This is a genomic window from Citrobacter sp. Cpo221 (genome assembly GCF_030332345.1).
Taxonomy (GTDB): Bacteria; Pseudomonadota; Gammaproteobacteria; order Enterobacterales; family Enterobacteriaceae; genus Citrobacter; species Citrobacter portucalensis.
Map to the genome: position 1 here is coordinate 1 of NZ_JAOWIA010000048.1, position 55,376 is coordinate 55,376.

Consider the following 55,376-nt stretch of genomic DNA (forward strand, 5'->3'; position numbering starts at 1 on the left):
GGAAGGTGCGAACAAGTTCCTGATATGAGATCATCATATTCATCCGGAGCGCATCCCAGAGGGACATCATGAGCCATCAACTCACCTTCGCCGATAGTGAATTCAGCACTAAGCGCCGTCAGACCCGAAAAGAGATTTTCCTCTCCCGCATGGAGCAGATTCTGCCATGGCAGAATATGACCGCTGTCATCGAGCCGTTTTATCCCAAGGCGGGCAATGGCCGACGGCCCTATCCGCTGGAGACCATGCTGCGTATTCACTGCATGCAGCATTGGTACAACCTGAGCGACGGTGCCATGGAAGATGCCCTGTACGAAATCGCCTCCATGCGCCTGTTTGCCCGATTATCCCTGGATAGCGCCCTGCCGGATCGCACCACCATCATGAATTTCCGCCACCTGCTCGAGCAGCATCAACTGGCCCGTCAATTGTTCAAGACCATCAATCGCTGGCTGGCCGAAGCAGGCGTCATGATGACCCAAGGCACTTTGGTGGATGCCACCATCATTGAGGCACCCAGCTCTACCAAGAACAAAGAGCAGCAACGCGATCCGGAGATGCATCAGACCAAGAAAGGCAATCAGTGGCACTTTGGCATGAAGGCCCACATTGGTGTCGATGCCAAGAGTGGCCTGACCCACAGCCTGGTCACCACCGCGGCCAACGAGCATGACCTCAATCAGCTGGGTAATCTGCTTCATGGAGAGGAGCAATTTGTCTCAGCCGATGCCGGCTACCAAGGAGCGCCACAGCGCGAGGAGCTGGCCGAGGTGGATGTGGACTGGCTGATCGCCGAGCGTCCCGGCAGGGTAAAAACCTTGAAGCAGCATCCGCGCAAGAACAAAACGGCCATCAACATCGAATACATGAAAGCCAGCATCCGTGCCAGGGTGGAGCACCCGTTTCGCATCATCAAGCGGCAGTTCGGCTTCGTGAAAGCCAGATACAAGGGGCTGCTGAAAAACGATAACCAACTGGCGATGTTATTCACCCTGGCCAACCTGTTTCGGGTGGACCAAATGATACGTCAGTGGGAGAGATCTCAGTAAAAACCGGAAATAACGCCAGAAATGGTGGAAAAAATAGCCTAAATAGGCTGATTCGATGTGTTTGCGGGAAAAAAATCGGCCCAGATCCGCGAAATTTTAATCAGCGAGTCAGCTTGGGAAGAAATGACCTGCTTATTCGCACCTTCCCTAACAATGCCACTCCCCTGAGGCGCTGACGAATGAGAAGAAATAGCGAACCGAGAAAGAAAATCTATCTCGATGGCATATACTGAAGATATTCACAAAACGGGAAATGATCTGATGCGATCGCTTAATCGGCTTAAATGGTTACACGCTTTTGAGGCCACAGCCCGCCACGGCAGTTTTACTGGTGCGGCGCAAGAACTGGGGGTCACTCCGGCGGCCGTTGGACAATTGGTTCGTGCGCTGGAAGACTGGGTTGGCCACCCGCTGCTGCATCGTACTCGTTCAGGCAAAGAGCGTCTCACGCTGGTCAGCGAAGCACAGGACGCGTTGCGCGAGATAACCCAGGGACTGGATAGTCTGGAATCTGGGCTGAACAAGTTACGCGGTCGGCGAGCACGCTCGGTGGTGATTATCACGGCCTCTCAGGTACTGGTGATGAACTGGCTGATGAGCCGCCTCAATCGTTTCTCACAAGCGCATGAAAACATAGAATTACGCCTGAACGTGACGGAAAAGCTGATGGATGTTGCTCATGGCGAAGCGGATTTGGGCGTGCGTTGCGGCAAAGGCGACTGGCCTGGGGTAAATAAAACCTGGCTGATGGATGAAGAAGCGGTTCTGGTCTGTAGCCCACGTATTGTGCCAGTAGATAAAATATCCTGTAGAGAATGGTTGGCCGCACAGAAGCTTATACATGATGACACTCCCCACCCCGGCGCCAATTTCCCGGACTGGAATGATGTCCTGACCGCCACCCAGGCACCTGTCGTTCGCGACAGTGGATTGCACATCAACTCTACCTCTGCGGTGATTCTGGCGGCGCTCAGTGGTCAAGGTGTCGCCATTGTGCGCAGGGCATTGGTGCAGCAGCTACTGACAGACGGGCAACTGGTTCAGCTTCATCCCAACACCCGCTGGCCTCTGGCATGGTCTTACTACATTGTTACGCCGCAGCACGCGGTAATGCGCCCGGAGGTAAAAGTCTTTAATGACTGGCTGATTGCAGATGTGCTGGCAGAAATCACAACCATCTCTGCTATGATGCCTGCACACAAATAAAACAAAACAACATGCCGAGGGAAAGATGAGTTCCACCAGAAGAGGGATGATGAATGTCCTGATTGCCGCAGTATTGTGGGGAAGTTCAGGCGTTTGCGCGCAATACATCATGGAGCAAAGCCAGATGTCATCGCAGTTTCTGACCATGACGCGCCTGATTTTCGCCGGGCTCATTCTGCTGATGCTCTCTTTCGTTCACGGCGACAAAGTGTTCTCCATTATCAAAAATCGCAAAGACGCCATCAGCCTGCTGATTTTTTCCGTGGTTGGCGCACTCACCGTACAGCTAACCTTTCTGCTGACCATTGAAAAATCCAACGCCGCCACCGCGACGGTACTGCAATTTTTGTCACCGACCATTATCGTGGCGTGGTTCTCCGTGGTGCGCAAAGCGCGACCGGGGATTTTAGTGCTGACCGCGATCTTCACCTCGCTTATCGGCACCTTCTTGCTGGTCACCCACGGTAACCCGACGTCGCTGTCTATCTCACCTGCCGCGCTTTTCTGGGGAATTGCCTCGGCGTTTGCCGCTGCGTTCTACACCACCTATCCCTCAACGCTTATCGCGCGCTACGGCACGCTGCCGGTCGTCGGCTGGAGTATGTTAATCGGCGGCATGATCCTGCTGCCGTTTTATGCCGGGCAGGGCACTAATTTCGTAGTGAATGGCAGTTTGATTCTGGCGTTTTTCTATCTGGTGGTCATCGGCACATCGCTGACGTTTAGCCTGTACCTGAAAGGCGCGCAGATGATTGGCGGACCGAAAGCGAGCATTTTAAGCTGCGCGGAACCGTTGAGCAGCGCGTTGCTGTCCCTTCTGCTGTTAGGTATTACCTTTACCCTGCCAGACTGGCTGGGCACGCTTTTGATCCTCTCTTCGGTAATACTTATCTCAATGGACTCACGTCGCCGCGCCAGAGCGGTTTAACGCCAACCGGCGCGGCAAAGGGTCATGATTACCAGCCCGGAACCGCGCCACCGTTAAAGATAGTTTCTGCCGCCTTCGCCACTTCCGGTGACTGATAAGATTGCAGGAATTCTTTCACATTCTCGGCATCTTTGTTGTCTTCTCGCGCCACAAGAATGTTCACGTACGGTGAGTTTTTGTCTTCAATAAATACGCTGTCATGTACCGGGGAAAGCCCGGTTTGCTGGATGTAGGTGGTACTGATAATCGCCACATCCACTTTCTGATCGTCCAGCACACGCGGCAACTGCGCGCCTTCCAGTTCCATAATTTTCAGATGCCGCGGATTATCAGTGATATCCAACGCTGTTGGCAGCAGGCCGGTATCCGCTTTCAACGTAATTAACTTCTCTTTTTGCAGCAGCAACAGCGCCCGACCCAGGTTGGTCGGGTCGTTAGGTATCGCAATCGTTGCACCGTCTTTTAGTTCAGCGACGGTTTTGATTTTCTTCGAATACCCTGCCATCGGGAACACAAAGGTATTGCCCACCGCAACCAGCTTATAGCCGTGTGCTTTATTATCTTGTTCGAGGAACGGACGATGCTGGAAGACGTTGGCATCCAGCTCACCATGATTGGTGGCATCATTGGGCAGCAGAGAGCCACTAAACCCCACCAGCTCCACCTCAAGGCCATATTTTTCTTTAGCGACTTTCTTCGCGACCTCCGCTACATCCTGCTCAGCACCGTTAATCACACCCACTTTGATATGCTTTGCATCACTGCTCTGTTGATCGCATCCTGCCAGCAATAATCCCGCCAGTAATACCGCCGCCCCGGCCCCGAAATAAGGTATCTTCAGCTTCACGTTTTATCCTTTTGCAATAACCGCCTGATGAGTAATGAAATGACTATAGCGGGAAGGCCGCTGCGGTTTAAAAAACGAAAAAGCATCAGCAAGAAGAAAAAAGCATAATGGAGCTAAGATAAATTAGTCAGAAGATACCGTCAGTTCATCAATTGAAAGCCCGGTAATAATTAGCACCAGTTCACGATCGATCCCCTTCTCAAGCATGGCATGGGCTATCCGCAACGCTTCGTCCTTTTTTCCCTCGCGTTTGCCCTCTAGCAACCCAGTCCTTCGCCCCGACTCACGTAAGCATTCTGCAATCGTCATTAATCTCTCCTTATGCTGGGGAACGCGCAGGGCAACCTGTCGAATAAACGCCTCAAAACGCGGTGCGCTGCCAGACTGCACCAGGTAATTAAATAGCGTTTCTACCTGACTGTCATTAGCGTGTCCTTTATATACGTTAAAATGCCCGATAGCGCTTACGCTGACCGGGCTGGTGACATGAGGTTATCTGTAGGCCGGATAAGCGAAGTGCCATCCGGCGATAGCAACATCACACCAGGGCTTTGACTATCTCCATCAGCCTGATGACATCTGCAGGCCGGGTATTACCGGTCTGTGGGTCGATAATCGAGCTGTAAACATGCGGCATGACGCGCGGGACTCCCGCCTCCAGACAGGATTGCAGGATAACGCCGAAGTTATCGAGATCGATACCGCCGGTCGGCTCAATCAATGTCATGCCGTTTCGTGCCGCTGTCGTCGCCAGTGCGTACAGCTCAGGCAGCGACTGCTCACCACCCATTGGGAAGAACTTCGCCGCATGGGCTCCTGAATCCAACATCATACGGACCGCTGCATCGCAGGAAACGCGGGCTGGCGTGCCCTGGCTGCTGCTGACGCCGGTCGAGATCAACACGTCCCCCGGCGTGCCAGTGGGACTGACTAACGCGTTGATATGGGTCTGTTCACCGCCCGTTGCCGCCAAGGCGCCTGCCGCAAACCCGCAACCGGTAAAGGTCTGGTTGACGTGTGCCGGATGGACCTGTGAGGCAATCATCGCCGCTTTGTAATACTGCGCCGGGTCACCGGCCCCCAACCCCACGGAAATTGATGGCACATCGGTCATCCAACGTTTTACTTCCAGAACCCCTTCCTCAACCGAGGAAAACTGCGCCGAAAGAATGCCGATCACCGCGTGGCCTTCGGCAGCATCATAGATTTCCCGCGCATTGGCGATATCCTTCGCCAGCACGTTAATGGCCACTTTATTACGATAAAAATTAATGTGCTGCATGTTCTGCAATCTCCTTTAATCGGGCCACGATCAGCGCCATTTCCCCTTCTGCTACCGTACGCGGGTCAAGGCTAAAGACGCCCTGATGAAGGTTGTAACGGCGAGCGTAGATCGCTATATCACCCTCTCGCAGTTGCGCTTCTACGGCGTAAGCATCCATTCCCAGCACCTGCGCATTCACCCGAATTCGAATCCGCCAGATGGCGCGTCCGGCCTCATCCTGCTCGATATCCGCATCCAGTCCGCGAATCTCTGAAATCGCCTGCGCCACGGGGCGGAGCGCTTCGGCAGTGACTACGGTTTGTCCCTGATGGTAGTTTTCCAGGGCATAAACCAACCCAACCATATTCTCTTTGCCGATTTTCATCGCCCGGGCAATGCCGTGGTGCTGCGCTTTACACGCGGCAATCCACTGTTTCTTCCCGGTGATAAATCCGGAGGTCGGCGCGTTAAAAGCTTTTGCCCCGCTGTAGACCACCATATCCGCTCCGCTTGCTACCCAAGCGTGCAAATCTTCCTCGGCGGCGGCATCGACAATCAGCGGCAGGTTGTGAACCTGCGCGACCAGCACAAAATCCGCGATGCTCAACATGCCTTTCTGCACGCAGTGGTGCGATTTCACGTACAGCAGCGCGGCGGTGCTATCGGTAATCGCGCTCTCCAGCTGCCAGCGGGCCGCCAGATTACTTGAGCCAACCTCCACCACCCGCCCGCCGCCCAAACGGATGGCGCTGGTGATGGGCGCACCGTAGTCAACGTTATGCCCGCGCAGCATGACCACTTCATTGGCCATTCCTGCGCTGTCCGGCATCAGCGTGACTCGCGCCTGGTCACCACGGGTAATGGCGGCGGCAACAGCGATAGCAATACCCGCCGATGCACAGGAGGTGACATAGCTGTCTTCAGCCCCGGTGTAGCGGGAAACCAGTTCTCCAGTTCTGTCCACCAGCCGATCAATTTCAACAAAGGCTGAAGCAGCCCGTGCGGTGGCCTGCATTACTTCCGGCGCTACGCTGGAAACACCCAGAATCGTCATCTTGCCGCAGGCGTTAATGACCTGTTTTAGCCCCAATTGTTGGTAGATATTCTGTGTCATGGCTTACAGCACTCCCAGCAGCGAACAGACCACGCTGAGCGCGACAATCGACAGTAAAATCGTTGTGTAACGCGGCCCTTTCTTCACCAGATAGAAATAGATGGCGAACACCGCCGCCAGCGGCAACAGACCGGGGGCAATAGAGTCGAGAATTTGCTGAACCACCACTTCAGAACCTTTCAGGGCACTGAGTTTTAATGGCGTGGTGATCTTGACGTAGCTTGCAGAAAGCGCGCCCATCATGATCAGGCCCAGCACGTTCGCGCCGTAGATAAGTTCCTTTATTCGCCCTCCCTGCAGCAGGCCAATTATCGAGTCACGCCCCAGCGTATAGCCTTTGTGAACCATACCGTAGCTGATTGCCAGCGTAATGGCTGGATAAAGAATTAACGGTACAATTCCGCCCATTGCGCTGCCATTGGCCGCGAAAGGGATGAAAATCGCAATTAACAGCGGCATCACGGCGGCCCAGATGATGGAGTCCCCCATCCCGGCCAGTGGTCCCATCAACCCGGTTTTAATCCCGGTAATTGAGGCGTCGCTGATCGGCTCGCCGCGGGTTTTCTGTTCCTCCATCGCAATGGAGATCCCCTGAATCACCGCCCCGAACGTCTGCTCCGAGTTGAAGAAGTTCAAATGGCGTTTCAGCGCTTCCACCTGCTCTTCTTTTTGCGGGTAGAGTTTTTTGATGATCGGCGTCATCGAGGCGCAGAAAATCAGGCTTTGCAAACGCTCATAGGAGCTGGAAACTTCCGCGCCCAGCCAGTAGATAAACCAGGCTTTGGTGATGTCTGCTTTGGTCAGCGTGCCGCTTTCGCGCGCGCGCTCCACCAGTTCATGCTGCATTACGTCGCTGCTCATCATGCTGCTCCTTCATTTTTCGCCAGACCTTTAATCAGGAACGCCACGCAGGTACCAAAGATTGCCATCGCCATGATGTCTACCTTCAGGTACAGCACCGCAAAGAAACCGCCGATAAACCATGGCAACAGGCTCTTTTTACCGATCACCATAATGGTGATGGCGAAGCCCAGCGCCGGCAGAATGCCGCCCATAATTTCAAAGGAGTGCGTCAGCCAGTGCGGCATCAGCTTAAGGAAGCTTTCCACAACGTCCTGACCAAAATAGTTGGCGGCGAAGACCACCGGGAAACGCAGTACCAGTCCGAGCAACGCCGGGTAGAGGAACGCACAGCGCATAATGCCCGCCATGTTTGCCGTTTCCGCATGCTTGTCGGCCATATGTACCCACGCTGCGTTTAGCGTGCGGCGCAACTGGTCGAGGAACACGCCGATAACGCCAAAAGGGATCGCCAGTGCGATAGCCAGGTTCGGGTCCATTCCGGCCTTCACGGCGATCGGAATTGAAATGCAGGCAGCCAGCGCCGGATCCGACGGGACGTTGCCGCCTGGCGTGGAGGTCACGCCGAGATAAACCAGCTGCATACCTGCACCGATGATCATCGCCGTTTCCATGTTGCCTAACAGCAGACCAACGAATACGGCAATCACCACTGGCTGTAGCAGCATGGCGGAGAAAGTGTAGCCAAGGCGTAATCGGGCAAACCAGTAATACAACCCCATCAGGCTTGCGAAGACTAAAGTATCCATAATTAAGTACCCTGTTATCAAAGAATTAGAATTTTTTCAGGATATCGTCCAGCGACTGCGGCTTATCTTCCGGGATAGTCTGGAAGAACACCTGAATCCCACGATTTTTCAGGTCGCTCAGAATGCCGACGTCTTTTTCATCCAGCGTAATGTTCTGGAATACTGCTTTGCGGTTTGGCCCACCGCCCAGCCCACCGACCTGAATGGTGGTGACATCAAATCCCAACTGAACCGCTTCCTGAACCGCAGCCAGAGAGGGGAAAAGCACCAGCACTTTGCCGTCACCAAGCTGGTTTTCTTTCCAGGCAGCCGCAAAACTTTGGTTACCGAAACAATCCACTTTGATGTTCGGCGGCGCGGCCATCAGGTAGATGTTTTTCATAAACGGATCGGCATCCAGTTCATCGCTGACCACCGCAATCCGGTTTGCCTGAGATTGCCCAACCCATTTGGTCACCACTTGTCCATGAATCAGACGGCTATCAATACGACATAAGACGATGTTTGCCATGATGTTTATTCCTTATTGTGATTGTTGTAATTGACGTACGTGGGCAACAACGTCCATGCAGCTGCTACGCCCGGCCTCGACCAGATCGGCCACGCAGGTGGTCAATTGGCCATGCTCGCGTTTGTCGAGCGCCTCCAGTAACAAAGAGGCGTTGAGCCCGGAAATCACTGCCACCGGGTAATCGGCACTCAGCCGTGCCGCCACGTTAGACGTGGTGCCGCCAATAAAATCGGTCAGGATCAGTGAGCCTTCCGGCATAGCTTTCACTACGGCTTCGACGCGCTGATAAAATTCGCCGAGCGTATCAACGGGCATCAGCGCAATTTCCGTCACGCCTTTGATTTCACCCATCACCATGCGCAGGCTGTTGCAAAGCTGTTGCCCCCAGCCGCCATGGGTCAGCAGCAGGATCTGGGGCAAGGATTCAGTGGTAGTCAAAATGGCCTCCTGGCTCGATTACATAGACATAGGTAAACAGAGCAAAGGCTGTGCCAGAATTTGTGTCACGCGGGGGAGTTGTGGGTGCTGGCGGGGCGCAAAGCCCCGCAAGTCTTGGGATTAGCTATACAGCAATTCGTAGATATAAAAATATTCCGCGTCCGATAAGCGAATGGCATAGGCCTCTTCAATCGGCAGGAAAGCAGATTTAATGACACTAAAGGCGCGAATATCCAGATCCGGCTTGTTCTCCAGCGCCATCTGTAACGGTTTGCGGTTAATCACGATACGCTCGACCATACAGCAGCAGTGGATCAGGAAGCGCAGTGTCACCTGACGGCTCGGTTTGAGCGAAAGCGCGGTGGTCAGATGATTCAACACGCCTTCCATCTCTTTCAAAATACGCTGCGGGTTGAGCACCGAAATATGGTTAATGATGCTCTCCATGGTCAACGCGCTGATAAAGCGCATCGCGCTGCGCTCCATTTCCAGTCGGCGCTCGCTGCTGGAGAGATCCGGCGTCAGCAGGCTGAGCACCAGCTCGGGGCCTTGCTCAGAGAACAACTCCTCGAGCGAGATAAACGGAATATCCGGCAGTCCCGGCTGGAAAGTACCCACTATGCCAGCCAGACGCTCAGTGGCGTTAATCGCTTGCTGAACACGATCCAGGCTGCGAACTTCGTTGTAATCGAGGATCACCATCCGTGTGTCCTGCGACATCAGTTCGCCGAAGCTCTCTTCCAGCACCTTTTTGATTTTTTCTGCCGTTCCCATCCCGGTGATGCAAGAGATAACCAGCACTTTACCGCTGTTTTCCTGCTGCGGCGTACAGAGCTGACAGGGTATATTTTTGCTCTGCATCAATGCCGCCAGCTGCGGCAAATCACTGGTTTCGTAGCTTAAATCCAGCCCAATCTCCAGCAGGCTGGTGAGCGTGATATTGGGCATCAGCAGAACGTCTATCTGAAATAATTTGCTGATCGTGCTGCCAAAATGGACCAGCGAGCCAATATCCACCATCAGGATCAATCGGCGATATTGCCGGGTCTGGATCATCTGCGTCAGGGCTTCCAGCGTGTCATGCACCGACTGCTCGAAAGGCATATCGATAGCGCTGAACACCTCGCGCTCCAGCACGCGATTCACGTACTGCGCCTGGCTTGTGGCGGTCGTCGCACCGTGGGCAATCAAAATCACCCCGCAGTCAGGACTGGCGTCAATCCGTTGGCGGTAATGACGGCACTCTTTGAGGAACAGGCACAGCCAGACCACCTCTGTCGCCGGACACTGAATATGCAGCAGTTCATTGATTTTTCGGCATAACAGCGTGGCGTTTTCGTATTCATCTTTGCAGCGATCAAGTATCAGGCTGGAAGAATAAAGTTGCGGAATAAGGCCGCGCTGCACGTAGCCAATCAGCGCCAGAAAGTGTTTGCGCAGCGGGTTAACCAGATTTTCCGGCAGCGTGAAGCCAAGCACCTGCTCAACGCAGCCGATCAGCAGCGTGACCCGCTCTTCAATCTGATCGCCATAGCGCGGGGGATGCGCCACACTGTCGCGGCTATAGAGACCATATTCAAAAATCGAGCTGAGTTTGTTTTTGAGGATTGCCAGCGTTTCGGCTGGCGGTACGTTGCTGTTACGCAGGTTGATGTATTCCCGGGTCAGGAAGCTGTAAAAGAGATCGCTCTCTTCAATTTCAGCTCCGGTGGCCAGCGAATTTTTCAGTGCGGGCAGCGTGCGGGCATCAATGCTCAGGTGCTCTTTGCCTTCGAACAGCGCTCCAACCAACAGACGTTGTTCCGGCGTGGCGTTAAAGGGGATCTCGGTCAGACGTTTATCCAGCTGTAGCGTATCGCTGTGCTCCGTCATCCCCGAGGCCCAGGCCTGGGCGCAGAGAAACTGAATGTCGCTCTTGAGCTGACCAATATTGCCTTCCAGCGGCTTGTTCAGCAGCCAGAGCAGCAGGGTACGGTCGATGCTTATCGTACGCTCGATTTTGCGGCTCTCACGCTGTAAGAAACCAACGATCAGCTCAACCTGCTCTTCCACCGAACGCTGGCGAATGCCGGGGAGATCGATACATACCTGAATACGTCGCTGGAAAGTGCGCAGCAACGCCGAACTTACCGGTTCGGTGGTCGCACATATCAGGCGAACCGAGATTGAACGCGCCACGGCGCTTGAACCCAGCGGCCGGTATTCACCTTTGTCGAGAATAGAGAACAGCTTTTCCTGACCTTCATACGGCAGACGATGCACTTCATCGAGCAGGAGATAGCCGCCATCAGCCTGTTCGACCAGACCGGGTTTATTCTCGTTTGCACCGGTAAACGCTCCCTGTCGATGACCAAACAGGTGCGATGAGAGCAGTTCCGGGTTATGCGCGTATTCCGCGCAGTTGAAATAGACCAGCGGTGGAGGCGTTCCCGCTGCACGTTCGCAGGCGAAACGGTGCATCAGTTCGGCAAAAAAGGTTTTACCCACGCCGGAGGGACCGGTCAGCAGAACATGTAGCCCGTGGGGATACAACACCGCCGCGCGGCCTTTTTCCACCGCATCGCGCAGGCTGCGATCGTAACCAATCAGGCTGGAAAAGGGATCGTCTGTCGCCTGGTTTTCCTGAACAGGCAACAGGTCGGCAACGGTTTGCACTTCACGCTCGGACTCATCCAGTTTGCGCCCCAGCAGCGTTTCAATCGCCTGACGATGCAGAAAGAATACCGGGCGCCCGCGGCTTTTAATCGCCAGGCCGTCGTTCCAGAGCTGATTGAGATCTTTACTGACTGAGTTGCGCGCCAGCCCGAGGTTAAAGCCGATGGCCTCCGCTGTGAACGCCGTTTCCTGCGCCAGATGGGCAAGATTCAGGCCTCGCGTCAGCCGTTCCAGCTCTCCCAGTATTATCTCAATCCGTCTCATCTCTTTACCGCTTAAGAAATAAATGATTGTTCAGAACATACACTATTCTGCTGCGCAAGAAAGTGAGGCGGCATCCAGACCTTCCGGTCATCAAAACGTTTTCGACAAATAATGGCGCGCGGAACCGGTTTCCGGGAAGTTATCGAGGGTCATTTGCAGCTGATAGCCGTTTTTCTGATAAAACGGCAGCGCCTGGAAACTCATGGTATCCACCAGCGCATGCAGGCATCCTCTCTCACGCGCCGTCTGTTCTGCGGCCTGCATCAATTTTGTGCCGTAACCGCCTTTGCGCAGCGAGTCATGCATCCACAGAAAATCAATGCACAGCCATTCGCCTTTGATTTTGCCGATCAGCCCACCCAGAATGTCATTGCGCTCATCGCGCCAGTACACCGCCAGGTCGCCAAAATTGGTGGTTCTAAGAAACTGCCGGTTGTAAGCGCGCAATCCGGCAAGTAGGGCATTTTGATCGTCTTCGGTAATCGTATCTGTAATCTGTATTTGCATCCTATCCTCCTGAAATAACTACAATTTCTGGCTGATTTATTTTTAGACATTAACACAGGGTGATGAGTGAGTCGTATGCCGTCTACACTTACTCTTGAGATGATGCGCATAGACAACAAGGATTATTATCATGAAACGAGTCATTTTTCCGATTATTGCCGTCCTTTTCACGCTACCCGGTCTGGCGCAAGCCGACTCGGCTTATGGCAGTCTGCAGGCTGTACACGAAAAGAATACCGTTATGAAGGATTTACGTAAGATTTGCACCCCGCAAGGGTCGCCATCTGATGAGGTGTGGGAAAAAACGATTATGGCTGATACGCGTAATCAGCAGCACATCCGCGAAGCCATTCTGGCAATTCAAAGAAACAATCAGAACAACTACTGGGAAGCGCTTGGCAAAGTTGAATGCCCGGATTTATAGGCATTTGGTTGAGAAATGAGTACTGTAACCGGTTTCTGTATCGCAAAAACACGTATTGTTTCCAGAACGTATAAATAGCAATGGAGCAACAACAATGCGATACCGTTTTCCAGAAAACTTCTGGTGGGGCAGTGCCTGCTCGGCCCTGCAAACCGAAGGGGATAGCCTGAACGGCGGCAAAAGCCAGACCACGTGGGACGTGTGGTTCGATCGTCAGCCAGGTCGTTTCCATCAGGGCGTTGGCCCGGCAAACACCTCAACCTTTTATCAGCACTGGAAACAGGACATTGCACTGCTCAAACAACTGAAGCACAACAGCTTCCGTACGTCTCTGAGCTGGTCGCGCCTGATCCCGGACGGTACCGGCGAGGTTAATCCTGAAGCCGTCGAGTTCTATAACAACGTCATCGACGAGCTGCTGGCACAAGGCATTACGCCATTTATCACCCTGTTCCACTTCGACATGCCGATGGTGATGCAGGAGAAAGGCGGCTGGGAAAACCGTGAAGTGGTCGAGGCGTTTGGCCGCTATGCACAAACGTGTTTTACATTGTTCGGCAACCGGGTTAAGCACTGGTTTACCTTTAACGAGCCAATTGTCCCGGTTGAAGGCGGCTATCTGTATGACTTCCATTACCCTAATGTGGTGGATTTCAAACGTGCAGCTACCGTGGCGTATCACACCATACTGGCGCATTCGACGGCGGTTCGGGCATATCGTGCCGCAAACCATGACGGTGAAATCGGCGTGGTACTGAATTTAACGCCTTCCTACCCGCGCTCACAAAATCCGGCGGATGTGAAAGCCGCACACTATGCGGATCTGCTGTTTAACCGCAGTTTCCTTGACCCGGTGCTGAAGGGTGAATATCCGGCGGATCTGGTTGAACTGCTGAAAGGGTACGATCAATTACCGGCATGCCAGCCAGGCGACAGCCAGTTAATCGCCGAGGGAAAAATCGACCTGCTCGGCATCAACTACTATCAGCCGCGTCGCGTGAAATGCCGCGATAGCGCCGTCAACCCGGATGCACCGTTTATGCCGGAGTGGCTGTTTGATTATTACGAAATGCCGGGGCGGAAAATGAACCCCTACCGTGGCTGGGAAATTTATGAGCCGGGTATTTACGATATTATTACCAATCTGCGTGATAATTATGGCAACCCGCGCTGTTTTATTTCTGAAAACGGTATGGGTGTCGAGAATGAGCAGCGTTTTATTCAGCAAGAGCAAATCAACGACAGCTACCGTATTGAATTTGTTTCTGAGCATCTTAAATGGCTACATAAAGGCATTAGCGAAGGCTGTAATTGTCTTGGCTACCATATGTGGACCTTTATTGATAACTGGTCATGGCTCAACGGATATAAAAACCGCTACGGTTTTGTTCAGTTAGATTTAGCAACGCAAAAACGCACGGTGAAAAAGAGCGGCGAATGGTTTGCCCAGACCACCGAAAATAATGGTTTTAATTAAAACCTACCAGGATGCCGGATAGCGATCCGGCATACCGTGTTTTAGTTTATTGCATATCTTTTATGCGAACTTTTGCTGCCACCAGAAGCGCCGTCAGCAGCATCAGGCTGCCGGAAATCATCAGAGGTGACAGCAGTCCGAGGGTATCGAGCGCATAGCCTCCCACCGCAGCCCCGCAGGTATTGGCAAGTTGGATCACGGCGACCTGGACGGATCCGGCTTTTTCTGCCTGATCAGCAAGCGAACGGGTGATCCACGTCGACCAGCCCACCGGTACCAGCGCAAACAACAGCCCCCAAATAATCGCAATACCCGCCGCGACCACTTTGTCGCTGCCCCACAGGATCAGGACCAGCGCACTGAGCGCCAGCACCAGTGGCGCACCGGCTAACGCCAGTTTGACCGAACGCTTCAAAATCATCGACGAGAACGACGTACCAACAAAACTGGCAATACCGAAGCTCAGCAGCACCAGCGTCAGGCCATCAACGTCAAAGCCCGCCAGATTCATATAGATCGGGCGAATATAGGTAAAGAAGGCGAACTGCCCGGCAAAGGACATGAAGATGGCAATCATCCCGGCCATCACCCCTGGACGCTGCAACAGGCTGAACATGTTTTGTTTCTGATGCGAAGGTTCACCAGGCAGCGAAGGCAACGCTCTCACCACCCAAATCGTGCACAGCACGCCCATTACCGCCGCCGCATTAAACACGTTACGCCAGCCGATAATACCGCCCAAAAAGCTCCCCAGCGGCGCGGCAATTACCAGCGCAATAGAGACCGCGCCAAAAATAACCGACAGCGCTTTCGGCACCGTACGTGCAGGAACCAGACGCATGGTCAGCGACGCCGACATCGCCCAGAAGCCGCCAAGCGCCAGACCGAGGCAAGCGCGGCCAACGAGCAGCAGCGAAAAAGAATTGGCAAAGGAAACCAGCAGACAGGAAAGCGTCAGTAGCACCGAAAACAGGATCACCACATAGCGACGATCGGTCGCCTGAATAATTTGCGTCACAAACAGGCTGGCGAACATGGCGACAAATGCCGTCACGGTCACCGATTGTCCGGCCACGCCTTCAGAAATCCCCAAATCCTGCGCCATCGGCGTTAACAGGCTAACGGGGAGAAATTCAACGGTTATCAGGCAGGCAACGCAGAACGCCACGGCAAATACCGCCGACCAGTTCGGGCGGGAATTTGCCTCAGCGCGGGATTTTTGTTCAACAGCTTCACTCATTTTGTTACCTGCGTGGGGTTATTGTAGAAAAGTTACGCAGTGTAACATTAAATTTGTGACGTATTTAACGTTTCAGCAACTGTTTATAGCCGGATGGCGACGTCGTCTTATCCGGCCTACGATGGGACACTGCGTTAGGCCTGATAAGCGTTGCGCCATCAAGAGGACTATCAGTGCAGCCAGTGCACACCATCTTCAGGCTGGAAAAAGGCGTTATAGCGCATCTGGAACGCATTAAGCTCCTGCATATCCGGCTCCATCTCGCGTAGAAAACCGAGCGCCAAACGCACCTTCGCGTCGGTAATCGGTGCAGCCAACCGGGCCTTTTGCAGCCAGCGGTGCCATTGCAACAGGTTCTGCTCACTGCCGTCGACAATAACGATTTGCCAGATCAACAGCACCTGGGCAGCATTTTGTAGATGCGATTCATCAGGACGGTGGAGGTACTGTAAAAAAGCCTCACCCTGTACTTTTCCCATCTGATCGATCATCGATTCTACCGGCACGACATCAATGTTCAGTCGCTCGCTCAGACGGCGAATTGCCCGCCGCGACCCGGACGTTAGCACCCGAAATCCCACCACAAAAACAACCACCAGCGTGGCCAGCATTATCCAAATCATGCGAACATCCATTACCAGACAGGACGCCCATCATAGCGGCAAATTCACCTCTGTCGACGACTGAACGTGTTAACGCTGTTCAGGACGGGTTACGAGGAATAAAAAAGCCCGCCATTAAGGCGGGCAAAAGTTACCAATGCACACTTAACTTAAGCTACTTTCAATTGTTGAATCTTTTTCTCGCGGCGAATTTTACGTTCTTCAAACACGGCCACGATGGCCATCAGACAGATACAACCGATGGCGGCAGCATCCAGCGCGGCGAAAGTGCCCGCCCAGCCGGTCAGCCCGAAAATCGGCGTGCCGTCGGCAATCATCCCCAGACCGAGCTTGGCGAAGCTGTCACCAATCAGATAAGCGAAAGTGCCTTTAATCCCATCGGCTGCGCCGATCGCTTTTTTCGGCACAAATCCGACTGCCGCAACGCCGATTAACAGCTGTGGACCAAACACCAGGAAGCCCAGCGCAAACAGCGAAGCCAGATAAACGTACTGGTTGCTGGCGTGCTGATAAACGCCCAGGGTGGCTATAATCAACGCCAGCGCTACACAGGCCACCAGCGCACGACGACCGTTTGCCAGGTCGGAGAGCCAACCCCACATCAACGTGCCAACCAGGGCGCCCACTTCAAACAGGGTAAAGCCCTGAATCGCCACTTCTTTGGAGAGCTTCAGCTCCTGGAAAGCGTAGACGGTGGACCACTGGTCGATACCGATACGCACTACGTATAGGAAGATGTTCGAGAAACATAACAGCCAGATCACTTTGTTTTTCAGCACGTACTCAACAAAGATCTGCCATTTGGTCATCTCGTTTTCTTCGGTTTCTTTGTCTTCTTCACTGATCTCCTCACCGAATAGCTCTTCGGCTTTACCGAGGCCATAAGATTCCGGGGAGTCGCTGCCGTAGCGCAGGCCGATAAAGCCAACAATCAGAGCAATAATCGACGGGAAGATAAACATACCGATGACGTGACCGTCGAACAGGTAGTTGGCACCAAACAGCGCCACGCCCGCCGCGCCCGCGCCGCCGAGGTTGTGGGAAATATTCCAAAAGCCGAGGAAGGTGCCGCGCTTACGCCGGGGCGTCCACTTGGTAATGGTCGAATAGCTGCACGAACCGCCGGTACTCTGGAAGAAGCCGCTCAGGGCGTAGAAAGCAATCATCAGGAACAGGCTGGTCGACCCCGCGCCCATGCTGGCGCTGAAGCCGAGCATACAGATGGCGGAGAGGATCAGCATAAACGGCAGGAACTGCTTGGTGTTCTTGCCGTCAGCATAGTAGGAGACCAGCGTTTTACCCACGCCGTAGGTGATGGAGAAGCCGAGGCCAATCATCCCCAACTGCGTCATGCTCAACCCGTAGGTGGAGATCATGTCGTTCTGCGCGATGTTAAAGTTCTTGCGGATCAGGTACATGGTCAGGTAGCCGATGAAAACCACCAGGTACGACTGCATGAACGGTTTGAACCACATTTTGCGCCGCGCTTCGAGCGGCAGATCCAGGGTCGGCTTGCGCACCTGGTTTAGAAAGGCCAGCATTTGACACTCCCGAGCTAATTTTTATACCTGCGAATGGCAGGCATTGTAAAAATCAGCCGGAAGACGCGCCTGAGACAGCGTCCAGGTGAAACCGGGAAAATTTCTTAGTTTTGCCCCACTCAGGGCAAAAAGGTGAGGTACATCACGCTTCGTTGAGATCGCGCGGGGCCTGGGCGTTTAAAAATGGCAGCAGCAACAACGCGGAAATCCCCGCCGCAATAGCGATCACCACAAAGAATCCGGTCCAGTGCCAGACCTCCATCACCTTCGCCAGCGGCCAGCCGGAGAGCGATGCACCCAGATAGGCAAACAGCCCAACAAAACCGGTTGCCGCGCCCGCCGCATCTTTATGCGAACATTCCGCCGCCGCCATGCCGATCAGCATCTGTGGGCCGAAGACGAAGAATCCAGTGGTGAAAAAGCACGCTGCCTGCATCACGTAGCTGGCGAACGGCATCAGCCACAGCGAGCCAACTGAGAGCAAAATTCCGGCGGCAAAAATCAGGTTCATTGGACCGCGGTTACCGTTAAACAGCTTGTCCGAACCCCAACCCGCCACCAGCGCACCGATAAATCCACCCAGTTCAAACATCGTCACGGCGGTATTGGCGGTCACCAGATCCACGCCGAGCGTCTCCGACATGTACAGATTGCCCCAGTCATTAATCGCGGCACGGACCACGTACACCAGCACATAACACAGTGACAGCAGCCAGATATAAGGATTCAGCAGCACATAGCGGGTGAGGATCTCTTTGCGGCTCAGCCCAGCACCTTCCTGCTGTTGGGCAATTTCCAGTTCGTCATGCCGCCAGTCGCCAATCGGCGGCAGACCAATCGCCTGCGGCCTGTCTCGCAGCCGCCAGCAGAGAAAAATCCCCACCACAATCGCCAGCAGCCCAGCGATCATCATCCCGGCGCGCCAGCCGTAGTGCAGCGCTGTTGCCGCCATCACGATAGGGATCAGCGCCCCGCCGACGTTGTGCGCGGTGTTCCATAGCGCCCACCAGCCGCCGCGCTCGGTACGCGAATACCACGCGGTCAATAAACGCGCGCAGACCGGCGATCCCCAGCCCTGGAAAAAGGCGTTCAGCGCCCACAGCACCGCAAAGGCCCATAGCGAGGTGGAAAATCCAAACAGAATGTTTACCACGCCGGTGGCAATCAACCCGATGCCCATAAAATAGCGAGCGTTGGATCTGTCGCTGACGATACCGGAAACAAACTTCGACAGGCCGTAGGTGATGTAAAACAGCGTCGCCAGCAGCCCAATATCGCTGCGAGTCAGCACGCCGCTGGTGAGGATATCCGGTACGGCGGCATTGAAGCTCTTGCGTGTGAAATAGAACAGCGCGTAGCCGAGCCAGATGGTGGTCAGGATATGCCGCCGCCAGTAGCGGTAACGGGCATCCACTTCACGCTTATCAGTAATGATCGGCGCACTGGCCGGGGCTTTTAAAAACGAAAACATGTCCGCGCCTTACACATATCGCTGGGGTAACGACACGCTGACCCGCGTGCCGTGCGTACAGGAAATCGAGAGCGATCCGCCGAGGGCAGTTATGCGTTCACGCATCCCCGTAAGGCCAAATCCCTGTTGATTCGACCCCGGCGGCAGGCCGCTGCCGTCGTCCTCAATCACCAGCATTAGCCGTTCATCATGTTGCCAGCCCTGAAGCGTCACCGCGCTGGCGTTGGCGTGCTTAACGATGTTGTTCAGCCCTTCCTGACAGACGCGAAACAGCGTCACCCGCTGGCTTTCGCTAAGTGCAGATTCATCAATTCGCCAGTCGAGATGGCTGACGATGCCACGGCTTTCCAGCTCCATTTCGCGCATCAGTGAGCGGATGGCCTGCTCCAGCGTGAGATCGTCCAGTTGACGTGGTCGCAGTCGGCCTAACAAGCGACGCACCGAATCGTACACGCCGAGAGAAAGTTGTTCGATGTGCGCCCCGCTGCGCTTCACCCCTGCGTTTTCCGGCGCCAGCCGCTGGACAATGCCCGCCTGAGTGCGAATGGCGGTGATGGTCTGGCCGATATCATCGTGCAGCTCGCGCGCCACATCACGGCGCACGCTCTCCTCGGTCTCCAGCAGGCGTTCCGCCAGACGATGGTTGCGTGCTAATTCATTTTGCAGCGACTGGTTAAGTTCGCGCAGACGCTGAATACCCGCGCCGAGCAGCAGCCCGGTCAGGCTTTGCACCAGCAGCGAGAGCAACAGATCGACGGGATGATCGTGCCAGGTCTGGCTGGCAATCAGCGCGATGGCGTTCATCAGCGTCGCAATCAGTGCCCCCTGCCAGCCGTAGTGCCAGGCCAGCGCAATGATCGGCAACGCGAGGCAAAACGGCGTGAAGCGCGAAAGCTCGGCGGGTAACCCGAGCTGTAGCCACAGGCTGACGCTAAACAGCAGCAGGTACCAGACCAGATGCCGCCCGCGCCAGTTCACCGGCTGCGACACCACCGCCGGGCCCAGCGGCAGCCAGGTCGTGCTGGTCAGATAGTGCCAGAACACCAGGCAGATCGGCGCCAGCGTTAATCCGCCGGTGAGCGTCAGCAGCAGCGCGTTCCACGCCTGTTCGCCTTGCCCAAGCCAGGGCAGCGATTGCAGCAATGCCGCCGCCGTAAGCGCCGCGCCCTGCAACAGCAGCGTGCGCCAGTCGCGCTGATGGCGGTATCGCGAAATCAACATCACCGGAAGTAACGTGAGGAAGCTGCCGATCATCAAAAGTGGTAAATGGGCCAGCGCCACTTCCTGCGCCAGCCAGAAAAGAAGCAGCCATTCCGCACCCAGCAGCACCGGCCAGTAGCCGCGCGGACATTGCAGCATCAACCCCAAACGCAGACCAAACGGAAACAGCAGTACCGCCAGCTCCGGACGCTCAACCAGATGCAGGCTGATGCTCCACAGGCAAAACCACGCGGCAGAGAAGATAAAGAAGCAGGCAACAACGGTGATTAACCGGGAACAGAGCGTGTTCATTGCCAGCCGTCAAACATCCGGCGGGCCAGTTCGACGTCGTTGCTGACCCCCAGCTTTTCCATCAGGTTGGCGCGATGCACGTGCACCGTTTTCGGCGACAGACCCAGTTCAGCGGCAATCTCTTTGACCGCCATACCTTGCGCCAGTTTTTCCGCCACCTGACGTTCGCGTTTGGTGAGCGGATCCTGACGACCGGCCGCCAGTTTGACGGCGATGTCCGGCGTCAGGTAACAGCCGCCGGTCGCTACGGTATGCACCGCCGCGATCAGCTCATCCGGGCTACAACGTTTAGAAAGGAAACCACGCGCGCCCGCGTTGAGCGCCTGCTCCACCAGTGCCGGGCTGTCGTGGACAGAGAGCATGATAATCGCCATTCCTTTTGGCAACTGGCCTAACAGTTCAAGACCGGAGATATCAGGCATAGAGATGTCGCAGATACACACCTGCACGCCGCGTCCCGGTAATCCCGCCAGCGCCTCACTGCCTGAGCCAAACTCAGCCACCACCTGCAAATCAGATTCCAGCCCCAGCAGTTGGGCAAAGCCGGAGCGGACGATAAGGTGGTCGTCAATAAGGGCAACGGTAATCATGGGTTCATCCTGGCGCTAAGGCATGCCTGATGGCGCTACGCTTATCAGGCCTACGGGCGGGTGCCGTTGTAGGCCGGATAAGGCATTAATGCCGCCACCCAGCAAAAGCGCTTACCTTAACGATAAGTGCTTTGGTGTTCAAGCCTTGAGCGATCAGGCTATGCCAGTTGTGACTGTAAATGTCCGGGTGTGCTGCGGTTCTATTTCAATCAAGGTGCCATTGCGTTGTGCTGCCAGGAATCCTTCAGGTCGACAGGTTGCAGGCAAGGCGAATGCCGCAACCTGCTGATCGCCGTTGTAGAGGATCCAACGCGTCACATAATTCAGCTCCGTGCTGGAGAAACGCGTAACGAATGTGGTGCCATCAGGCGCGATCATGCTAAATTCTGGCTTATCGGTGTACCTGTCCAATTGGTCAGCAAAGAAGACAATTTCCGGATCGTAAAAATGGGGTTCATTGAGCCGCGCCAGAGAAGCCTCGCCCTGTACAATCCGCTGATTAAACGCCAGCCACTGCTCAGTCGGTTTAACATGCGCGGGTATCGACTCACGCAGCTTCATGGCCTCATCCGGAATATTCTGGCTGAAGGTGGCTTCCGGTACGTAGGCATAGTTCATATGGCACATGTACTGCAACGGCATTGCCACTGAGGCAAGGTTGGTAACCGCCATCTGAATATCAAACAGCGCACTCGCTTTGTGCATTACCACCGCAGGATGTGCCTGATAATGATGACCGAACCCCATCACATACTCATAGCGTCCGCCCACGCGCAAATTCTCACCCTCCAGCTCCAGCCAGGCTTCATCCATCGCGGCACAAGCCATTTCACCGTGCAAAGGATGTGAATCCTCTGGTGATGGGCAGCCATTTGCCAACAGACCTGAGTGGAAGGCAAAACAGCCGTAGGTCGCCACCACTTCCGCCGCCGGTTTCGGCTGACTGAACATGTTACGCATGGTCAGGTCATGGCCATCAAACTGAGCATCCCAGATCATCTGCCCCATCCAGGGCAGAATAACCAGATGTCCACGACTGTTTTCTACCTTCAGCCCTTCCACTCCACTGGCGTAACGAAATGCGGTAACCGTGAAGTCGCTATTCTTCAGTAAGATTCGCGGATGCTCTGCAAAGAGTTCCCGCCACAGCGTTATACGTGTTGTCATGCTCACTCTCCTCAGGAAACTGTCGCTTCAGCCAGGTTGTTGCGCACTTTGCTTTCACGCCAGAAGTAGATACCGACGTACACGAAGCACAGCATGGAGACCAGGAACGAAAGTTGCAATGAATGGAACATATCGGCCACATAGCCCTGAATCGCCGGAACCACCGCCGCACCGACAATCGCCATGACAATGACGGCACCTGCCATTTCGGTATGCTCGTTATCCACGGTATCAAGCGTACCCGCATAGATTGTCGCCCAGCAGGGTCCAAACAGGACACTCACCAGCACTGCGACATACACAGCGCTGAAGCTTGGCGCCAGTGCAACATAGACGAGGAACAGCGCACCAATAATGGAATAGAGAATCAGCACTTTTTCCGGATTGAAGCGCGTCATCAAAATGTTGGCGATAAACTTGCCGATAAAGAAGCAGGCGAAGCTATAGACCATGAAGGTTGAGGCGTCGCGCTCGTTGATATCACCTAATTCCAGTGCCAGACGGATGGTGAATGACCACACCGCGACCTGCATCCCCACATAAAGAAATTGCGCCACAATTCCACGACGGAAACGGGCATTGCTGGCCAGATAACGCAGTGTATCCATCGCTGACGGGCGTTTATGACTCGTGGTTTGCGCGACTTTACATGTAGGGAAGCGAGTCAGGAGGAATAACACCATCACCACAACCAGTACCATAATCATGTACTTGTATGGCTCAAGGGTATTTTCCAGCATCAACACTTTAAAGTTATGGATCTGCTCAGCGTTCATCCCGGCCATCTGTTTTTCCAGGCTTTCGCCCTCAGAGAAGACCAGATATTTACCTAGCAGAATGCCAGCAGCCGCACCAATAGGATAAAAAGTCTGACTGATGTTCAGGCGTAAAGTGGCATACGCTTTTGGGCCGATCATTGAGCTGTAGGTGTTGGCTGCTGTTTCCAGGAAGCTCAGACCAATCGCAATCGCGAAAATCGCCGCAAGGAACATGGTGTAGGTGGCCATGTGCGATGCCGGGAAGAAGAGCGTACACCCAACGATATAAAGGGTCAGCCCCATTAAGATGGCGACTTTATAACTGGTCTTTTTAATCACCAGAGATGCTGGAATCGCAATTAAAAAATAACCGCCATAAAAGGCACTCTGAACTAATGCCGAGGCAAAGTTGCTGAGTGAAAATACGCTTTTGAATTGCGTAATCAGAATATCATTTAATGCGGCTGCGCATCCCCATAACGGGAATAAACAGGATAACAAAATAAACTGGAACAGAGGGGTCTTATTCAAATAGCCGTCAGGCATCTGAATGATGTTTTTATCGTTCATAGTGCTACCTTTTACAGTGCAGGAGTATTATTCGTTTAAGGTAAGAAACTCATTAAATTGTTCGATGCTTGGATAAGATGATTGAGTGCCTTTCCCGGTAACGCTGAAAGCAGCGAAGAGAGCGGCTTTTTTCATGGCGGCTTCCACATCACCGCTTTGAACGTAATAGTGAGCAAAACAACCGATGAAAGCGTCTCCTGCGCCACTGGTATCGACAGCGTTCACTTTAAACGCTGGAACATGGACTTCCTGGTCACGTGTCATCCACAGCGCACCTTTCTCACCCATGGTGACGATAATATTGTTCAGACCTTTATCAACCAGAGAACGTGCCGCTGCGCGAATATGGTCATAAGTATCCACTGGCATACCGGTTAATATTTCCAACTCGGTTTCATTCGGCACAAAAAAATCACATTTACAGGCATAAGACATATCTAATTCCCGTAATGCAGGGGCGGGATTTAGTAACACTTCAATACCGTGTTTTTTGCCAAATTCAATCGCGTGATAAACGGTTTCCAGCTGCACTTCCAGTTGCAGGACAATAAGCTGACATTTTTTCAGATCTTCCGCCGCACGATCGATATCTTCCGGGGAGAGAAATTTGTTCGCTCCTTTAATAATCAGAATACTGTTGCTGGAGTTCGCATTAACAAAGATCGGTGCGACACCGCTGCTGGTGCAGGGTACCTTTTCGACATAGGTGGTATTAATTCCCCAGGATTCAAGATTGCGAATAGTGTTATCCGCAAAAATATCATCACCGACTTTTGTCAGCATCAGCACTTTAGAATTGAGCTTAGCGGCCGCAACGGCCTGATTTGCGCCTTTGCCCCCGCAGCCAATTTTGAACGCCGGTGCTTCCAGCGTTTCCCCTTCTTTGGGCATCTGGTTGATGTAGGTGATGAGATCCACCATGTTGGAGCCAATAACCGCGATATCCATTTTACTACCTCTCAGAAACAATCACACAACAATGATATTTAAATAACATTATCATGTTACTTTCGTATCATTTGTGACTAGGATCGCGATTGGAAGATCATTTTATTGTTTATTTATTGCGCTAAATGTTGCATCCACATCACACTAAAAATGATGAAGTTGCTTACAATTGACTGAAAGTTAACTGGATATAATCAATAAAACGTGAAAAAACACGCTTTTATTTCCGAATAGTCAGACGTATAGTAATGCGGCAATGCCATGTTCTCAGAAACACAAAAATGTTACTGAAGGAACATGGGAACATGATTCGTGGAGAAGCACATGGAAACTAAGCAAAAAGAACGTATTCGACGTCTGATGGAATTGTTGAAGAAGACCGACCGAATCCATCTGAAAGAGGCGGCACGAATGCTGGAAGTTTCCGTGATGACTATTCGTCGGGATCTCAGTCAGGATGACGAACCGTTACCACTCACTCTGCTCGGTGGTTACATTGTGATGGTGAACAAACCTGCCACCATCGTTAACGCGTCACTCCCCGCGCAAAAACAGTATCACCGCGACGATTTACCGGTTGCCATTCTGGCTGCGGGACTGGTGAGTGAAAATGATCTGGTCTTTTTTGATAATGGTGCGGAAATGCCGTTGGTGGTCAGCATGATCCCGGACGATATTTCCTTTACCGGGATTTGCTACTCGCACCGGGTGTTCGTAGCGCTAAATGAAAAGCCCAACGCCACAGCGATTCTTTGCGGGGGGACCTACCGGGCGAAAAGTGACGCCTTTTACGACACCAGCAATCCCTCCCCGCTGGATGCACTCAACCCACGGAAAGTCTTTATCTCCGCCAGCGGAGTCCATGAGCATTTCGGCGTTAGCTGGTTCAATCCGGACGATCTGGCCACAAAACGCAAAGCGATGGAACGCGGATTACGCAAAATTCTGCTGACGCGCCACGCCCTGTTCGATGAGGTCGCCCCCGCCAGCATTGGTCCACTCTCCACCTTTGACGTACTGATAAGCGACCGTCCGTTACCGGCAGATTACGCAACCCACTGCCGGAACGGCTCTGTCAAAGTGATCACCCCGGATTCAGACGGCGACTAACTTACTCAAAGAACACGGTGATTTTGTTAAACATCGACGGATCGGACTGGTTGCGGGCCACTTTCACCACATCTTCCAGCTTGTCGATCTGGCTTATCATCTGCTCAAGACGTTGATCGTCGTTGACCAGTAGCCAGATGCGGCTCTTATCGCTGTCCTGAATCGGTAGACAGAGAATGCCTTCTACGTTGAACGCGCGGCGGGCGAACAGCCCGCAAACGTGAGTCATTACGCCCGGATGGTTGCGTACGGTGAGTTCCAGGATTACGTTGTCATGAGTCTGCTGTTGCATGGCTTATTCCCCCACCATTTCTGTGTTTGCCGCACCCGGCGGCACCATCGGGTACACTTTCTGTTCGGCATCGATGCGTACGTGAATCAGCGCAGGTCCAGGGCGATTAATAATCTCCTGCAACGCTGCCTGTGGGTCCGCTTCGTTATTCAGATCGCAGGTTTCGAGACCAAACCCGGCGGCTATCTGCATAAAGTTAATCATCCCCGGATAGGTCGCGGCAAAAACACCCTGCTTATAGAACAGACTCTGCTGCTGATATACAAGACCCAACGCTTCGTTATTCATCAGGATGATTTTAATATCCAGCTGATTTTCGCTGGCTGTCGCCATTTCCTGAATATTCATCATCAGGCTGCCGTCGCCGGAGAAGCACAGCACTTTTTTGTCTGGATTGGCCAGCGCTGCACCAATTGCCGCTGGCAGGCCAAAGCCCATGGTCCCCAGACCGCCGGAGGTCAGCCACTGACGCGGACGGTTCAGCGGATAAGCCTGTGCCGCCCACATCTGATGCTGACCTACGTCGGTGGTGATAATGGCGCTGTCGTCTACGCAGGCAGCCACGGCGTTGATCAATCCATAATGGCTGAGCGGGTCGCTTTCCTGCGGAATAGTGCAAGGGAATTCACGTTGTAAATCGGCCACCGTCTGATGCCACGACTCTCGCGGCTGCGCGTCAATTAATGGGATCAATTGCGCCAGAACCTCATCGACATCCGCCTGAATCGCCACGTGCGGTTGTTTGATTTTACCCAGTTCCGCGCGGTCGATATCTACGTGAATGATTTTGGCGTTCGGGCAGAACTGCTCCGTTTTACCAATCGCCCGGTCATCAAAACGTGCGCCCAGAACAATCAATAAATCCGCTTCTTGCAGAATAAAGTTAGTACTACGCGCACCGTGCATGCCCAGCATGCCTAACGACAGCGGATGCGCTTTCGGCAGCATACCGAGCGCCATTAAGGTCATGGTGGTGGGCAGCGTCGCTTTTTCTGCCAGTTCGCGCACGCGCTCAGGTGCGTTAATCACGCCGCCGCCGAGGTACAGCACCGGACGCTGTGCGGCGTTAATCATGGCTGCGGCATCGCGAATGCTGTCCTGGCTGAACTCTGGTGCCGCCATTTTCTGCGCGGGCTCCGGCATCTCTTCAATGTCAAAAACAGCGGTTTGAATATCCTTAGGAATGTCTATCCACACCGGGCCTGGACGTCCGGACTGCGCAATGCGGAATGCATCGCTCATGACCTGCGGTAATTCACTGATATGGCGGACCAGATAGTTGTGCTTAGTGATGGGGATAGAGATGCCGTAGGTGTCGACTTCCTGGAAGGCGTCGGTGCCGATCATTGAAGCCGGAACCTGCCCGGTGATACACACCAGCGGGATGGAATCCAGACGCGCATCGGCAATGGCGGTCACCAGATTGGTTGCGCCCGGTCCGCTGCAGGCCATACAGACGGCGGGTTTGCCATCAGTTCTCGCCATTCCCTGCGCGATAAACCCTGCTCCTTGCTCGTGGCGCGCCAGGATATGACGGATTTGCGTGCTTTGACTTAAGGCGTCATAGACGGGAAGAATCGATCCGCCGGGAATACCGGTAACAACCTGAATACCCTGGCGTTCCAGGAAATGAACGATGAATTCTGCGCCCGTAAAACGCGTACGCTTGGATGTTATGCCCGAACTTGCCATGCTCCAGTCCTTTTATTCTGGGCCTTTGCTCCGGGCAGGTCTCTGAAACGAAAAACCCCGCCCGGTTTGCGCCGGCGGGGTTTTGGAATCGTGTGTTGATTCGGACCCTACGGCGCATTGCCGACGACCACCACCACACGCACGACGACCGCTGCGCGAGATGGCGCAGTTTTTAGTAGGGTCGCAGTCAGCATGGAAGGGTTCATTAGGGACCTGTCTGTTTGTTGATTAACTGGATTTATACAAACACAGGTTTTTCAGCGTGACAATGGAAAAATTTTCATCTGCATAAAAATGCGTCAATGATCACATTTCGTTGTGCATTGCTGAAAAACAAAAAACCCCGCCGGAGCGAGGTTTTTTTCAGTGCTGTGCGGTTGGTAGCCGCCGAACACACTGTGTTATGTCAACGAAAAAAGTATACGCGTTCTGCGAAGAACACGCAATTTCGGCACGAATTTTGATGGTTTTGAGTATGGAACATGAATAGCGTAACATCCATAAAATACTGTTAATTTATACAGTACTTATCTATAATGTCTCGGTACGCAAGGTGTTATGCGGGGGCCGCATCGTAAACCGGCGCATCAAAGTCCTGGCTGAAACGGGTGGTGCCGTCAGCGCCTTAACCCCCGTGTGAGCACACTGTGTTATGTCAACAAAGGTGCTGGCAACAGGCAGCGGCGAGGTACGTCAGCACCGTGCTCCTTGTACCAAAAGGAGAGCGTATGAGCCTCGTGGATATCGCTATTCTTATCCTCAAACTCATTGTTGCAGCACTGCAACTACTTGATGCCGTTCTGAAATACGTTAAGTAATTCAGATTCAAGTCGCACCTAAGGGGGGCGGGTAACACTCCGCTCCCCTTTCACCTTCTCCCTGGTGCTTGTGTCGCGCCAATATGTTACGTTTTTATGACATTCTCAGGGAAGAATTCCACCATGACGCTTTCTGTTTTCTGCATTTTGCTGTTCGCCGCGCTGCTGCATGCCAGCTGGAATGCCATTGTTAAAGCTGGAAACGATAAACTGTACTCAGCGATCGGTGTCAGCGGTTCTGCTGCAATTATGGCATTGATTTGCTTACCCTTTGCGCCGCAACCTTCCGCCGCCAGCCTGCCGTTTTTAGCCGTCTCAACTGCGTTGCAAATTGTATATACCGTCCTGGTCGCCAAAACCTATCAGGTTTCGGATATGAGCCAGACCTATCCGTTAATGCGCGGCACAGCGCCGCTGCTGGTCGCAATTATCAGCGTCCTGTTTCTTGGCGATAGCCTCTCTGTTCTAGCCTGGGTGGGGATTGCCACGATCTGTCTGGCGATCCTCGGCATGGCGTTTAACGGACGCAGCAGCTCGCAACGCGGGATTGTGCTGGCGCTCATTAACGCCTGCTTTATCGCCGGATATACGCTGGTTGATGGCACCGGCGTACGTTTATCAGAAACCGCGCTGGGTTATACGCTGTGGACCTTCTTTCTGAACGGCTCCTGCCTGCTGGGCTGGGCGATGATTGCCCGACGCCGGGAAGCGTCACGCTATCTGGTACAGCAGTGGAAGAAAGGTATTCTTGGCGGAATTGGCACAATGGGTTCTTACGGTCTGGCGCTGTGGGCCATGACTCAGGCTCCGTTGGCGGTAGTCGCTGCGCTGCGTGAAACTTCCATCCTGTTTGGCGCGCTGCTCGCGTGGCTGCTACTGAAAGAGAAGGTTGCCGGAATACGTCTTGTTGCGGCTGGAGGCATTGCCATAGGCGCAGTTTTGCTACGCTTATCATGACCTCTGTAAACCCGATGCAATCCGGCAACATTTGTTGCCGCTTTTTGTTTACATTTCCTGCCGTTCATCGTTTAAACATTCCAGCCCACTATCTGGCCTTCTTTTTCTGTTGTGGTAGATTCCACGCGCATTTACGGGAAAGTGCAGCACCTTATTCTTATTTTTTCACTTTTTGAAAAGTAATCAGCGAAATGAAAAGGCATAGAAGCGTCAATTTGTTGTTGATGTTGGTATTACTGGTGGCGGTAGGTCAGATGGCGCAAACCATTTATATCCCCGCGATTGCTGATATGGCACGTGAACTGAACGTTCGCGAAGGGGCGGTGCAAAGCGTGATGGCCGCCTATCTGTTGACCTACGGTCTGTCACAACTGATTTACGGCCCACTTTCCGATCGCGTTGGCCGCCGCCCGGTGATCCTCGCCGGGATGTCCATTTTTATGCTGGCTACGCTGGTCGCCATAACCACCCACAGCCTGACGGTATTGATTATCGCCAGCGCAATACAGGGGATGGGAACGGGCGTCGGCGGTGTGATGGCGCGAACGTTACCGCGCGACCTGTACGAAGGCACGCAGTTACGCCACGCTAATAGCCTGTTAAACATGGGGATTCTTGTCAGCCCACTGCTGGCACCATTGATTGGCGGTATGCTGGATACCCTGTGGAACTGGCGTGCCTGTTACATCTTCCTGCTGGTGCTGTGCGCAGGCGTCACGTTTAGCATGGCGCGCTGGATGCCGGAAACGCGCCCCGCAGGTGCTCCGCGTCCACGGCTTATCGCCAGCTACAAAACGCTGTTTGGCAACAGCTCTTTCACCTGTTACGTGCTGATGCTGATCGGCGGCCTGGCGGGCGTTGCGGTCTTCGAAGCCTGTTCCGGTGTGTTGTTAGGCGCGCGTCTCGGCTTAAGCAGCATGGTGGTCAGTATCCTGTTTATTCTACCCATTCCAGCGGCGTTTTTTGGTGCCTGGTTCGCCGGTCGCCCGAATAAGCGTTTCTCGACGCTAATGTGGCAGTCGGTTATCTGCTGTCTGGTCGCCGGTTTGATGATGTGGATCCCTGGTCTGTTCGACGTGATGAACGTCTGGACGCTGCTGGTTCCCGCCGCACTGTTTTTCTTCGGCGCCGGGATGCTGTTTCCGCTGGCAACCAGCGGCGCAATGGAGCCTTTCCCGTTCCTGGCCGGTACTGCTGGTGCGCTGGTTGGTGGATTACAAAACATTGGTTCCGGCGTGCTGGCGTGGTTCTCCGCCATGCTGCCGCAGACCGGGCAAGCCAGTCTGGGCCTGCTGATGACCCTTATGGGGCTGTTGATTTTTGTTTGCTGGCTTCCGCTGGCGTCACGCGTGTCGCATCAGGGGCAGGCGGTTTAAGCGTATGATGGCCCGGCTTCTCGCCGGGCTTTTCACACTCAGGGGCAATCATGGTATTCAACAACGGCTCCAGCGCCGGACGCCATGCCCCTTCCTCACCATCATAGAACTGCGTATCCGCATTGATAGCATAGGGAATTTTCGCTTTCTTCAGCTCGCAAGCCATAAAGCGGGCAAACGCCATTTGCGAGGCAGAAGGCGCGTTCCTGATGGTTTCTCCCGGCGACCAGCCTCCTACCCAACTAACATGACCGGTTTTCTGCTGCCAGTGAATGGCGGTATTGATACGGGCGCGAATGGCGGCCTTTTCTGCCGCTGTCCCTGAGGTCCACGGGTATTTACCGTTATTTTTCAGCGGCCCCCACGGGAAGATATGCCATTGAGCCAACACGGTATTCTGACTTTGCGGCGGCAACTTTAGGTTGGGCAAATCTTCCGGAGCGGCATGCAGTTTCGGCGCGATAAATATCATTCGCTGTGGATCGATGGCATGGATGGTACGGATGGTTTTGTCATACACCCTATTGAGCGACGCCTGATTATGGGTGAGCTTATCAGAGGGTTCGTATATCAGGTCGAAACCCAGCAACGGCGAACTTTGACCAAAGTAATGCGCCACCGCCACCCACCAGTTAACCACCTCTTTTTCGTTACTGGCACTGGGGTCTTTTTTATACTCGTCAGCCTGATAGGCGATTATCGGGATCACGCCATACTGCTCGCAGGCTTCCACCAGCTTGCGCAGATGAATGAGCCGCGCCTCCGTAGGCTCACCCGCCACGCGAATGCGGACGTGGGTCAACCCTTTCGCCTTATAATCCCTCACCACCAGCGGATCGAATTCACGGATGCCCCGATCGGTACGCGCCCAATCTACGTCCATCCCAACCCCAAGCTGCTGCACATACTGCGCCGCCGTCAACGCAGGTTGCGCGGCACACACGGTGGCGCTGGCCAACAGTAAAAGGGAAACAATCGGCTTTAACACGGTCGTCCTTACGCAAATCATCAGGAGTGATATCACGTATTTAGCACGCTTTTTCGCTTTCCGTGTAGAGCGAAAGCGTAAAAAATATTCGCGACCCGCTTATTTAACCTGCTCCTGTAGCCAGCCAATAAACGCCTCGATTTTCGGCCACTGCCTGCCGGGCAGCGTAGTGATGTAGTAATGTTGATGGCATTTCAGCGCCATATCGCCAAAAGGCGCAATCAATTCTCCGCTGTCGAGGCGTTTTTGCACCAGCCGTTTTCGGCCCATCGCCACGCCGATATGGTTCATTGCCGCAATCACTGCTAAATCAGAACGATCAAAACCAATCCCCGACGATGTCGGCAAATTCGCCGCAAAATGCTGCGCCCAGCTGTGCCACTCATCGGTCCCGGAATCGTTACTCCACGCCTGTCTGTCGTGCAGCAAGGTACAGTGCGGCAAATTCACCAGCGAACCGGTAAGGTCATGGCGGCGAGCATAGTCCGGGCTGCATACCGGGAGGATCTCTTCATCCATCAGGAAGTGATGCGTGAGCTGCGCGGAGGGTGCATCGTCAAAATAGATGGCGAGATCGATACCCGCACGCTGCAGATTGACGTTGTCGTTCCCGGTCAGCATGGTCAGCGAAATTGACGGGTAGCGACGGGTAAAGTCGCCGAGCGCCGGAACCAGCCAGCACTGGGCGATAGAAGGCCGTGAGTAAACGGTGAGCGTCCCCGAGAGCTCCTGATTCTTAATATCAAGAATCTCCTGGTTGAGCGTGTCCAGCGACGACTTCAGCGCCCAAAATACCCGCTTACCCTCATGAGTGAGTTCCACTTTGCGATGAGAACGAACAAATAATTGGATGCCAAGCTCATCTTCAAGCTGATTTATGCGATGGCTGACGGCGCTGGGACTCAATGACAGCTCGTCTGCTGCCAGCGCAAACGACTGATGCCGGGCCGCCACTTCAAACGTATACAGCTTTGACAACTGCCAGCCATTAAGCAGCCGGTTTCTGACTTCGCGTAGGGGATCCATTCTCACCTCCTGTCCTCCTGATTCATGCGCTGGAGTGTAAAAAAGTTCGCTGCAAAAATCAGCATAAAGGTGATTCAGAGTGAACCATATCGCATAAACCAAGCACAATTAGACGTAAATCACTCATTTGATGCAATCTGGTTCATGTGAAAGGGGATTTATATCGTTTGTCAGACCCTGCCTTATTTTTGTCCAATACCCCTATATTAATCACAGGGCAAGGTGAGCTATGCACTCTCAAATCTGGGTTGTGAGCACGCTGCTGATAAGCATCGTGCTAATCGTTTTGACCATCGTGAAGTTCAAATTCCACCCGTTTCTGGCGCTGCTGTTAGCCAGCTTCTTCGTGGGTACGATGATGGGCATGGGGCCGTTGGATATGGTCAATGCCATTGAGAGTGGCATCGGCGGTACGCTGGGCTTCCTCGCCGCGGTTATCGGCCTGGGGACCATTCTGGGCAAAATGATGGAAGTGTCCGGCGCGGCCGAACGCATTGGCCTGACGCTGCAGCGCTGCCGCTGGCTTTCCGCTGACGTCATTATGGTGCTGGTCGGGCTGATTTGTGGGATCACGCTGTTTGTGGAAGTCGGCGTGGTGCTGTTGATTCCGCTGGCTTTTTCGATTGCCAAGAAAACCAATACTTCATTACTGAAGCTGGCGATTCCACTGTGTACGGCGCTGATGGCAGTGCACTGCGTGGTACCACCGCATCCGGCAGCCCTGTTCGTGGCGAACAAGCTGGGCGCGGACATTGGCACCGTGATTGTCTACGGCTTACTGGTTGGTTTGATGGCTTCGCTTATCGGCGGTCCGCTGTATCTGAAACTCCTCGGTAACCGTCTGCCGTTTAAACCGGTTCCGGCTGAGTTTTCTGACCTCAAAGTGCGCGACGAAAGCACGCTACCGTCGCTGGGCTCTACGCTGTTTACCGTTCTGCTGCCGATTGGCCTGATGCTGGTTAAAACCGTTGCTGAGCTGAACATGGCGAAAGGCAGCACGGTATATACGCTACTGGAGTTTATTGGTAACCCGATCACCGCGATGTTTATTGCCGTTTTCGTGGCCTATTACATTCTCGGCCTGCGTCAGCACATCGGTATGGGTGCGTTGCTGACCCACACTGAAAATGGTTTTGGCTCGATTGCTAACATTTTGCTGATTATCGGCGCAGGCGGCGCATTCAACGCTATCCTCAAGAGCAGTGGGCTGGCGGATACCCTCGCGCTGATCCTCTCGAACATGCATATGCACCCGATTCTGCTGGCGTGGCTGGTGGCGTTAATCCTGCACGCTGCAGTGGGCTCTGCCACGGTGGCGATGATGGGGGCGACGGCTATCGTGGCACCGATGCTGCCGCTCTATCCTAACGTTAGCCCGGAGATCATCGCCATTGCTATCGGTTCTGGCGCTATTGGCTGCACGATCGTCACCGATTCCCTCTTCTGGCTGGTGAAGCAATACTGCGGTGCCACCCTGAATGAAACGTTTAAATACTATACGACCGCGACATTTATCGCGTCCGTGATTGCACTGACTTGCACATTCCTGCTTTCCTTTATTATCTAGCGCAAAGAGACTGACTATGGAAAACATTCAAACACTTATCGCCCAGTATCCTTTAGTGGAAGATCTGGTTGCTCTCAAGGAGACAACCTGGTTTAACCCTGGCACCACCTCTCTTGCGGAAGGTTTACCGTATGTTGGCCTGACTGAACACGATGTTCAGGATGCCCACGCCCGTCTGACGCGTTTCGCGCCGTACCTGGCAAAGGCATTCCCGGAAACTGCAGCCACCGGCGGCATTATTGAATCTGAGCTGGCTGCCATTCCGGCGATGCAAAAGCGGCTGGAAAAAGAGTTCGGGCAGCGCATTAATGGCGAAATCCTGCTGAAGAAAGACAGTCACCTGCCAATTTCTGGTTCGATTAAAGCCCGTGGTGGCATTTATGAAGTACTTACCCACGCGGAAAAACTGGCGCTGGAAGCCGGTCTGCTGACCACACAAGACGATTACAGCGTTCTGCTTTCGCCCGAGTTCAAACAGTTCTTCAGCCAGTACAGCATCGCGGTAGGCTCCACCGGTAACCTCGGCATGTCGATTGGCATTATGAGCGCCCGTATCGGCTTTAAGGTGACGGTGCATATGTCTGCCGATGCCCGCGCATGGAAAAAAGCCAAACTGCGCAGTCACGGCGTGACGGTCGTGGAGTACGAAGAAGATTACGGCGTGGCGGTTGAACAGGGCCGTAAGGCGGCAGAGTCCGATCCGAACTGCTTCTTTATCGATGATGAAAACTCGCGCACGCTGTTTTTAGGCTATGCGGTCGCTGGCCAGCGTCTGAAGGCGCAGTTTGCCCAGCAGGGGCGCGTGGTGGATGCCGACCATCCGCTGTTTGTGTACCTGCCGTGCGGCGTCGGCGGTGGCCCTGGCGGCGTGGCGTTTGGCCTGAAGCTGGCTTTCGGCGACAACGTTCACTGCTTCTTCGCAGAACCCACCCATTCACCGTGCATGCTACTGGGGATTTATACCGGACTGCACGATACGATTTCCGTGCAGGATATTGGCATCGACAACCTGACGGCGGCGGATGGGCTGGCTGTCGGCCGTGCGTCTGGCTTTGTTGGCCGGGCAATGGAACGTCTGCTCGACGGTCTGTACACCCTGGACGATCAGACTATGTACGATATGCTGGGCTGGCTGGCGCAGGAAGAAGGTATTCGCCTCGAACCGTCAGCGCTGGCAGGGATGGCCGGTCCGCAACACGTTTGCGCCTCTGCTGACTATCAGCACATGCACGGCTTCAGCGCGGATCAGCTCAATAACGCTACCCATCTGGTGTGGGCGACCGGCGGCGGAATGGTCCCGGAAGATGAAATGGCGCAATATCTGGCCAAAGGACGTTAAATACCGCTGAGCTTAACGCAGCATCGCCATCAGCTCCATCGGTGAGCGATGCTGCTTAAGCAGGTCACGCATCACGCGCATATGCGGTGCGGTATGGCTGAAGAAAGCCTGATAGCCTGCACACAGCACGCCCTTTCCATTTTCCTCGCAGTACGCAGGACAATCACCGTGGTAATACTGAAACAATGAGCATGTCTGGCAACGCGTATTCATTGATGACATGGTCTGTCGTTCAATCTGTGCCGTCAGACCACACCACTGGCGAAGCGTTTTATCGAAAAGCTGGATAGATATCTGATTAATATCTTCACGTACCCAGATATCAAATATCGTAATTAAAAATCGGCCCCACGCCTCAGACGTAACCGATTCGTCTGTCAGATGACCTGAACCATCGTGCTTAACCAGCGGAATAAATTGTACCAGGCGAACATTTCCTTGTTGCAAACCACGGTACACTTCAACCGGTTGTAAACACTTCTGATGGTCAATCACCACGTTTAAAACATCATCACTAACATCCATGTTCTCACATCCTGTCATGCAAAATTCCCGATAAATACGATAAGTTGGCGAACATGCGTTACAGCAAACAGCATTGCGAGGGATAACACCGCGAGGGAGATCATAAATTTGTCACGCACCGCGCGAGATTCAGAAAAATCGCTATGACTCACATCCATCAGATTACGGCTGCGGGTGTAGCGCCAGAGGATAATCGCCACTATCACCAGCACAACTACCGATATCCAGAACAGCACTCCCGCCTGGTGCCAGTTGTGCTTAATCGCCAGCGCCATTAACGCGCCATAGCCCAACAACGTGCGAAACCAGGCAAGTGAAGTCCGCTCCGGTTGTAACCCCGGGTCAGCGATGCGTCGCGATTTGCGGCTATCCGGCATACAGCACCAGCGTCATGACAATCACCGCCACAATAGTCAGCATGACGCTGATAATCAGCAGGCTGTGGGTGTAGGGCAAGTCCTCTTTCAGTCGCATCGCCTTTTCATTACGTAGCCAGCGCAGGTAGCCGTAGATCGCCAGACCGCCGGCAAACAGACACAGCAACAAGGCAAGCGCCTCACGGATGACCGGCGTGGCAAAATCCGGGGCCAGTTGATCAAGGCCAACCCCCGCCGCCAGAAATCCGAGCGCGGTGCGGATCCACGCCAGAAAAGTACGCTCATTTGCCAGTGAGAAGCGATAATCCGGTGCTTCTCCAAGGCGAGAAATCTTCATGACAGCTCCTTAAATATTGTTGTCTGGTCGTTATACCGGAACAGTTAAGGAGTATGAACCTGATTCTCAAACGAGAGGGCGAGTCGGGTGATGAGACAATGGGAAAGAGAGAGGGTGTTTGTAATGCCGGATGGTGAGTTGCGTTTTATCCGGCCTACAGGAGATGCAGGCCGGATAAGTCAGTTTTAACCTAATCCCCAGAAGATCACCGCCAGCAGCTGTGGCGTGATAATCCTCAGGAACATAACCAGCGGATAAACGGTGGCGTAGGAGAGCGCTGCCGCCCCGCTGGTAGCATGCAGGTTATTAGCAAACGCCAGAGCCGGGGGATCGGTCATTGAGCCAGCCAGCATGCCGCACAGCGTCAGGTAGTTCATTTTGACAAATAGACGAGCTAACAAACCCACGGTAATCAGCGGAATCGCAGTAATGAAAATACCGTAACCCACCCAGCTCAGGCCATCGCCCTGCGTCAGAGTATCGACAAAATCACCGCCTGACTTCAGACCAACTACCGCGAGAAACAGCACGATACCCAACTCTCGCAGCGCCAGGTTAGCGCTGGGAGGCATAAACCAGTACAGCTTACCAATGCTGCCAATACGCCCCAGGATCAAGGCCATAATCAGCGGCCCACCGGCCAGACCCAGTTTTAACGCCACCGGAAACCCTGGGATGAACAGCGGGATTGAACCCAGTAGAACACCCAGCCCGATACCGATAAATACCGGCAGCATCTGCACTTGCTGCAGTTTTTGCTGCGCGTTACCCACAACATTGGCAACGGCATCAATAGACGAAGGGCGCCCCACCAGATTGAGGATATCCCCGAATTGCAGGCTGGCGTCGCTGCTGGCTACCAGCTCAACACCCGCACGGTTCAGGCGGGAAATCACCACGTCGTAACGTTCTTTAAAGTGCAGATCACGGATACGTTTACCCAGCACCTGCTCGTTAGTCACCACCACGCGTTCGACGCGTAAATCGGTACCTCGCGTAGACAGCGATGTATCCACCTCCTGCCCAATCACCACCTGCGCGTTATGCAGGTCAGCAGGCTGCCCGACCAGGTGGAGCAGGTCGCCCAACTGGATAACTGTCCCTGGCGACGGCACCATCAATGTCTCGTCACGTTTCAGACGCGAGCAGATGATTTTGTCGCTGTTCAGAATCGGGACATCCTGAATTGCCATATTGTTGATGTTTGGGTTTTCCACGCGGATGTTCATCGTCTGAATCAGTGCGTGCCCGTTGGTCAGCGTGGATTCATGCTGCTGGGCTTCAGCATCGACGTTAACGCGGAAAATAAGGCGCATCAGCCACATGGTCAGTAAAATTCCGCAAATGCCGAAAGGATAAGCCATGGCATAGCTCATCCCCATCTGGTCAACCACATCGCCAGGCGTACCCAAATCGCGCAGAATTTGCTGCCCCGCACCTAACGCCGGGGTATTGGTGACCGCTCCAGAGAATATTCCCAGCACCACAGGGAGAGGAATGGCAAAAATCTTATGCAGGATCGCGGTGACCAGGCCACCCATGATGACAATCAGCACAGCAAACAGATTCAGCCGCAGGCCCGAAACGCGCAGAGAAGCAAAAAAGCCCGGCCCCACCTGAATACCAATGGTGTAGACGAAAAGAATCAGGCCAAATTCCTGAATAAAATGCAGCATGTCGCCGCTCAGGGTCATCCCTGCCTGATCGACAAAATGCCCGACAATAATGCCGCCGAACAGCACACCTCCAATGCCAAAACCCACACCACGTATTTTTATGTTGCCGATCCATAACCCGACAACTGCCACCAATGCCAGAACGCTGACCGTCAATGCTATATCACTCATATCCTGTTCCCTGTGAATAACATCATTAAGTAAATGGATTCTCGCAGAGTAAAGTCGCAATGTATGGGTGGTAAAGCACAAAAAAGCCCCGTCATTTCTGGCGGGGCAAAGGCATGGAGCTATTTAACTGTCTAATGCGGGACGTTCGCTGATGGCGATACGTTGTGGAGCAATGGTTTCAGGTTCATTCCGGGTCAAATCAATATGCAGCAAGCCGTTAGTGAAGCTTGCGCCGGAGACCTCCATATTTTCAGCCAGCGTAAAGCTCAGGCTGAACGGCTGAGTGACCAGTCCCTGATGCAACCATTTGGTCTCTTTTTCCGGCTGCTGCGGCGTACCTTTCACTGTCAGGCGCGTGCCTTCCAGTTGAATATCCAGATCTTCCTGGCGGAAACCGGCTAACGCAAGGGTAATGCGGTAGTGGTTATCATCGCTCTTTTCGATGTTATAAGGCGGGAAGCTCTGGCTTTCACCGGTGTTTTGCAAGGCATTGGCCAGTTTGTCAAAACCGATCCATTGACGCAGCAGCGGGGATAAATCGTAGTTACGCATAATAATCTCCTTCTAAGAAGCGAGTAGGTACCTTTCGGCTCCCTGACGGCAAGCCGATGACTTAGCAAGGCCGCCTGAAGCGGCCTACAGAATTAGTTGATTTCGATGCGGCGCGGTTTGTTCGCTTCAGGAATCACGCGCTCAAGATCGATATACAGCAGACCATTTACCAGGTTTGCGCCGCGAACATGAATGTTCTCCGCTAACTGGAACTTGCGTTCAAAGTTGCGCTCGGCAATACCCTGATACAGGTAAGTACGTTCTTTTTGATCGTCCGCATGGGCACCTTTTACCACCAGCAGATTGTCCTGGGCAGTAATTTCCAGTTCGCTTTCAGCAAAACCGGCAACGGCAATTGCAATGCGGTAATGGTTTTCGTCTACCAGCTCAACGTTGTACGGAGGGTAGCCGCCATTGCTCTGGCCCTGATTGTTTTCCAGCAGGTTAAACAGACGGTCAAAACCAATAGCAGAACGGTACAGCGGGGATAAATCAAAGTTACGCATAATCAATAGCTCCTGAAATCAGCGAGAATATTGACCTTCCATCATGGACAGGTCAGGTAGCCAGGACACCCATCAGGCATGCCCTTCATTTGTCTACACTCTAAAAATGGGTCTTAATACAAACTTTTCAAGCGTATTCATCTGACTTTTTTTGCAGTTTGTTGTCTATTGCATACACTGGGGGGAGCAGTTGTTCTCGTTAAATCGCGATGGCCGCCACAGTGCGACGAAATGGTGATGTTATTTTCGCAATGGATCGCTTTAACTCACCATGCAAACACGATAAATACAGATGAATAAATGATGATTAAAAAAATGTTGGTAACACTGACGATGTGTAGTGGGATGGTGTTTGTAAGCGGCTGTTCCAGCATCATGTCACATACAGGTGGCAAAGAAGGGACGTATCCTGGCACTCGAGCCAGTGCCACAATGATTAGCGAAAGTGATACGAACTGGGGAACCAAGTCGCTGGCGATTCTGGATATGCCTTTTACCGCGGTGCTCGATACGGTATTGCTACCTTGGGATCTCTTTCGCAAAGATAACTCGGTGAGATCCCGCGTAGAAAAGAGCGAGGAGAGAACCCAGGCCACGAACGCCGTTATTCCCCCGGCAGAAATGTCTGCTCCATAAATTAACGCCCGGTTTCAGTCACCCACAGCTGGCGGAAACCCTCGACGTCTTCCATCCACGCAACCTGTCGACCATCAGGGGAGAAGACGATCGCATCGGCCGACGGCGGGTTATCATGACGTTCCGTTAAAAAATCAATCTCGCCCGTTTGAACATCACAACAGGCTATTCTGTTCTCCAGTACAAATCCCAGCCACTTCCCCGATGGGTGCCAGTTAAAAGCTGACTGAATATTCGTAGCACACTGGGTAAGCTGGCGCGGCGTTCCCCCCTGTGGGGAAATCAGCCATAGCTGCACAATACCGTTGTCATCACGCATTAAAAACGCAATCTCAGATACCTTTGGATTACTGCGTACCCAGTGGCGAGGCTGATTCACCAGCCCCGGAAAGGCGCGCTCATGGGTAAACGTCAGACGGCGTTGGCGAATACCGGATGGCGACGCAGGTATGGTCATGTCAGTCCCCTCCAGAGGCGCGTCCCCCGGCTGTTTCCAGCCGCTTTCATCCTGTGGCAAATCAACAATAAACAGCTCCGGTACTTTCTCGCCAGTGGCTGATAGCGTATCACCGATAAACGCCAGCCTGTTTTCTCCAACCCAGCCCTCTTCATAGGCGCGGTTAATCTCATCGCTACCCGGTTTTGGCGTTGGTGTCGTCTGGCTCACCAGCACACACCAGTAGCTACCGCTGTATTCACGGGGATGCTGCGCGGAAACATTAACCGGACCATACGGTGCAGCCACGCCGACGTTGCGTAAATCGAGCGCCGGAGAGCGCTCATGCAGAACATGGTCGTTATAGGTGAAACTGACAAACTCACCGTTCGGGCTAAAGACATGCACATGACTCCCGCCGCGCAGCGCACCTGGCGTATAGGGCGCAGTAATATCCATTGCATCCAGATTCTCCACCCCAGCCTGCGTAACAATCACCCCACGGCGATGATGGAAGTCGTAATACCATGTTTCATCAGGATTTTCAGGCCCGTGAATGAATACATATTTTTCCGACTTTGGATGAACGGTCACCACGCCAACGTGCGATCCCTGAGTAGCCCGGTAAATCACCTCCAGCTCGCCAGTATGGATATTGACGCGCTCAATTGTTTCACCGGTAAAGGAAGCGCCGGAAGGGCGCACATCAAAGACCAGCCACTGGCTGTCCGGTGTCCAGGTGTTGATATTGGTAAGCTGATGATTACGCGGCGTAAAGGTGATTTGCTTCATGGGATGCCCTGATACAAGACGATTAAAACAATCATACTTCACAAGCACTTCACTTTCAGGCTTTAGCGTATCGCCATCTTCATTTTTGCGGACAGAAAGATGGAACATTTTGAAGTAGCGATTATCGGTTTAGGTCCGGCAGGCGCAGCGCTGGCGCGACAGTTAAGCGGAAAAATGCGCGTGATTGCGTTGGATAAAAAACGCCAGTGCGGTAACGAAGGTTTCACTAAACCCTGCGGCGGTCTGCTGGCCCCGGACGCCCAGCGTTCGTTTATCCGCGACGGGATAACCTTACCCGTTGATGTTATCGCCAACCCGCAGATTTTTAGCGTTAAAACGGTTGATGTTGCCGCTTCTTTGACGCGTAACTACCAACGCAGCTACATTAATATCAACCGCCATGCTTTTGATTTATGGCTTAAATCTCTCATCCCTGATGATGTGCAGGTGTATCACGACAGCCTGTGCCGGAAAATCTGGCGCGAGGGCGATAAATGGCATGTTATCTTCCGCGCCGACGGTTGGGAGCAGCAGATCACTGCACGTTATCTGGTGGGGGCAGACGGTGCGAACTCACTGGTGCGCCGTCATCTCTATCCACAGCACCAAATCCGTAAATATGTCGCGATTCAACAATGGTTTGCGGAAAAGCATCCCGTTCCGTTCTATTCCTGTATTTTTGATAACGATACAACTGACTGTTATTCCTGGAGTATCAGCAAAGATGGCTATTTTATCTTTTGTGGCGCCTACCCCATGAAGGACGGACAGGCACGCTTTGACGCGCTGAAAGAGAAGCTGGAAGCGTTCCATTTCCAGTTCGGCAAACCGGTGAAAAGTGAAAAATGTACGGTGCTATTCCCCTCACGCTGGAAAGACTTCGTCTGCGGCGAGGACAACGCATTTTTGATTGGTGAAGCGGCCGGTTTTATCAGCGCCAGCTCGCTGGAAGGGATTAGCTATGCGCTGGACAGCGCGGAGATCCTCAAATCGGTACTGCTGCGGGATATGCCAGATATGAATCACGCTTACCGTAAAGCCACCCGCAAGTTACGACTCAAACTGTATGGCAAAATCCTGAAAAGCCGGGCCCTAACGTCGGCATTTTCCCGTAAATGGATTATGCGCAGCGGCGTGGCGCATATTCCCCAGGGAGACCATTCAGCACCACAAATCATGGCTGAAACGGGGCAAATACGACGAAGCATTTGCCCATAACATCTTAATTCAGTGCAAACTTCTCTATGGCGTACGCGACGCCATCTTCAAGATTGGATTTGGTCACGAAGTTGGCGATTTCTTTTACTGATGGAATAGCGTTGTCCATGGCAACGCCCACGCCTGCGTATTCAATCATCGCGATGTCGTTTTCCTGATCGCCAATCGCCATCACCTCTTCGGCTTTAATGCCTAACGCATCGGCCAGCGATTTTACGCCCGTCCCTTTATTGACGCGTTTATCGAGGATTTCGAGGAAATACGGCGCACTTTTCAGCACGGTGTACTTCTCTTTTACTTCCGCAGGTATACGCAAGATAGCTTTATCGAGGATCTCCGGCTCGTCAATCATCATCACTTTCAGGAACTGGGTTGCGGGATCCATTTTCTCGGCTTCACAGAACGCTAGCGGGATGGTCGCGACAAACGATTCGTGCACCGTGTAGTAACTGATATCACGGTTCGCGGTATACAGCGTATTGCGATCGAGGGCGTGGAAATGCGAGCCAACTTCCCGGGAAAGCTGTTCCAGGTAACGATAATCATCATAGCTCAGCGCGGTTTGCGCCACGGTACTGCCATCCCCTGCTTTCTGCACCAGCGCACCGTTGTAGGTAATGCAGTAGTCACCGGGTTGTTCCATATGTAGTTCTTTCAGATAGCTGTGAACGCCGGCATACGGGCGTCCCGTGGTCAGCACCACATTCACGCCACGCGCGCGTGCCGCGGCAATTGCCGTTTTGACCGCTGGTGAAATGGTGTGATCGGGCAGCAGAAGTGTGCCATCCATGTCGATAGCAATAAGTTTGATAGCCATGAGTTCCCCGGATTAAATGAGTCCGTCCTCATGCTAACGCGATTCCGCTCAAAAAACAGCTACGAAAAGGGGGATAGAAAGGGGAATCGAGATTCCCCTTTTTGTAGATTGGTTGTCGTTTGTAGGCCTGATAAGCAACGCGCCATCAGGCACAATACAACGTCTTGCCGGATGGCGGCGTAAACCGCCTTATCCGGCCTACAGATTGGCTTAAATATCGATGTTCGCCGCTTTCAGGGCGTTTTCTTCGATAAACGCGCGACGCGGTTCAACGGCATCGCCCATCAGCGTGGTGAACAGCTGGTCGGCAGCAATCGCATCCTTCACGGTAACGCGCAGCATACGACGGCTTTCCGGATCCATGGTGGTTTCCCACAGCTGTTCCGGGTTCATCTCGCCCAGACCTTTATAACGCTGGATAGCGAGGCCACGACGAGACTCTTTCTGCAGCCATTCCAGCGCCTGCTCGAAGCTGGCAACCGGCTGGCGGCGCTCGCCACGTTCGATAAACGCATCGTCTTCGATCAGTCCGCGCAGCTTCTCGCCAAGCGTACAAATACGACGGTATTCGCCACCGGTAACAAATTCATGCTCCAGCGGATAATCGGTATCCACACCGTGGGTACGGACGCGGATCACCGGCTCGAACAGGTTCAGTTCAGCGTCTTTACGCACAAAGCTGTTCCAGGTGCTGCCGTGCATTTCTTTTTCATTCAGCACGTTAACCAACTGAGAAACCCAGGCAGTGACTTTCGCTTCATCAGCGAGATCGGCTTCATCTAGCGTCGGTTGATAAACCAGTTCTTTCAGCAGCGCTTTCGGGAAACGACGTTCCATACGACCAATCATTTTCTGCGTCGCGTTGTATTCAGAAACCAGTTTCTCTAACGATTCACCTGAAAGGGCTGGCGCGCTGGCATTGGTGTGCAGCGTTGCGCCATCCAGAGCGATAGAAATTTGGTACTGATCCATCGCTTCGTCATCTTTAATGTACTGTTCCTGCTTGCCTTTTTTCACTTTGTACAGCGGTGGCTGTGCAATGTAGACGTGGCCGCGTTCAACGATTTCCGGCATCTGACGATAGAAGAAGGTCAACAGCAGCGTACGGATGTGCGAGCCGTCGACGTCCGCATCGGTCATGATGATGATGCTGTGATAACGCAGTTTGTCCGGGTTGTACTCGTCACGACCGATGCCACAGCCGAGCGCGGTGATCAGCGTCGCAACTTCCTGAGAGGAGAGCATCTTGTCAAAGCGCGCTTTCTCGACGTTGAGGATTTTACCCTTCAGCGGCAGAATCGCCTGGTTCTTACGGTTACGTCCCTGCTTCGCAGAGCCACCCGCGGAGTCCCCTTCCACCAGATACAGTTCAGAGTGAGCTGGGTCGCGTTCCTGACAGTCCGCCAGCTTGCCCGGCAGACCGGCTAAGTCCAGCGCGCCTTTACGACGGGTCATTTCACGCGCACGACGTGCAGCTTCACGAGCACGCGCAGCATCAATAATTTTGCCGACAACGATTTTCGCGTCAGACGGGTTTTCCAGCAGATATTCGCTCAGCAGTTCGTTCATCTGCTGTTCTACCGCCGATTTCACCTCAGAGGAGACCAGCTTGTCTTTGGTCTGTGAGGAGAACTTCGGATCCGGTACTTTCACGGAAACAACGGCAATCAGGCCTTCACGGGCATCGTCACCGGTAGCGCTGACTTTCGCTTTTTTACTGTAGCCTTCTTTGTCCATGTAGGCGTTCAGGGTACGGGTCATCGCCGCACGGAAGCCTGCAAGGTGAGTACCGCCGTCACGCTGTGGAATGTTGTTGGTGAAGCAGTAGATGTTTTCCTGGAAACCATCGTTCCACTGCAGCGCAACTTCAACGCCGATACCGTCTTTTTCGGTGGAGAAGTAGAAGATATTCGGGTGGATCGGCGTTTTGTTTTTGTTGAGGTATTCAACAAACGCCTTGATGCCACCTTCGTAGTGGAAATGGTCTTCTTTGCCGTCACGCTTGTCGCGCAGACGAATAGAGACGCCGGAGTTCAGGAATGACAGCTCGCGCAGACGTTTCGCCAGAATGTCGTATTCAAATTCAACAACATTGGTAAAGGTTTCGTGGCTTGGCCAGAAACGGACCTGAGTCCCCGTCAGTTCTGTTTCGCCAGTTACTGCCAGCGGCGCCTGCGGCACACCGTGCACGTAAGTTTGCTGATGCACTTTGCCTTCACGACGAATCACCAGTTCCAGCTTCTGTGACAGGGCGTTAACGACGGAAACACCCACGCCGTGCAGACCGCCGGAAACTTTATAGGAGTTATCATCGAATTTACCGCCTGCGTGCAAAACGGTCATGATAACTTCCGCTGCCGAAACGCCCTCTTCCGGGTGAATACCGGTTGGGATACCACGGCCATCATCGGTAACGGACACGGAGTTGTCAGCGTGAATCGTTACCACGATATCTTTACAGTGACCCGCGAGCGCTTCGTCGATAGCGTTATCTACCACCTCGAATACCATGTGGTGCAGACCGGTGCCGTCATCCGTGTCGCCGATATACATACCCGGGCGCTTACGCACCGCATCCAGTCCTTTCAGGACTTTGATACTGGAGGAGTCATAAGAATTCGACATCAACGTTTCTCGCTCATTTTATCTTGGGTTAATCCGTTATTTTACCCTTTTCCACGGTAAACATCTTCGAATTTTCATCGGACATGTCTATAACGTGTTCAGCGCTGATTGCGCTGACAAAGACCTGAGATTGCGTGGCTTTTAAGCGGCTGGCCAGCAGTCCGCGACGCGCGTCATCCAGTTCAGAGGCAAAATCATCTATCAGGTACAGGCAGCGCCGCCCGCTTTCACGGGTCAGGAACTCCCCTTGCGCCAGACGTAAGGCGCACATCAGCAGCTTTAGCTGCCCACGCGACAATGTGTCTTCCACCGGCGCACCGTCGGCGCGAATGCGGAAATCCGCCTTATGCGGGCCGTGCGCAGTGTAGGTCAACATGCGATCGCGTTCAAAACTACGTTCCAGCACTTCGGCATAATCCGTCTCTTTCTCCCAGCCGCGCTGGAATGAGAAGGAGAGTGAAAACTCGGGAAGAAACTGCTGGCAGGTATCCGCCATATCCTGCGCGATACCGGCGCTGTACTCCGCGCGCCAGGTGCTGATTTGTTCTGCCAGTGGGATCAGTTCTTTATCCCACGGACGCAATTGCTCATAACGACTCACCTGGCGCAGCGCTGCATTGCGCTGCTTGAGCAGTCGCTTCAGGTTGCTCCAGGCGGTGAAAAATCCAGCTTCATTGTGAAAGCATCCCCAGTCAAGGAATGCTCTTCTGTATTTGGGGCCGCCATTGAGTAAAGTAAACCCCTCAGGCGTGATCAGCTGCATCGGCATCAGGTGCGCCAGTTCCGCGACCTTGTGCCCGTCAGTGCCGTCAATGCGCACTTTGCTGTCGCCCAGTTTATCTTTCGTCAGGCCAATCGACGTCTCACGTTCTTCACCCTGCAAACGCCCGTGTAAAACAAACGACTCCTGCTCGTGGCGAATCACGCGGCCAATCTGCAAACTGCGAAACGCCCGACCGTGGCCGAGCGTATAGATGGCTTCCAGCACGCTGGTTTTGCCGCTGCCATTCGCGCCAACCAGGAAGTTAAAGCCGGGGGATAAAGCGAGATCCGCGTTTTCGATATTGCGAAAATCGCGGATCAACAGGCGGGAGAGCGACATTACAGTCTCATTGGCATAACAACATAGGCAGCCGACTGTGATGCTGCATCTTCAATCTGTACGCTCGATACGGAATCTGTCAGCAGAATACGCACGTTCTCGCACTTCAGCGCGTTCAGAACGTCCAGTACGTAGCTCACGTTAAAGCCGATTTCCAGTTCTGTACCAGGATAGGAGACGTCCAGAATTTCTTCCGCTTCTTCCTGCTCCGGGTTGTTGGCGGTGATTTTGAGCTGGTTTTCGCTGACATACAAACGCACGCCGCGGAATTTCTCGTTAGAGAGGATCGCCGCACGAGCAAACGCCTGTTTGAGGATATCGCAACCGGCTTCCAGATGTTTGTCCGGATTCTTCGGCAATACGCGGCGATAATCCGGGAAACGACCGTCAACCAGCTTGGAAGTAAAGATGAAGTCACCCACGTGCGCACGAATGTTGTTGCTGCCAATCTGCACGCGCAGCGGGTTATCGCCGCCGTCGAGCATACGCATCAGTTCAATCACGCCTTTACGCGGCACGATCACCGAATGGCTTGGCAACGGCTGACCGACAGGCATTGAACAGACCGCCAGGCGGTGGCCGTCGGTCGCCACGGTACGCAGCTCTTCCCCTTCGGTTTCAAACAGCATGCCGTTTAAGTAGTAACGTACGTCCTGATGCGCCATCGAAAACTGCGTGGCTTCAATCAGGCGCTTCATCGTCGCCTGCGGCAGGGTGAATTCGACTTCGCTCTGCCAGTCGTCCAGATTCGGGAAGTCGGCGGCAGGCAGCGTAGACAGCGAGAAACGGCTGCGGCCAGAACGCACCAGCATACGGTCGCCTTCCAGTTGAACGGCAATTTCCGCGCCTTCCGGCAATCCACGGCAAATATCGAAGAATTTACGCGCCGGAACGGTGGTAGCACCAGGTTCATGAGGCTGGATCAGCGCCACGCGCGCCACCATCTCCATTTCGAGATCGGTACCGGTCAGCGAAAGCGTGCCGTCAGCAACCTGCAGCAGCAGGTTTCCGAGAATAGGCAGTGTAGGACGTCCACCCAGCGGGCCGCTGACCTGCTGAAGCGGTTTTAATAAATGTTCACGTTCAACGGTAAATTTCATAGCGTCACGAAGATAATGTTCTGATTAAATTGGAGAAATCTTCTTTAATATCATGGCTTTCTTCACGCAACTGCTCAATCTTGCGGCAGGCATGAAGCACGGTAGTATGGTCACGCCCACCAAACGCGTCGCCGATTTCCGGCAAACTGTGGTTAGTGAGCTCTTTTGCCAGCGCCATCGCCATCTGGCGCGGGCGAGCTACCGAGCGAGATCGACGCTTAGAAAGCAGATCCGCAATTTTGATTTTGTAATACTCCGCCACCGTCTTCTGAATATTGTCGATGGTGACCAGCTTTTCCTGCAAAGCCAGCAGATCGCGCAGCGCTTCGCGCACGAAATCGATAGTAATCGCCCGGCCGGTAAAATTGGCGTTGGCGATCACGCGGTTCAGTGCGCCTTCCAGCTCACGTACGTTAGAGCGTAGACGCTTGGCAATAAAGAACGCTACTTCACCTGGCAGACGAATGTCGTTTTCGTCGGCTTTTTTCATCAGGATCGCAACACGCGTTTCCAGTTCAGGCGGTTCGATCGCGACAGTCAGTCCCCAGCCAAAGCGGGATTTCAGACGATCTTCAACGCCGTTGATCTCCTTCGGATAGCGATCCGAGGTCAGGATGATCTGCTGATTGCCTTCCAGCAGGGCGTTAAAGGTGTGGAAAAACTCTTCCTGCGATCGCTCTTTATTCGCGAAGAATTGGATATCGTCAATCAGCAGCGCGTCAACGGAACGGTAGTAGCGTTTAAACTCTTCGATCGCGTTGTTTTGCAGGGCTTTGACCATATCCTGCACAAATCGCTCGGAGTGCATATACACCACTTTGGCGTTTGGCTTACGCGCCATAATGCCGTTACCGACAGCGTGCAGCAGGTGGGTTTTACCCAGACCCGTACCGCCATAAAGGAATAACGGATTGTAGGCGCCGCCAGGATTGTCCGCCACCTGACGTGCCGCCGCGCGCGCCAGTTGGTTAGATTTACCTTCAACGAAGTTATCAAACGTGTGTTTGACGTTGACGTTAGAACGATAGGTAGGTTCTGCCGGAGCCGGGACGTTATCCCAGCCTGGACGCGCCGCCGGAGCAGCACGTTGCGGTTGCACTTGCTGAGCCACATGGGCGGGCGCAACAACGTTGTTGACCGGCGTTTTCAGCGTTTGCGTGACGGGTTTAGTGCCGACTTCAAAGCGCAGCTGTGGGGCATCCGCGCCACAGAAATTATTGAGTAATCCATTAATATTATTAAGGTATTTATCCCTTACCCAATCGAGCACGAAACGGTTTGGCGCATACAAAGCCAGCGTGTTATCGCTCAGTTCCGCCTGCAACGGGCGTATCCACATACTGAACTCTGTGGCTGGTAACTCATCCTGCAATCGGGCAAGACACTGCTGCCAAAGCGAAAGTGACACGGCGGACTCCACTCGAACAAAAGTCGATAAATGACAAAGGCTGAAACATTCATGATTGTTGACGCACATCGACAAGACCCTATGCAAAGGGTGACGTGCGAATTGCTATTTGCAATTTTTACCCGATCAGGATCCATTGAAACGATCAGGACCGCGGATCATAGCGTAAACTGAGAAAGAGATCTTCTGTTTCTCACAGATTCTTCCCGATTTATCCACAGGATGATCCAGAATCGGCTAAGTGTAAACGATCCTGGAGAAGTGCTGCAGGTTTTAGCGCGCATATTGAAAAAATTAATGAGTAAAGATGCTTTACTGCTTAAACGATCTAATAAAGATCCCGAGCGATCCTTGCGCTTTATCCACCAGCCCGTATAATTCTTACCCCCAGCGAGTAACGGTCGCCTTACGGCGTCAACGCTGCCTGTTTTTTACGCGAAACCATGCGGAAAAAAGCGGGAAATAAGGAAAGAGAATTGACTCCGGAGTGTACAATTATTACAATCCGGCCTCTTTAATCACCCACACTGTGGCGTAAGTCGTTCGAAATTCGTTCGGGTATACGCAAAAGTCAGTGAATTTATTCAAGTTTAGGTAGAAATCGCCATGAAACGCACTTTTCAACCGTCTGTACTGAAGCGCAACCGTTCTCACGGCTTCCGTGCTCGTATGGCTAATAAAAATGGTCGTCAGGTTCTGGCACGTCGTCGTGCTAAAGGCCGTTCTCGTCTGACCGTTTCTAAGTAATAAAAGCTAGCCCCTGAGTGGTTAAGCTCGCATTTCCCAGGGAGTTACGTTTGTTAACTCCCACTCATTTCACATTCGTCTTCCAGCAGCCACAACGGGCTGGCACGCCGCAAATCACCATCCTCGGCCGCCTGAATTCGCTGGGGCATCCCCGTATCGGTCTTACAGTCGCCAAGAAAAATGTTAAGCGTGCGCATGAACGCAATCGGATTAAACGTCTGACGCGTGAAAGCTTCCGTTTACGTCAGCACGAGCTTCCAGCAATGGATTTCGTGGTGGTGGCGAAAAAAGGGGTTGCTGACCTCGATAACCGTGCTCTCTCGGAAGCGTTGGAAAAATTATGGCGTCGCCATTGTCGCCTGGCTCGCGGGTCCTGATAGCCCTCATTCGGGTCTATCAACGCCTGATCAGTCCGCTGCTTGGGCCGCATTGCCGTTTCACTCCAACCTGTTCGAGCTACGGAATTGAGGCATTGCGCAGGTTTGGAGTGATAAAAGGCAGTTGGTTGACGGTGAAACGCGTATTAAAATGCCACCCTTTACACCCTGGTGGTGACGATCCCGTCCCGCCCGGACCATTTGATACCAGAGAACACTAACGATGGATTCGCAACGCAATCTTTTAGTCATCGCTTTGCTGTTCGTGTCTTTCATGATCTGGCAAGCCTGGGAGCAGGATAAAAACCCGCAACCTCAGGCCCAACAGACCACGCAGACAACGACCACCGCAGCGGGTAGCGCCGCAGACCAGGGCGTACCGGCCAGTGGCCAGGGGAAACTGATTACGGTTAAAACTGACGTGCTTGATCTGACCATCAACACCCGTGGTGGTGATGTGGAACAGGCTTCACTGCCAGCTTACCCGAAAGAACTCGGTTCTACCGAACCGTTCCAGTTACTGGAAACCACGCCACAGTTCATCTACCAGGCACAGAGTGGCCTGACAGGTCGTGACGGCCCGGATAACCCGGCTAACGGCCCGCGTCCGCTGTACAACGTCGATAAAGACGCGTTTGTACTGGCTGACGGTCAGAACGAACTGCAGATCCCGATGACCTATACTGACGCAGCGGGTAACACATTCACTAAAACGTTTGTTCTTAAGCGTGGTGAATATGCTGTCAACGTTAACTACAGCGTGCAGAACGCCGGCGAAAAACCGCTGGAAATCTCCACCTTTGGTCAGCTGAAGCAATCCATCAATCTGCCATCTCATCGTGACACCGGTAGCAGCAACTTTGCGCTGCACACCTTCCGTGGCGCGGCGTACTCCACGCCGGATGAGAAGTATGAGAAATACAAATTCGATACCATTGCTGAAAACGAAAACCTGAACGTCAATGCTAAAGACGGCTGGGTCGCAATGCTGCAACAGTATTTCGCAACGGCATGGGTTCCGCGTAACGACGGCACCAACAACTTCTATACCGCTAACCTGGGTAACGGCATTGCCGCTATCGGCTATAAATCACAGCCGGTACTGGTACAGCCTGGCCAGACTGGCGCGATGACCAGCACCCTGTGGGTCGGCCCGGAAATTCAGGACAAAATGGCGGCCGTTGCACCGCACCTGGATCTGACCGTGGATTACGGCTGGTTGTGGTTCATTTCTCAGCCGCTGTTTAAACTGCTGAAGTGGATCCATAGCTTCCTGGGTAACTGGGGCTTCTCCATCATCGTTATCACCTTTATCGTTCGTGGCATCATGTACCCGCTGACCAAAGCGCAGTACACCTCCATGGCGAAGATGCGTATGCTGCAGCCGAAGATTCAGGCTATGCGTGAGCGTCTGGGCGATGACAAACAGCGTCAGAGCCAGGAAATGATGGCCCTGTACAAAGCTGAGAAGGTAAACCCGCTGGGCGGCTGCTTCCCGCTGATCATCCAGATGCCAATCTTCCTTGCGTTGTACTACATGCTGATGGGCTCCATTGAACTGCGTCATGCGCCGTTCGCCCTGTGGATCCATGACCTGTCTGCACAGGACCCGTACTACATCCTGCCGATTCTGATGGGCGTGACGATGTTCTTCATTCAGAAGATGTCTCCGACCACCGTAACCGACCCGATGCAGCAGAAGATCATGACCTTCATGCCGGTCATCTTCACCGTGTTCTTCCTGTGGTTCCCGTCAGGTCTGGTGCTGTACTATATCGTCAGCAACCTGGTAACCATTATTCAGCAGCAGCTGATTTACCGTGGTCTGGAGAAACGTGGCCTGCATAGCCGCGAGAAGAAAAACTCCTGATTCGGTGTAGGCCGGATTAGGCGAAGCCGCCATCCGGCAAACGGAACATAAAGTAAAGGGCGGTCATTAGACCGCCTTTTTTATTGCATTAAGAAGAGACAAACCATGAGCCATAACGACACCATCGTCGCTCAGGCCACCCCACCGGGACGTGGTGGCGTGGGTATCCTGCGTATCTCCGGCCTGAAGGCGCGTGAGGTCGCAGAAACCGTACTGGGGAAACTGCCCAAACCGCGTTATGCCGATTATCTGCCGTTTAAAGACGCGGATGGCAGCGCGCTGGATCAGGGGATTGCCCTGTGGTTCCCCGGCCCAAACTCCTTTACCGGCGAAGACGTTTTAGAGCTTCAGGGCCACGGCGGTCCAGTGATTCTTGACCTGCTGCTCAAACGTATTCTGACCATTCCCGGGCTGCGCATTGCCAGACCGGGTGAATTCTCCGAGCGAGCGTTTCTCAATGATAAGCTCGATTTAGCCCAGGCCGAGGCGATTGCCGACCTGATCGATGCCAGCTCAGAGCAAGCCGCTCGCTCGGCGCTGAACTCGTTGCAGGGCGCATTTTCCGCGCGGGTAAATCATCTTGTGGAAGCGCTCACTCACCTGCGCATCTATGTGGAAGCGGCGATCGACTTCCCGGATGAAGAAATCGACTTCCTGTCTGACGGCAAGATTGAAGCGCAACTCAACAGCGTTATCAGCGATCTTGATGCCGTTCGTGCGGAAGCGCGTCAGGGCAGCCTGCTGCGCGAAGGGATGAAGGTGGTGATTGCCGGGCGTCCAAACGCCGGGAAATCAAGCTTGCTAAACGCGCTGGCTGGCCGTGAGGCGGCCATTGTCACCGATATCGCCGGGACTACCCGCGACGTGCTGCGTGAGCATATTCATATCGACGGCATGCCGCTGCACATCATCGACACCGCCGGTCTGCGCGATGCCAGCGACGAAGTTGAACGCATCGGTATCGAACGTGCCTGGCAGGAAATCGAACAGGCCGACCGCGTGCTGTTTATGGTTGATGGCACCACCACCGATGCCGTGGACCCGGCTGACATCTGGCCAGACTTTATCGCCCGTCTGCCGGCCAAACTGCCGATTACCGTGGTGCGTAACAAAGCGGATATTACCGGTGAGACGCTGGGCCTTAGCGAAGTAAATGGCCACTCACTGGTTCGCCTCTCCGCGCGTACCGGTGAAGGCGTTGACGTGCTGCGTAACCATCTCAAACAGAGCATGGGCTTTGAAACCAATATGGAAGGCGGCTTCCTGGCCCGTCGTCGTCACCTGCAGGCGCTGGCAGAAGCTGCAGAGCATCTCGAGCAGGGTAAAGCCCAACTGCTCGGAGCATGGGCCGGAGAATTGCTGGCTGAGGAGCTACGTCTGGCACAGCAGAACCTCAGTGAGATCACCGGAGAGTTTACCTCCGACGATCTGTTGGGACGGATTTTCTCCAGCTTCTGTATTGGTAAGTAATTCTTCAGAAATTGGCCATTAATGAAAAATCCCGCCAGCACATTCTCTGGCGGGAACTACATAAATCATCATTTCATCGACAGCAATTTTTCATAGCTGGGATAAATATGCGGGATCTTTTCACTACTGCCATCGGGATAAGTTGCCGTAAGTTTGCCTGGAGCATCTGGAGGTGTCAATGTAACAACTTTATCGAAATGAATGACTGGCTCAATAAGGATGTTTTGAGTATTCCTAAGCCGAAAACGCCTTCGCCATTTTTCAGGGCCGGTATTTCCACCAAATAAGTTCAATGTTGTTTGATTAAATAAATGGCTAATAAATACTTCAGGGAAATAATCCGTTTTTAAGTCAAGATCTCCACTGACCTCTTTTGCCCTCCCTGTCCCATACCCGTCACTGAGGCCATAATCTCCAAAATCAAAGATATAACTGGTCTCAATGACTTCTTTTCCTTTCACCAGTGGAATATTATCCGCAATCCTGAAACTTACTCTCAGTGAATTTAGCTGCCACTGGCACGGCCCGCCACCATCAATGGCAATACTGATCTGCCACAGCCCCCCCATACCCTGCCGGACGAAAGGCTGCGTAAAACCGTTGTATCCCCGCACAGGATAAGATTCAAAGCTGGAGTTATAGCTTTTATCCATACACTTTTCAGAGCGGTAAAGAATCTGCATCGGCATTAGAGTGATGCCCTCTGGCATCCGGAATGACACGCTGACACGTCGGGCATTATCAGGAGGGGAAAG

55 protein-coding genes, 1 pseudogene and 1 other annotated feature are annotated in these 55,376 nt (G+C 53.4%); of the genes and pseudogenes, 19 read left to right on the forward strand and 37 right to left on the reverse strand.

Annotation, left to right across the window (positions count from 1 at the left end):
• Positions 1-68: 68 nt before the first annotated feature.
• The 3 genes from OGY72_RS09720 to OGY72_RS09730 all read left to right on the forward strand — a co-directional run bounded on the left by OGY72_RS09720 (position 69) and on the right by OGY72_RS09730 (position 3,183).
• Positions 69-1,049, forward strand: a complete 981-nt coding sequence (locus tag OGY72_RS09720; protein WP_000019450.1) for an IS5-like element ISKpn26 family transposase — start codon at positions 69-71, stop codon at positions 1,047-1,049.
• A gap of 261 nt (positions 1,050-1,310) precedes the next feature.
• A complete protein-coding gene (locus OGY72_RS09725; protein ID WP_063941261.1) occupies positions 1,311-2,255 on the forward strand; it encodes a LysR substrate-binding domain-containing protein in 945 nt (314 codons plus the stop codon).
• A 25-nt stretch (positions 2,256-2,280) separates the two neighbouring features.
• Entirely contained in the window at positions 2,281-3,183 is a 903-nt protein-coding gene (locus OGY72_RS09730) for a carboxylate/amino acid/amine transporter (RefSeq protein WP_003827166.1), read from the forward strand.
• A gap of 28 nt (positions 3,184-3,211) precedes the next feature.
• Here the strand turns inward: OGY72_RS09730 and nlpA are convergent, their stop codons facing one another.
• The 10 genes and pseudogenes from nlpA to OGY72_RS09780 all read right to left on the reverse strand — a co-directional run bounded on the left by nlpA (position 3,212) and on the right by OGY72_RS09780 (position 12,393).
• On the reverse strand, positions 3,212-4,030 hold the full coding sequence (nlpA, locus tag OGY72_RS09735; protein WP_032945419.1) for a lipoprotein NlpA: 819 nt from the start codon (positions 4,028-4,030) through the stop codon (positions 3,212-3,214).
• Between the two features lie 123 nt (positions 4,031-4,153).
• A pseudogene (locus tag OGY72_RS09740) lies at positions 4,154-4,468 on the reverse strand (Rpn/YhgA-type helix-turn-helix domain-containing protein); the annotation flags it as partial.
• Positions 4,469-4,568: 100 nt separating this feature from the next.
• Positions 4,569-5,312 (reverse strand): 2-dehydro-3-deoxy-phosphogluconate aldolase, encoded by a 744-nt coding sequence (dagF, locus tag OGY72_RS09745; RefSeq protein ID WP_286547685.1) that lies wholly within the window; start codon positions 5,310-5,312, stop codon positions 4,569-4,571.
• Positions 5,299-6,408 carry a D-glucosaminate-6-phosphate ammonia lyase gene (gene dgaE / locus OGY72_RS09750; protein ID WP_286547686.1) on the reverse strand — a complete coding sequence of 370 codons (1,110 nt, stop codon included), beginning with the start codon at positions 6,406-6,408 and terminating at the stop codon, positions 5,299-5,301. Before dgaE ends, dagF begins: the two co-directional genes overlap by 14 nt.
• A 3-nt stretch (positions 6,409-6,411) precedes the next feature.
• Complete coding sequence (locus OGY72_RS09755; protein WP_005121522.1) at positions 6,412-7,272, reverse strand: PTS system mannose/fructose/sorbose family transporter subunit IID; 861 nt, start codon at positions 7,270-7,272, stop codon at positions 6,412-6,414.
• Positions 7,269-8,018: a PTS mannose/fructose/sorbose/N-acetylgalactosamine transporter subunit IIC gene (locus OGY72_RS09760; RefSeq protein ID WP_003023960.1), complete on the reverse strand. Its 750-nt coding sequence runs from the start codon at positions 8,016-8,018 to the stop codon at positions 7,269-7,271. The genes OGY72_RS09755 and OGY72_RS09760 overlap by 4 nt, the downstream gene beginning before the upstream one ends.
• Positions 8,019-8,043: 25 nt before the next feature.
• A complete protein-coding gene (locus tag OGY72_RS09765; RefSeq protein ID WP_003023959.1) occupies positions 8,044-8,529 on the reverse strand; it encodes a PTS sugar transporter subunit IIB in 486 nt (161 codons plus the stop codon).
• A gap of 12 nt (positions 8,530-8,541) precedes the next feature.
• Positions 8,542-8,967: a PTS sugar transporter subunit IIA gene (locus tag OGY72_RS09770; RefSeq protein WP_191235912.1), complete on the reverse strand. Its 426-nt coding sequence runs from the start codon at positions 8,965-8,967 to the stop codon at positions 8,542-8,544.
• Between the two features lie 120 nt (positions 8,968-9,087).
• Complete coding sequence (gene dagR, locus OGY72_RS09775) at positions 9,088-11,886, reverse strand: transcriptional regulator DagR (protein WP_286547687.1); 2,799 nt, start codon at positions 11,884-11,886, stop codon at positions 9,088-9,090.
• Positions 11,887-11,976: 90 nt separating this feature from the next.
• Positions 11,977-12,393, reverse strand: coding sequence for a GNAT family N-acetyltransferase (locus OGY72_RS09780; RefSeq protein WP_003827152.1), 417 nt, complete (start codon positions 12,391-12,393; stop codon positions 11,977-11,979).
• 130 nt (positions 12,394-12,523) lie between these two features.
• On the opposite strand from OGY72_RS09780, the gene OGY72_RS09785 reads away from it, so the two are divergent.
• Together OGY72_RS09785 and gmuD are read left to right on the forward strand one after the other, a co-directional pair.
• On the forward strand, positions 12,524-12,817 hold the full coding sequence (locus tag OGY72_RS09785; RefSeq protein ID WP_003827149.1) for a YicS family protein: 294 nt from the start codon (positions 12,524-12,526) through the stop codon (positions 12,815-12,817).
• 94 nt (positions 12,818-12,911) lie between these two features.
• Positions 12,912-14,294 (forward strand): 6-phospho-beta-glucosidase GmuD, encoded by a 1,383-nt coding sequence (gene gmuD, locus OGY72_RS09790; protein WP_286547691.1) that lies wholly within the window; start codon positions 12,912-12,914, stop codon positions 14,292-14,294.
• 46 nt (positions 14,295-14,340) lie between these two features.
• Here the strand turns inward: gmuD and nepI are convergent, their stop codons facing one another.
• From nepI to rbsK, 9 genes are all read right to left on the reverse strand, one after another.
• Positions 14,341-15,534: a purine ribonucleoside efflux pump NepI gene (nepI, locus tag OGY72_RS09795; protein ID WP_003827145.1), complete on the reverse strand. Its 1,194-nt coding sequence runs from the start codon at positions 15,532-15,534 to the stop codon at positions 14,341-14,343.
• A gap of 170 nt (positions 15,535-15,704) precedes the next feature.
• Complete coding sequence (locus OGY72_RS09800) at positions 15,705-16,157, reverse strand: DUF1198 family protein (RefSeq protein ID WP_286547693.1); 453 nt, start codon at positions 16,155-16,157, stop codon at positions 15,705-15,707.
• 149 nt (positions 16,158-16,306) lie between these two features.
• Positions 16,307-17,698 carry a hexose-6-phosphate:phosphate antiporter UhpT gene (gene uhpT, locus OGY72_RS09805; protein WP_286547694.1) on the reverse strand — a complete coding sequence of 464 codons (1,392 nt, stop codon included), beginning with the start codon at positions 17,696-17,698 and terminating at the stop codon, positions 16,307-16,309.
• Positions 17,699-17,840: 142 nt separating this feature from the next.
• Positions 17,841-19,169: an MFS transporter gene (locus OGY72_RS09810; protein WP_149384358.1), complete on the reverse strand. Its 1,329-nt coding sequence runs from the start codon at positions 19,167-19,169 to the stop codon at positions 17,841-17,843.
• Between the two features lie 9 nt (positions 19,170-19,178).
• Positions 19,179-20,681: a signal transduction histidine-protein kinase/phosphatase UhpB gene (uhpB, locus tag OGY72_RS09815; protein ID WP_286547696.1), complete on the reverse strand. Its 1,503-nt coding sequence runs from the start codon at positions 20,679-20,681 to the stop codon at positions 19,179-19,181.
• Positions 20,678-21,271: a response regulator transcription factor UhpA gene (uhpA, locus tag OGY72_RS09820; RefSeq protein WP_286547697.1), complete on the reverse strand. Its 594-nt coding sequence runs from the start codon at positions 21,269-21,271 to the stop codon at positions 20,678-20,680. The genes uhpB and uhpA overlap by 4 nt, the downstream gene beginning before the upstream one ends.
• A gap of 153 nt (positions 21,272-21,424) precedes the next feature.
• Positions 21,425-22,438 carry an aldose 1-epimerase family protein gene (locus OGY72_RS09825; RefSeq protein ID WP_149384356.1) on the reverse strand — a complete coding sequence of 338 codons (1,014 nt, stop codon included), beginning with the start codon at positions 22,436-22,438 and terminating at the stop codon, positions 21,425-21,427.
• A gap of 11 nt (positions 22,439-22,449) precedes the next feature.
• Positions 22,450-23,766: an L-fucose:H+ symporter permease gene (gene fucP, locus OGY72_RS09830; RefSeq protein ID WP_003827126.1), complete on the reverse strand. Its 1,317-nt coding sequence runs from the start codon at positions 23,764-23,766 to the stop codon at positions 22,450-22,452.
• 27 nt (positions 23,767-23,793) lie between these two features.
• On the reverse strand, positions 23,794-24,714 hold the full coding sequence (gene rbsK, locus OGY72_RS09835; protein WP_003827124.1) for a ribokinase: 921 nt from the start codon (positions 24,712-24,714) through the stop codon (positions 23,794-23,796).
• A gap of 324 nt (positions 24,715-25,038) precedes the next feature.
• Between rbsK and OGY72_RS09840 the strand changes: the two genes are divergently transcribed.
• Positions 25,039-25,824 (forward strand): DeoR family transcriptional regulator, encoded by a 786-nt coding sequence (locus OGY72_RS09840; protein WP_286547698.1) that lies wholly within the window; start codon positions 25,039-25,041, stop codon positions 25,822-25,824.
• A 1-nt stretch (position 25,825) separates the two neighbouring features.
• Here OGY72_RS09840 and ilvN read toward each other — a convergent pair whose 3' ends face one another.
• The 3 genes from ilvN to ivbL all read right to left on the reverse strand — a co-directional run bounded on the left by ilvN (position 25,826) and on the right by ivbL (position 28,014).
• Entirely contained in the window at positions 25,826-26,116 is a 291-nt protein-coding gene (gene ilvN, locus OGY72_RS09845; RefSeq protein ID WP_003023914.1) for an acetolactate synthase small subunit, read from the reverse strand.
• 3 nt (positions 26,117-26,119) lie between these two features.
• On the reverse strand, positions 26,120-27,808 hold the full coding sequence (gene ilvB, locus OGY72_RS09850) for an acetolactate synthase large subunit (protein WP_003827120.1): 1,689 nt from the start codon (positions 27,806-27,808) through the stop codon (positions 26,120-26,122).
• 107 nt (positions 27,809-27,915) lie between these two features.
• Positions 27,916-28,014, reverse strand: coding sequence for an ilvB operon leader peptide IvbL (gene ivbL / locus OGY72_RS09855; RefSeq protein ID WP_003827118.1), 99 nt, complete (start codon positions 28,012-28,014; stop codon positions 27,916-27,918).
• Positions 28,015-28,536: 522 nt separating this feature from the next.
• Here ivbL and tisB point away from each other — a divergent pair.
• From tisB to emrD, 3 genes are all read left to right on the forward strand, one after another.
• Positions 28,537-28,626: a type I toxin-antitoxin system toxin TisB gene (gene tisB / locus OGY72_RS09860; protein WP_003023909.1), complete on the forward strand. Its 90-nt coding sequence runs from the start codon at positions 28,537-28,539 to the stop codon at positions 28,624-28,626.
• A 123-nt stretch (positions 28,627-28,749) separates the two neighbouring features.
• Entirely contained in the window at positions 28,750-29,583 is an 834-nt protein-coding gene (locus tag OGY72_RS09865) for an EamA family transporter (RefSeq protein ID WP_020996046.1), read from the forward strand.
• Positions 29,584-29,774: 191 nt separating this feature from the next.
• Positions 29,775-30,959: a multidrug efflux MFS transporter EmrD gene (gene emrD, locus OGY72_RS09870; protein ID WP_032934162.1), complete on the forward strand. Its 1,185-nt coding sequence runs from the start codon at positions 29,775-29,777 to the stop codon at positions 30,957-30,959.
• Here emrD and OGY72_RS09875 read toward each other — a convergent pair.
• On the reverse strand, positions 30,886-31,968 hold the full coding sequence (locus OGY72_RS09875; protein ID WP_148361300.1) for a cellulase family glycosylhydrolase: 1,083 nt from the start codon (positions 31,966-31,968) through the stop codon (positions 30,886-30,888). The two genes, emrD and OGY72_RS09875, sit on opposite strands and share 74 nt — an antisense overlap.
• A 78-nt stretch (positions 31,969-32,046) precedes the next feature.
• A complete protein-coding gene (gene dsdC, locus OGY72_RS09880) occupies positions 32,047-32,973 on the reverse strand; it encodes a DNA-binding transcriptional regulator DsdC (RefSeq protein WP_003827110.1) in 927 nt (308 codons plus the stop codon).
• Between the two features lie 229 nt (positions 32,974-33,202).
• Here dsdC and dsdX point away from each other — a divergent pair, with 229 nt between their 5' ends.
• Together dsdX and dsdA are read left to right on the forward strand one after the other, a co-directional pair.
• The gene (gene dsdX / locus OGY72_RS09885; protein WP_286547706.1) at positions 33,203-34,540 is read left to right on the forward strand and encodes a D-serine transporter DsdX; all 1,338 of its coding nucleotides are present in this window, start codon (positions 33,203-33,205) and stop codon (positions 34,538-34,540) included.
• A 16-nt stretch (positions 34,541-34,556) separates the two neighbouring features.
• The gene (gene dsdA / locus OGY72_RS09890; RefSeq protein ID WP_149280821.1) at positions 34,557-35,879 is read left to right on the forward strand and encodes a D-serine ammonia-lyase; all 1,323 of its coding nucleotides are present in this window, start codon (positions 34,557-34,559) and stop codon (positions 35,877-35,879) included.
• 12 nt (positions 35,880-35,891) lie between these two features.
• Here the strand turns inward: dsdA and OGY72_RS09895 are convergent, their stop codons facing one another.
• From OGY72_RS09895 to ibpA, 6 genes are all read right to left on the reverse strand, one after another.
• Complete coding sequence (locus OGY72_RS09895; protein ID WP_003827104.1) at positions 35,892-36,404, reverse strand: radical SAM protein; 513 nt, start codon at positions 36,402-36,404, stop codon at positions 35,892-35,894.
• A 14-nt stretch (positions 36,405-36,418) separates the two neighbouring features.
• On the reverse strand, positions 36,419-36,781 hold the full coding sequence (locus OGY72_RS09900; RefSeq protein WP_003827101.1) for a DUF202 domain-containing protein: 363 nt from the start codon (positions 36,779-36,781) through the stop codon (positions 36,419-36,421).
• Complete coding sequence (locus tag OGY72_RS09905) at positions 36,771-37,118, reverse strand: YidH family protein (RefSeq protein ID WP_003023888.1); 348 nt, start codon at positions 37,116-37,118, stop codon at positions 36,771-36,773. Before OGY72_RS09905 ends, OGY72_RS09900 begins: the two co-directional genes overlap by 11 nt.
• Before the next feature lie 185 nt (positions 37,119-37,303).
• A complete protein-coding gene (locus OGY72_RS09910) occupies positions 37,304-38,965 on the reverse strand; it encodes a putative transporter (protein WP_003827099.1) in 1,662 nt (553 codons plus the stop codon).
• Positions 38,966-39,088: 123 nt separating this feature from the next.
• Positions 39,089-39,517, reverse strand: a complete 429-nt coding sequence (gene ibpB / locus OGY72_RS09915; protein ID WP_003827096.1) for a small heat shock chaperone IbpB — start codon at positions 39,515-39,517, stop codon at positions 39,089-39,091.
• Between the two features lie 92 nt (positions 39,518-39,609).
• Positions 39,610-40,023, reverse strand: a complete 414-nt coding sequence (gene ibpA, locus OGY72_RS09920) for a small heat shock chaperone IbpA (RefSeq protein WP_003023882.1) — start codon at positions 40,021-40,023, stop codon at positions 39,610-39,612.
• Positions 40,017-40,088, reverse strand: a sequence feature (ROSE (Repression Of Heat Shock gene Expression) occurs in the 5'-region of heat shock genes and acts as an RNA thermometer to modulate expression.). (Overlaps the previous gene by 7 nt.)
• 238 nt (positions 40,089-40,326) lie before the next feature.
• Between ibpA and OGY72_RS09925 the strand changes: the two genes are divergently transcribed.
• Positions 40,327-40,659: a YceK/YidQ family lipoprotein gene (locus OGY72_RS09925; RefSeq protein ID WP_164084788.1), complete on the forward strand. Its 333-nt coding sequence runs from the start codon at positions 40,327-40,329 to the stop codon at positions 40,657-40,659.
• A 1-nt stretch (position 40,660) separates the two neighbouring features.
• On the opposite strand, the gene OGY72_RS09930 is transcribed toward OGY72_RS09925, so the two are convergent.
• Complete coding sequence (locus OGY72_RS09930; RefSeq protein ID WP_286547712.1) at positions 40,661-41,887, reverse strand: YidR family protein; 1,227 nt, start codon at positions 41,885-41,887, stop codon at positions 40,661-40,663.
• A 99-nt stretch (positions 41,888-41,986) separates the two neighbouring features.
• Here OGY72_RS09930 and cbrA point away from each other — a divergent pair, with 99 nt between their 5' ends.
• Positions 41,987-43,105 (forward strand): colicin M resistance lipid reductase CbrA, encoded by a 1,119-nt coding sequence (cbrA, locus tag OGY72_RS09935; RefSeq protein ID WP_286547714.1) that lies wholly within the window; start codon positions 41,987-41,989, stop codon positions 43,103-43,105.
• Positions 43,106-43,109: 4 nt separating this feature from the next.
• On the opposite strand, the gene yidA is transcribed toward cbrA, so the two are convergent.
• From yidA to dnaA, 5 genes are all read right to left on the reverse strand, one after another.
• Entirely contained in the window at positions 43,110-43,922 is an 813-nt protein-coding gene (gene yidA, locus OGY72_RS09940) for a sugar-phosphatase (RefSeq protein WP_286547715.1), read from the reverse strand.
• A gap of 210 nt (positions 43,923-44,132) precedes the next feature.
• Complete coding sequence (gene gyrB, locus OGY72_RS09945; RefSeq protein WP_148361298.1) at positions 44,133-46,547, reverse strand: DNA topoisomerase (ATP-hydrolyzing) subunit B; 2,415 nt, start codon at positions 46,545-46,547, stop codon at positions 44,133-44,135.
• A gap of 28 nt (positions 46,548-46,575) precedes the next feature.
• Positions 46,576-47,649 carry a DNA replication/repair protein RecF gene (gene recF / locus OGY72_RS09950; protein WP_181509893.1) on the reverse strand — a complete coding sequence of 358 codons (1,074 nt, stop codon included), beginning with the start codon at positions 47,647-47,649 and terminating at the stop codon, positions 46,576-46,578.
• Positions 47,649-48,749: a DNA polymerase III subunit beta gene (gene dnaN / locus OGY72_RS09955; protein WP_003023863.1), complete on the reverse strand. Its 1,101-nt coding sequence runs from the start codon at positions 48,747-48,749 to the stop codon at positions 47,649-47,651. Before dnaN ends, recF begins: the two co-directional genes overlap by 1 nt.
• Before the next feature lie 4 nt (positions 48,750-48,753).
• On the reverse strand, positions 48,754-50,157 hold the full coding sequence (dnaA, locus tag OGY72_RS09960; protein WP_003827078.1) for a chromosomal replication initiator protein DnaA: 1,404 nt from the start codon (positions 50,155-50,157) through the stop codon (positions 48,754-48,756).
• A gap of 297 nt (positions 50,158-50,454) precedes the next feature.
• Here dnaA and OGY72_RS24920 point away from each other — a divergent pair, with 297 nt between their 5' ends.
• From OGY72_RS24920 to mnmE, 6 genes are all read left to right on the forward strand, one after another.
• A complete protein-coding gene (locus OGY72_RS24920) occupies positions 50,455-50,535 on the forward strand; it encodes a hypothetical protein (protein ID WP_418222139.1) in 81 nt (26 codons plus the stop codon).
• A 228-nt stretch (positions 50,536-50,763) separates the two neighbouring features.
• Complete coding sequence (rpmH, locus tag OGY72_RS09965; RefSeq protein WP_003023858.1) at positions 50,764-50,904, forward strand: 50S ribosomal protein L34; 141 nt, start codon at positions 50,764-50,766, stop codon at positions 50,902-50,904.
• 17 nt (positions 50,905-50,921) lie between these two features.
• Positions 50,922-51,281 (forward strand): ribonuclease P protein component, encoded by a 360-nt coding sequence (gene rnpA / locus OGY72_RS09970; protein ID WP_003844432.1) that lies wholly within the window; start codon positions 50,922-50,924, stop codon positions 51,279-51,281.
• Positions 51,245-51,502, forward strand: a complete 258-nt coding sequence (gene yidD / locus OGY72_RS09975; RefSeq protein ID WP_003023846.1) for a membrane protein insertion efficiency factor YidD — start codon at positions 51,245-51,247, stop codon at positions 51,500-51,502. The genes rnpA and yidD overlap by 37 nt, the downstream gene beginning before the upstream one ends.
• 2 nt (positions 51,503-51,504) lie before the next feature.
• Positions 51,505-53,151, forward strand: a complete 1,647-nt coding sequence (gene yidC / locus OGY72_RS09980; RefSeq protein ID WP_003827058.1) for a membrane protein insertase YidC — start codon at positions 51,505-51,507, stop codon at positions 53,149-53,151.
• 105 nt (positions 53,152-53,256) lie between these two features.
• Positions 53,257-54,621 (forward strand): tRNA uridine-5-carboxymethylaminomethyl(34) synthesis GTPase MnmE, encoded by a 1,365-nt coding sequence (mnmE, locus tag OGY72_RS09985; RefSeq protein ID WP_032945460.1) that lies wholly within the window; start codon positions 53,257-53,259, stop codon positions 54,619-54,621.
• 68 nt (positions 54,622-54,689) lie between these two features.
• Here the strand turns inward: mnmE and OGY72_RS09990 are convergent.
• Positions 54,690-55,376, reverse strand: a 687-nt coding sequence (locus OGY72_RS09990; RefSeq protein ID WP_286547718.1) for a hypothetical protein, incomplete at its 5' end; no start/stop codon positions are given.

Coding starts and splice junctions, on each gene's coding strand:
- OGY72_RS09720 (WP_000019450.1), top strand. CDS start 69: ATGAGCCATCAACTCACCTTCGCCGATAGTGAATTCAGCACTAAGCGC.
- OGY72_RS09725 (WP_063941261.1), top strand. CDS start 1,311: ATGCGATCGCTTAATCGGCTTAAATGGTTACACGCTTTTGAGGCCACA.
- OGY72_RS09730 (WP_003827166.1), top strand. CDS start 2,281: ATGAGTTCCACCAGAAGAGGGATGATGAATGTCCTGATTGCCGCAGTA.
- dagF (WP_286547685.1), bottom strand. CDS start 5,312: ATGCAGCACATTAATTTTTATCGTAATAAAGTGGCCATTAACGTGCTG.
- dgaE (WP_286547686.1), bottom strand. CDS start 6,408: ATGACACAGAATATCTACCAACAATTGGGGCTAAAACAGGTCATTAAC.
- OGY72_RS09755 (WP_005121522.1), bottom strand. CDS start 7,272: ATGATGAGCAGCGACGTAATGCAGCATGAACTGGTGGAGCGCGCGCGC.
- OGY72_RS09760 (WP_003023960.1), bottom strand. CDS start 8,018: ATGGATACTTTAGTCTTCGCAAGCCTGATGGGGTTGTATTACTGGTTT.
- OGY72_RS09765 (WP_003023959.1), bottom strand. CDS start 8,529: ATGGCAAACATCGTCTTATGTCGTATTGATAGCCGTCTGATTCATGGA.
- dagR (WP_286547687.1), bottom strand. CDS start 11,886: ATGAGACGGATTGAGATAATACTGGGAGAGCTGGAACGGCTGACGCGA.
- OGY72_RS09780 (WP_003827152.1), bottom strand. CDS start 12,393: ATGCAAATACAGATTACAGATACGATTACCGAAGACGATCAAAATGCC.
- OGY72_RS09785 (WP_003827149.1), top strand. CDS start 12,524: ATGAAACGAGTCATTTTTCCGATTATTGCCGTCCTTTTCACGCTACCC.
- gmuD (WP_286547691.1), top strand. CDS start 12,912: ATGCGATACCGTTTTCCAGAAAACTTCTGGTGGGGCAGTGCCTGCTCG.
- nepI (WP_003827145.1), bottom strand. CDS start 15,534: ATGAGTGAAGCTGTTGAACAAAAATCCCGCGCTGAGGCAAATTCCCGC.
- OGY72_RS09800 (WP_286547693.1), bottom strand. CDS start 16,157: ATGATTTGGATAATGCTGGCCACGCTGGTGGTTGTTTTTGTGGTGGGA.
- uhpT (WP_286547694.1), bottom strand. CDS start 17,698: ATGCTGGCCTTTCTAAACCAGGTGCGCAAGCCGACCCTGGATCTGCCG.
- OGY72_RS09810 (WP_149384358.1), bottom strand. CDS start 19,169: ATGTTTTCGTTTTTAAAAGCCCCGGCCAGTGCGCCGATCATTACTGAT.
- uhpB (WP_286547696.1), bottom strand. CDS start 20,681: ATGAACACGCTCTGTTCCCGGTTAATCACCGTTGTTGCCTGCTTCTTT.
- uhpA (WP_286547697.1), bottom strand. CDS start 21,271: ATGATTACCGTTGCCCTTATTGACGACCACCTTATCGTCCGCTCCGGC.
- OGY72_RS09825 (WP_149384356.1), bottom strand. CDS start 22,438: ATGACAACACGTATAACGCTGTGGCGGGAACTCTTTGCAGAGCATCCG.
- fucP (WP_003827126.1), bottom strand. CDS start 23,766: ATGAACGATAAAAACATCATTCAGATGCCTGACGGCTATTTGAATAAG.
- rbsK (WP_003827124.1), bottom strand. CDS start 24,714: ATGGATATCGCGGTTATTGGCTCCAACATGGTGGATCTCATCACCTAC.
- OGY72_RS09840 (WP_286547698.1), top strand. CDS start 25,039: ATGGAAACTAAGCAAAAAGAACGTATTCGACGTCTGATGGAATTGTTG.
- ilvN (WP_003023914.1), bottom strand. CDS start 26,116: ATGCAACAGCAGACTCATGACAACGTAATCCTGGAACTCACCGTACGC.
- ilvB (WP_003827120.1), bottom strand. CDS start 27,808: ATGGCAAGTTCGGGCATAACATCCAAGCGTACGCGTTTTACGGGCGCA.
- ivbL (WP_003827118.1), bottom strand. CDS start 28,014: ATGAACCCTTCCATGCTGACTGCGACCCTACTAAAAACTGCGCCATCT.
- tisB (WP_003023909.1), top strand. CDS start 28,537: ATGAGCCTCGTGGATATCGCTATTCTTATCCTCAAACTCATTGTTGCA.
- OGY72_RS09865 (WP_020996046.1), top strand. CDS start 28,750: ATGACGCTTTCTGTTTTCTGCATTTTGCTGTTCGCCGCGCTGCTGCAT.
- emrD (WP_032934162.1), top strand. CDS start 29,775: ATGAAAAGGCATAGAAGCGTCAATTTGTTGTTGATGTTGGTATTACTG.
- OGY72_RS09875 (WP_148361300.1), bottom strand. CDS start 31,968: ATGATTTGCGTAAGGACGACCGTGTTAAAGCCGATTGTTTCCCTTTTA.
- dsdC (WP_003827110.1), bottom strand. CDS start 32,973: ATGGATCCCCTACGCGAAGTCAGAAACCGGCTGCTTAATGGCTGGCAG.
- dsdX (WP_286547706.1), top strand. CDS start 33,203: ATGCACTCTCAAATCTGGGTTGTGAGCACGCTGCTGATAAGCATCGTG.
- dsdA (WP_149280821.1), top strand. CDS start 34,557: ATGGAAAACATTCAAACACTTATCGCCCAGTATCCTTTAGTGGAAGAT.
- OGY72_RS09895 (WP_003827104.1), bottom strand. CDS start 36,404: ATGGATGTTAGTGATGATGTTTTAAACGTGGTGATTGACCATCAGAAG.
- OGY72_RS09900 (WP_003827101.1), bottom strand. CDS start 36,781: ATGCCGGATAGCCGCAAATCGCGACGCATCGCTGACCCGGGGTTACAA.
- OGY72_RS09905 (WP_003023888.1), bottom strand. CDS start 37,118: ATGAAGATTTCTCGCCTTGGAGAAGCACCGGATTATCGCTTCTCACTG.
- OGY72_RS09910 (WP_003827099.1), bottom strand. CDS start 38,965: ATGAGTGATATAGCATTGACGGTCAGCGTTCTGGCATTGGTGGCAGTT.
- ibpB (WP_003827096.1), bottom strand. CDS start 39,517: ATGCGTAACTACGATTTATCCCCGCTGCTGCGTCAATGGATCGGTTTT.
- ibpA (WP_003023882.1), bottom strand. CDS start 40,023: ATGCGTAACTTTGATTTATCCCCGCTGTACCGTTCTGCTATTGGTTTT.
- OGY72_RS09925 (WP_164084788.1), top strand. CDS start 40,327: ATGATTAAAAAAATGTTGGTAACACTGACGATGTGTAGTGGGATGGTG.
- OGY72_RS09930 (WP_286547712.1), bottom strand. CDS start 41,887: ATGAAGCAAATCACCTTTACGCCGCGTAATCATCAGCTTACCAATATC.
- cbrA (WP_286547714.1), top strand. CDS start 41,987: ATGGAACATTTTGAAGTAGCGATTATCGGTTTAGGTCCGGCAGGCGCA.
- yidA (WP_286547715.1), bottom strand. CDS start 43,922: ATGGCTATCAAACTTATTGCTATCGACATGGATGGCACACTTCTGCTG.
- gyrB (WP_148361298.1), bottom strand. CDS start 46,547: ATGTCGAATTCTTATGACTCCTCCAGTATCAAAGTCCTGAAAGGACTG.
- recF (WP_181509893.1), bottom strand. CDS start 47,649: ATGTCGCTCTCCCGCCTGTTGATCCGCGATTTTCGCAATATCGAAAAC.
- dnaN (WP_003023863.1), bottom strand. CDS start 48,749: ATGAAATTTACCGTTGAACGTGAACATTTATTAAAACCGCTTCAGCAG.
- OGY72_RS24920 (WP_418222139.1), top strand. CDS start 50,455: ATGAGTAAAGATGCTTTACTGCTTAAACGATCTAATAAAGATCCCGAG.
- rpmH (WP_003023858.1), top strand. CDS start 50,764: ATGAAACGCACTTTTCAACCGTCTGTACTGAAGCGCAACCGTTCTCAC.
- yidD (WP_003023846.1), top strand. CDS start 51,245: ATGGCGTCGCCATTGTCGCCTGGCTCGCGGGTCCTGATAGCCCTCATT.
- yidC (WP_003827058.1), top strand. CDS start 51,505: ATGGATTCGCAACGCAATCTTTTAGTCATCGCTTTGCTGTTCGTGTCT.
- mnmE (WP_032945460.1), top strand. CDS start 53,257: ATGAGCCATAACGACACCATCGTCGCTCAGGCCACCCCACCGGGACGT.